We start from the raw sequence: 55922 nt of genomic DNA, 5'->3' as shown, positions 1-55922 counted from the left end.
GCCATCCGGCTGCTGACACATCAGCCAGCGGCTCATTCCCCAGACCAGCGCCTCATCGCCCATGCCCGTCATCGCGTGGATCATCAGCGCATGGTGAGCGCGATTCTCCTGATGCTGGCTGATGATCTGGCGATAAGGCTGGTTCAGCCACGGATACCAGTTCATCACGCCTGCTCCGCCAGCCATGTATCCAGCGCTGCCTGAAGTGACGCTGTCACATCAGGCAGCGCCTGCGTGGCATTAATCGTGAGGATGGCCGGATCCGCGGCTGCCAGCGCCAGGTAGCGCGCCCGGGTGCGTTCGAAGAAGCGCAGCGACTCCTGCTCAATGCGGTCCAGTTCACCGCGTGCCCGGGCGCGCTGCAGACCGATCTCAGGTGTCACATCCAGATAGAGCGTCAGATCCGGACGGAAGTCGCCGAGTACCGCACTGCGCAGCGTCTGCATCAGATCGCTGTCGAGTCCCCGTCCGCCCCCCTGATAAGCCTGAGAGGAGAGATCGTGACGATCGCCAATCACCCAGGCCCCGCGCGCCAGTGCCGGTTTGATCACGGTTTCCACCAGCTGAACCCGAGCAGCGTAGAGCATCAGCAGTTCCGCTTTATCGGTAACCTGTTCACCCTCAATCCCCTGCTTGACCAGCACCCGCAGCTGTTCCGCCAGCGGCGTTCCGCCTGGCTCCCGGGTAAAGACCAGATCGGTGATGCCCCGGGCGCGCAGCGTGGCGACGATTGCGTCGCGCGCGGTGGTTTTTCCGGCGCCTTCCAGGCCTTCAATGACGATAAACTTACTGTCCATTTTTTTCCTTAAGCGTCTGCCGGTAGACCTGCACCGCCTTATTATGGCTGGCAAGATTCGTGGTAAAGGTATGCCCGCCCTTGCCATCCGCCACAAAGTAGAGATAGTTGGTTTTTTCCGGATGGGCCGCTGCCTGCAGCGAGGCTTTGCCCGGTATGGCGATCGGGCCAGGGGGCAGGCCATTAATCATATAGGTATTGTAACTGCTAGCCGTCTCCAGATCTTTGCGGGTCAGCGTACCGGTGTAGCTGTCGCCCATGCCATAGATCACCGTGGGATCGGTCTGGAGTCGCATCCCCGTACGCAGACGATTGATAAAGACCGACGCAACCCGCGCACGCTCGGCGCTGACGGCGGTCTCTTTTTCAATAATAGAGGCCATCGTGACCAGATCCTGTGGCGTTTTATAGGGCAGATTGTCTGCCCGGCCCTGCCACACTTCCTCAATGGTTTTTTTCATGCGTTCATGTGCGCGCTGCAGCAGCGAAACATCGGTGGTGTTTGCCGTGTAGAGCCAGGTATCGGGGAAAAAGTTGCCCTCCAGCTGATCCGCTGGCACGTTAAGCGCGCTGGCAACGGTAGCGAACTGATCGTCTTTCAGGGTATGCCGGATATAGGGTGCCTTGCGCAGTTCACTCAGCCACTCTTTCAGCCGCTGACCTTCCACGAACCGCAACGGGAACTGGGCTTCTTTACCGCTGGCCAGCAGCTGTAACAGCGAACGCACCGTCATGGTCGGCTCAAGGCGATAGGTTCCCGCCTTAAACGTCGCCAGTTCCGGCTCCAGCTTCAGCAGCGGACCGAACCAGATGCTCTCAGGTATGATCTTCTGCTCTTCCAGCTGCGCTTCAAGCGCCACCCGACCCGTACCGGCAGGCAGCGTGTAGATCGTTTCCTGATGCAATGTTAAAGGGGTGGCCGCAAACTGCTTAACCTGCCAGTAACTGACAACCGCGGCGAGACCCACTATCGCCAGCAGAGCGGCGAGAATTTTTTTACTTCGACTCATGATGCATCCATTATCTTTTCACAGCTTGCGAGCAACTGATTAAACAGCGAGCGTTCAGTAAAGTGCGACGCTTCTATCTGTCGGACCGGCAGAACCGGCATCAGCGCATTACATATCACCACTTCATCGGCGTCCAGCAGCTGCGCCGGTTCGCTTTTTATGACCTGACAAGCCTGACCTGCCGCCGCGAGTTGTGCCATCAGACTCCGCCGCATAATGCCATCCACGCCCGATTCTGACAGATCGGGGGTGTAAATCTGCGTGCCGTGACGCCAGAATAAATTAGCCGCACAGCATTCCACCACCCAACCTTCAGTGTCAAGCACCAGCGCCTCGTCGGCGTCTGTCTGGTCAAGATGAGCCCTGATCAGCACCTGCTCCAGGCGATTAAGATGTTTGATACCGGCAAACAGAGGATTACGCGCCAGACGAACCGGACTGAGGCTGAGAGACACACCGCGCTGCTGCAACGTGGCGTAATGGTGCGGCCAGGGCGCGAGCGAAACAATCCGTGTGGGTTCGGCGCAGCCCTGCCGGCTGTATCCGCGTCCGCCGCTACCGGCGCTGATAATCACTTTCAGAACGGCCTGCTCCTGCCCCTGCGCGGCCTGTTTCATCTCAGCCTCAAGCTGAAGCCAGTCAGTGCCGCCGATCCATAACCGTTCGCAGCCCTGCCTGAGGCGCTGAAGGTGGTTCTCCAGCAGCAGAATGTTACCCTGACGCACAGCCGCGGTAGTAAAGCAGCCGTCGCCAAACTGCAGGCCACGGTCGCTGGCTGCCAGCGTTGATTGTTTGATACCGTTAATCCACATCGTTCTCTCCCGGGGATGACGTGTGATTTCAGCGCATTCTGCAGGATAAAAAAAGGCCCGCATCGCGGGCCTTTTTACGCATCAACACCGATTACACTTTACGGAAAATCAACGAACCGTTGGTTCCGCCAAAGCCAAAGGAGTTACACAGCGTGTATTCCAGGCCGGTAACCTGACGTGCGGTATGAGGCACGAAGTCGAGATCGCAGCCTTCATCCGGATTGTCGAGGTTGATGGTCGGTGGAATCGCCTGATCGCGCAGCGCCAGAATCGAGTAGATCGCCTCCACCGCGCCTGCCGCACCCAGCAGGTGACCGGTCATCGACTTGGTCGAGCTGACCATCACGCTCTGTGCCGCCGCACCAAACACGGATTTCACTGCCTGCGCTTCCGCTTTGTCACCGGCCGGCGTTGACGTGCCGTGCGCGTTAACGTAGCCGATCTGCGCCGGATCCAGCTGAGCGTCCCGCAGCGCGTTGACCATCGCTGCCGCCGCACCAGAACCGTTTTCCGGTGGTGATGTCATGTGGTAAGCGTCGCTGCTCATGCCGAAACCGACGATTTCTGCATAGATCTTCGCGCCGCGTTTTTTCGCGTGTTCGTACTCTTCCAGCACCACGATACCGGCACCGTCGCCCAGCACAAAACCATCACGATCTTTATCCCACGGACGGCTTGCCGCCTGCGGGTTATCGTTACGGGTTGAGAGCGCACGTGCAGCACCAAAACCGCCCACGCCCAATGGCGTACTGGCTTTCTCTGTGCCACCTGCCAGCATCACGTCAGCATCGTTATAGGCGATGATACGTGCAGCATGACCGATGTTATGGACGCCAGAAGTACAGGCTGTCGCAATAGAGATGCTCGGACCTTTCAGGCCATACATGATGGTGAGATGACCCGCCACCATGTTAACGATGGTTGAAGGCACAAAGAATGGACTGATTTTGCGCGGGCCACCGTTGACCAGGGAGGTATGATTCTCTTCAATCAGACCCAGGCCACCGATGCCGGAGCCAATCGCTGCGCCCATACGGCCTGCATTTTCCTCGGTCACAACCAGACCGCTGTCCTGCATGGCCTGAATACCAGCCACGATGCCGTATTGGATGAATTCGTCCATCTTGCGCTGATCTTTGCGCGAGATGAAATCATCACAATTAAAATCTCTTACCAGACCTGCAAAACGCGTTGCATAAGCACTGGTATCAAAATGGTCGATCAGGGTAATGCCGCTCTGACCGGCAAGGAGAGCACTCCAGGTAGACTCTACGGTATTGCCGACAGGAGACAACATGCCAAGACCAGTCACAACTACACGACGCTTAGACACGTTCGTCCTCCAGGGAGGGGAAATAGGAACTATGTGGGACAAACAAAAAAATCAGGCGGTCGAGCGACCGCCTGAAGATATTCATTAGCCTTTATGGCTATTGATGTAGTCGATCGCTGCCTGAACGGTAGTGATTTTCTCAGCTTCTTCGTCTGGAATCTCAGTATCAAACTCTTCTTCCAGAGCCATCACCAGCTCAACGGTATCAAGAGAATCGGCACCCAGGTCTTCTACGAAAGATGCAGAGTTGGTGACTTCTTCCTCTTTCACACCCAGCTGCTCACTGATGATTTTCTTAACGCGTTGTTCGATATCGCTCATACTATTTAATTTCCTATCAAAACTCGCTTTCGCGATGGTTTTCGTAGTGTATAAAATGGTGAAAAAGATGCAACAAAATCCCGGCTGGTCTAACCACGATTTTGCGTTATTTTGCGGTTTTAACCGCAAATAATGCAAATGATTTCGTGATTTATCAGACCATGTACATTCCGCCATTGACGTGCAGCGTTTCACCTGTGATGTAGGCTGCTTCGTCAGAGGCTAAAAATGCCACAGCATTGGCGATTTCCTGCGCTTCGCCTAAGCGACCCGCTGGCACTTCCGCCAAAATACCGGAACGTTGATCTTCGTTCAGTGCCCGCGTCATGTCAGTCTCAATAAAGCCTGGAGCCACGACGTTGACGGTAATGCCACGTGACGCGATTTCGCGCGCCAGTGATTTGCTAAAGCCAATCAAACCCGCTTTTGCTGCTGCGTAGTTTGCCTGGCCCGCGTTACCCATGGTGCCGACAACGGAACCAATGGTGATGATACGGCCCACGCGCTTTTTCATCATGGCACGCAGAACCGCCTTAGAAAGGCGGAATACCGATGTGAGGTTAGTATCCAGGATATCCTGCCACTCATCGTCCTTCATGCGCATGAGAAGATTGTCACGCGTAATGCCTGCATTATTGACTAAAATATCCACTTCGCCAAATTCAGCGCGAATATTCTCTAAAACGCTGTTAATGGAGTCAGCATCAGTCACATTCAGTAACAGGCCCTTGCCCTTGTCGCCAAGGTAAGCACTGATGGCGTCGGCGCCACTCTGGCTGGTTGCAGTTCCGACGACTCTGGCACCGCGTGCCACCAGGGTTTCTGCAATCGCACGACCAATGCCGCGACTCGCGCCGGTAACCAGCGCAACTTTACCTTCAAAGCTCATGATTTTCCTCTTATTCCTTTCCGAGTGCAGCGTTCAGTGAAGCCGTATCGTTCACGGCAGCAGCGGTCAGGGTATCGACAATGCGTTTGGTCAGACCGGTCAGGACTTTGCCCGGACCCATCTCCAGCAGGTGCGTCACACCCTGTGCTGCCATCGCTTCCACGCTTTCGGTCCAGCGAACCGGGCTGTAAAGCTGACGAACCAGCGCATGGCGGATAGCCGACGCGTCGGATTCTGCTTTGACATCGACATTATTAATGACCGGCACCGCTGGCGTATTAAACGTTATGCCTTCAAGCGCCACCGCCAGTTTGTCGGCAGCGGGCTTCATCAGTGCGCAGTGGGAAGGCACGCTGACCGGCAGCGGTAAGGCACGCTTGGCACCCGCGGCTTTACAGGCAGCGCCTGCACGTTCAACGGCTTCTTTGTTACCCGCAATGACCACCTGGCCTGGCGAGTTGAAGTTTACCGGCGAAACAACCTGGCCCTGAGCACTCTCTTCACAGGCCTGACGGATAGCGGCGTCATCCAGGCCAATAATCGCCTGCATTGCGCCCGTGCCTTCCGGCACCGCTTCCTGCATCAGTTTGCCGCGCAGTTCAACCAGTTTCACCGCGTCAGCGAAGTTGAGCACGCCTGCACACACCAGTGCCGAGTACTCGCCCAGGCTGTGACCGGCCATCAGAACGGGCTGTTCGCCGCCCTGCGCCTGCCAGACACGGTAGATAGCTACTGAGGCAGTCAGCAGGGCTGGCTGAGTCTGCCAGGTTTTATTCAGCTCTTCAGCCGGCCCCTGACTGACTAACTGCCACAGATCGTATCCCAGCGCGTCAGAAGCTTCACGGAAGGTCTCTTCAACCTGCGGATAAGTGGCTGCTAATTCAGCCAGCATGCCCACGGTCTGTGAACCCTGACCGGGAAAAACAAATGCAATTTGCGTCATCTTTCGTTCCTGTCAATCAAAAGCGAACCAGCGCAGAACCCCAGGTGAATCCACCACCAAAGGCTTCCAGCAGAATAAGGTGTCCGGGTTTGATGCGGCCATCACGAACCGCTTCGTCCAGTGCGCTTGGCACCGAGGCGGCAGAGGTGTTGCCGTGGCGATCCAGTGTGACGACCACTTTATCCATGGTCATGCCGAGTTTTTTCGCGGTGGCGCTGATGATGCGCAGGTTAGCCTGATGCGGCACCAGCCAGTCCAGCATTTCACGATCGAGATTATTGGCCTGCAGCGTTTCGTCAACGATGTGGGCCAGCTCGGTTACGGCGACCTTAAAGACTTCGTTGCCCGCCATGGTGACATAGGCAGGCTGATCCTGATGCGCGCGATCCTGATAAGGCAGGGTCAGCAGCTGCGAATAGCGACCGTCGGCGTGCAGATGGGTAGAGATGATCCCCTGCTCTTCGCTCTGGCCCAGCACAACCGCACCCGCGCCATCACCGAACAGGATGATGGTGCCGCGATCTTCCGGATCCAGCGCGCGCGCCAGCACATCAGCACCAATTACCAGCGCATGTTTTACGGCGCCATTTTTGATGTATTGATCGGCCACGCTCAGTGCATAGGTGAAACCGGCGCAGGCGGCCGCAAGGTCAAACGCCGCGCAGTCTTTAATCTCCAGCATTTGCTGGATCATGCAGGCGGAGCTCGGGAAGGCATGGCTGGAAGAGGTTGTGGCGACAATGATCAGCCCAACGTCATTCGCCTCAATGCCGGCCATTTCCAGCGCGCGCTGAGCGGCGCTGAATCCCATGGTGGCGACGGTTTCGTCAGGTGCAGCAATGCGACGCTCACGGATGCCGGTACGGGTAACAATCCACTCGTCCGACGTCTCCACCATTTTTTCCAGATCGGCATTGGTGCGAACCTGGCTGGGCAGATAACTGCCCGTACCGATAATTTTGGTATACATCTAGGCTTTGTCACTCCTGGCTAATACAGCATCAAGGCGCGCAGCAATTCGTTCGGGAATTTGCTGCCTCACCGCCTGCTCTGCCTGTTCTATCGCCACGGCGAAGGCGTGTTGATTTGCTGCGCCGTGACTCTTGATCACTGTTCCGCGCAATCCTAACAGACAAGCGCCATTGTACTGGTCGGGGTTGAGATGCCCGAAGCGCTTTGCCAGACGTTTCTGAACCCAGCGCCCCAGCAACTGAAGCCACCATGACCGTTTTTTGCCTTCCCCTGAGGACTTCAGCAGAGAAAGAAACATTCTTACCACGCCTTCCATCGTCTTCAGCGTGACGTTCCCGACAAAACCGTCACAGACCATGACATCGGTTTTACCGGTCAGCAGCTCATTACCTTCGAGGTAACCAATATAGTTGATGTGCGGTGATTCTCGCAGCATAACCGCGGCGTCACGGATCGTTTCCAGCCCTTTGGTCTCTTCATGACCGATGTTGAGCAATGCAACACGGGGCTGAGAAATCCCCAGTACATACTCGGCCATCACGGAACCCATCACGGCAAACTGCACCAGCATCGCACTGTCTGAGTCCACATTCGCGCCCAGATCGAGTACCACCGTTTTACCCTGCTGCTGATGCGGCAAAACGGACATCAGCGCCGGACGCTTAATGCCGTCCAGCGGTTTTAATAAGAGTGTCGACAGCCCCATCAAAGCCCCGGTATTACCGGCGCTGATACAGGCCTGGGCACGTCCCTCTTTCACCATCTCCAGCGCCACACGCATTGAGCTGCCGCGACTGTTCCGGATGGCCTGAGCGGGCCGCGCATCACTTGCAATAACCGATTCGGCAGGGATAACCTGCAAACGCCCCATCAGGGAGGAATCCGCTTTGGCAAGCAATGGCATGAGAGTGTCGGGATGTCCGACAAGAAGAAGGAATAGTTCCGAATGAGAGGCCAGTGCCTGCAATGCTGCAGGCACTGTCACGCAGGGACCGAAGTCCCCGCCCATGGCATCAATCGCCAGGGTCAAACGTGTCAAGGTATCGCCTTGCTAAGCAAGAAACTTACTTAACGATAACCTTGCGACCGCGGTAGTAACCGTCCGCAGTGATGTGGTGACGCAGATGAGTTTCGCCAGAAACTTTATCTACTGACAGAGCAGCAGTGGTCAGCGCATCGTGCGAACGACGCATACCACGCTTAGAACGGGTGGGTTTATTCTGTTGTACGGCCATGGACCTTACTCCTATTACTTACGCTTTAAACTGGCTAATACGGCAAATGGATTTGGTTTCTCCGCCTCTGCAGGCAGTTTGCCAAAGACCATGTCCGCCTCGGACACTTCACAGTGTTCAGAATCGTGCACCGGAACGACCGGCAGCGCGAGGATCAGTTCATCCTCAACAACCGCCAGCAGATCGATCTCACCAAATTCGTTGACATCGACCGGCTCGTACGCTTCCGGCAATGCTTCGGCCTGCTCTTCAGAAGAGACGGGACTGAAACAAAAACTGACTTTTACGTGATGGGGAAAGGTCTGGTTGCAGCGCTGACAACGCAACGTCACCTGAACTTCAGCAGTACCCGTCAGTACCGCCAGACGTTGGCTATCAACCGCGAACGACATGGCACAATCCACATCACTGTCCACACTAACGACCGACTCGGCCACACGCTCCACCTGTGCAGATGTGTAGACACCCTGATAATCAAGGCGCTTCTGAGCGGTGCGGACAGGGTCCAGCGTTAGGGGTAATTTTACCTTTTGCATAGGGCGCGCATATTAACTTTGTAATGTCATAGAGTCAAAGAAAAAGGCCGTTAAACAGCATCTTTCAACCACTATTCGCATCCAGTGCGGCGCACAGTTTAAAATGACTGTCACCAATTCGCTATTACTATTGAAAAAAAATGACGCCATCGATTCTTTTAGCTTCGACCTCCCCCTTCCGACAGGCGCTGCTGCGCAAGCTGGGGCTGCCTTTTATTACGGCTGCGCCAGAAGTAGATGAGTCGCCGCTGCCGGGTGAATCGGCGCAGGCGCTGGTGACGCGACTTGCCAAAGCCAAAGCGCAGGCACTGGCAGAAACCTACCCCGGTCACTGGATTATCGGCTCTGACCAGGTCTGTGTACTGGATGGCGTGATTACCGGAAAGCCTCACACCGCAGAGAAGGCGCGGGCGCAGCTGCGTGCCGCCAGCGGCAAAGCGATCACGTTTTATACCGGCCTGGCACTCTGTCATCCCGCCAGTGGCACACTGCTGCAGGAGTGTGAACCTTTTGTGGTGCATTTCCGCACCTTAACCGAGGCAGAGATTACCGGCTATGTTGAGAGGGAGCAGCCGCTTCAGTGTGCGGGCAGCTTTAAAAGTGAGGGGCTGGGAATTTGTCTGTTTGATCGACTGGAGGGGCGCGATCCCAACACACTGGTCGGCCTGCCGCTGATTGCGCTCAATGCAATGCTGCAGCAGGCCGGCATCAATCCTTTAACCGCGTGATGCCTGAGCACTCACCCTTTACGCTGACGTAACCTGAGCAGACACTGCTTCAGGCCTTCGTCCAGCGGCGCTTCCACCCGCATCACGTCGCCCGTGCCCGGATGGGTAAAGGTCAGGGCCGCCGCGTGCAGGAAGAGGCGATTTAAGCCGGTTGCCGCCAGCTGACTGTCAAAGTCACGTTCGCCATAGCGATCGTCAAACGCGATAGGATGACCGGCGTGCAGCGTATGCACACGAATCTGGTGCGTGCGACCGGTTACCGGGCTGGCTTTCACCAGCGTGGCAAACTCAAACCGCTCTTCCACTTTAAAGCGGGTTTCAGAGGGTTTGCCTTCGCTGCTGACGCGCACCACGCGTTCGCCGCTCTGCAGGATATTTTTCAACAGCGGAGCCTGAACCACTTTCAGGTGTGACGGCCAGTTGCCGCGCACCAGCGCCAGATAATCCTTCTGCATCCCCTTTTCGCGCAGTTGCTCATGCAGGGAGCGCAGCGCCGAGCGCTTTTTCGCCACCAGCAGAATACCGGAGGTGTCACGGTCCAGGCGATGCACCAGTTCCAGGAAGCGTGCTTCGGGACGCAGTGCGCGCAGGCCTTCGATGACGCCGAAGGTCAACCCGCTGCCTCCGTGAACGGCGGTGCCGGAAGGCTTGTTCATCACCAGCAGCGCCTCATCTTCATACAGAATGGCGTCAGCCAGCGAGGCCACTTTTGCCAGCTTCGGTGACACGGCCTCGTCATCGCGTTCGGCGACCCGCACCGGTGGAATGCGAACCTCATCGCCCTCCTCCAGCTTATATTCGGGCTTGACGCGCTTTTTATTCACCCGCACCTCGCCTTTGCGAACGATGCGATAAACCATGCTTTTTGGCACACCCTTGAGCTGGGTGCGCAAAAAGTTATCAATGCGTTGTCCGGCATTTTCAGCCGTGATGGCGACAAAGTGTACGCCCGGATTCTCTGTTTTCATGGCGGCGATTCTAAATAGTGTCCCCTGATAGCGCCACCCCTTTTTCTGTGCTTAACTCTGGGGTTAATGTGGCGGCAGGTCGCCTCCCTGCTGACTTTTTCAGCAAAGCGCTGCTTTGTCCGACACATTAATAAGTTAAATGTAAAGAAACTTCACAAGCTGGCTAAAGTCGCCTTGCTATATGAAGGTTAGCAGTGGAATAATGCTTGAGTTTCTTACCTGAAGCATTTCAGGGCAGAAAAAGAGCGAAATTGTCATTTTGCCGGATTGAGCAGACACGCAGCAATGGCGTAAGACGTAATGCGAAATCAGGCACTTAGCGGGCTGCGGGTTGCGGCCTGGACAACAGTATGGGATGCACGGGTTTTTTAATTGTCTCAGGCATTTCCACTATCTGGTGCTGTTTTCCCTTATGAAAAACAGGCCACCGACGTTATTTGCGCCCCTCGCGCGGTCGACAGCCGTGAGGTTGACGACATTGCACTAAGTCACGGGGCCATCGGTTGATACTCGTCCAGGGTAACTATGCCCGCAGCTGTAATCACTCATGAAAGAATAACGAGTAAGTCACGATGAAAAGAATGTTAATAAACGCAACTCAGCAGGAAGAGTTGCGCGTTGCCTTGGTTGACGGTCAGCGTCTGTACGACCTGGATATCGAAAGCCCCGGACACGAACAGAAAAAAGCCAACATCTACAAAGGTAAAATCACTCGCATTGAACCCAGCCTTGAAGCTGCGTTTGTCGACTACGGCGCAGAGCGTCACGGTTTCCTCCCGTTAAAAGAAATTTCCCGCGAATACTTCCCCTCCAGCTACAACGCGCATGGCCGTCCCAACATTAAAGATGTGCTGCGTGAAGGTCAGGAAGTCATCGTTCAGATCGATAAAGAAGAGCGCGGCAACAAAGGCGCGGCGCTGACCACCTTTATCTCGCTGGCGGGCAGTTATCTGGTGCTGATGCCGAACAACCCGCGTGCAGGCGGTATCTCCCGCCGCATTGAAGGTGACGACCGTACCGAGCTGAAAGAAGCCCTTTCTGCGCTGGAGCTGCCGGAAGGTATGGGCCTGATCGTCCGTACCGCAGGCGTCGGCAAATCTGCCGAATCGCTGCAGTGGGATTTAAGTTTCCGTCTTAAGCACTGGGATGCGATCAAAAAAGCCGCAGAGAGCCGTCCGGCGCCCTTCCTGATCCATCAGGAAAGTAACGTGATTGTGCGTGCCTTCCGCGACTATCTGCGTCAGGACATCGGTGAAATTCTTATCGATAACCCGAAAGTTCTGGAGCTGGCGCGTCAGCACATCGCTGCGCTGGGCCGTCCGGACTTCAGCAGTAAAATCAAGCTCTACACCGGTGAAATCCCGCTGTTCAGCCACTATCAGATCGAATCGCAAATCGAATCCGCGTTTCAGCGCGAAGTTCGCCTGCCGTCCGGTGGCTCCATCGTCATCGACAGCACGGAAGCACTGACCGCTATCGATATCAACTCAGCCCGTGCGACACGCGGCGGTGACATTGAAGAGACCGCGTTTAACACCAACCTGGAAGCGGCCGATGAGATTGCCCGTCAGCTGCGTCTGCGCGACCTGGGCGGGCTGATCGTTATCGATTACATCGATATGACTCCGGTTCGCCATCAGCGCGCCGTCGAGAATCGGCTGCGTGAAGCGGTCCGTCAGGATCGTGCCCGTATTCAGATCAGCCACATTTCACGTTTTGGCCTGCTGGAGATGTCACGTCAGCGTCTGAGCCCGTCACTGGGCGAGTCCAGCCACCACGTCTGCCCGCGCTGTAGCGGCACCGGCACCATTCGTGATAACGAATCACTGGCGCTGTCGATTCTGCGTCTGATTGAAGAAGAAGCGCTGAAAGACAACACCAAAGAAGTGCACGCGATTGTTCCGGTTCAGGTGGCCTCTTACCTGCTGAACGAAAAACGTGAAGCGGTCAACGCGATTGAAAAACGCCAGGGTGGTGTGCGGGCGATCATCGTTCCTGATGACAAGATGCAGACCCCACACTACTCCGTGCTGCGCGTGCGTAAAGGTGAAGAGACGCAGACCCTGAGTTATCACCTGCCGAAGCTGCATGAAGCTGAGATGGCGATGCCATCGGATGAGGAGCACTCTGAGCGTCGTCGTCCTGAGCAGCCAGCTCTGGCCGCCTTTGTGATGCCTGATGCGCCGCCGGCCCCGGTTGAAGTCGCCCCTGAAGCGAAGCGTACCGAAAGCAAGCCCGCAGCAAAAGGCGCGCCGGCGGTGGCACCGTCAGCGACCGTCAGCACCGGTTTCTTCGGACGCCTGCTGGGTGGCCTGAAAAAAATGTTCGCGGGCGAAGAAGCCCCTGCTGCTAAGCCTGAGACCGCTGCCGTTGCTGAACCGCAGAAAGCCGCAGAAAGTGAGCAGGAGCAGAGCGCTTCCCGTGGCGGCGAGCGTCGCAACAATAACAACCGTCGCAACAACAATCGTCGTGAACGCACGCCGCGTAACGGTGACAATGCACAATCACGCGAAGGCCGTGAACCGCGTGAAAGTCGCGAGCCACGTGAACCGCGTGAGAGCCGTGAGCCACGCGAAAGCCGCGAGCCGCGTGATGGCAACGATAATCGCCGCAACAAGCGTCAGTCTCAGTCTGGCGAGACTCGCGAAGAGCGTCCGGCACTGAGCGAAGAAGCGCGTCAGCAGCGTGAAGAGCAGCAGCAACAGCGCCGTGAACAGCGTGCTGAACGTCAGCGTCGTCGTCAGGAAGAGAAGCGCGCGGGTGAAGAAGCCGCTAAAGTCGCTGAGCAGTCAGCCGTGGCAGATGCGCCGGAAGCGACTGAGGCACAGGAAGAGGAACGCGTTCAGGTTATGCCGCGTCGTAAGCCGCGCCAGCTGAATCAGAAGGTACGCGTTGATGACAACCGCCAGCCTGTGGCAGCGGATGCCAGCGACAATGCACAGCCTGCCGAAGGGCGTCAGCCTCAGCCGGCCGACGTTGCTCAGCCGCAGCCCGAACTGCAGAGCCCTCAGACTGACGATCAGGATGACAACGAAAACCGCGACGGTGCGAATATGCCGCGTCGCTCACGTCGTTCACCGCGTCATCTGCGCGTCAGCGGACAACGTCGTCGTCGTTACCGTGATGAGCGTTATCCGACGCAGTCAGCAATGCCTCTGGCTGCGGCAGCAGCCTCGCCTGAGATGGCGTCCGGTAAAGTCTGGGTTCGCTACCCGGTAAGCCAGGCCAGCGAAGAGCAGGTTCAGAATGTGACGCATGAGACACCGGCGTACAGCCCTGAAGAGAGCGCAGAAGCCACTGCGCTGCCGGTCGCGGCTGCGGCTGAATCCGCAGTACAGGCAGACGTCTCTGCAGAGCAGGCTGCGCCGCAAGCCGATGCGCCAGTTCAGCAGGCTGAAGCCGAAGCTGACGCCGCAGTACAGCAGGCTGAGCCACTGGCAGAAACGCCCGTGCCGGTGGTGAACACTGACGACACCCGTGCTATTGAAGCACCGGTTGATCAGCAGCCTTCTGTGGTCCCCGCTGCAGACGAAGCAAAAGCAGAAGTGGTCGCGGCTGAAGCCGTTCCTGCTGAACCGGTCACGGAAACCCCGGTTGCGACCTCTGCGGATACCGCACAGCCAGCTGACGTTGCTGAGCACGCTGCCGTTGATGTCAGCGAAGCGATTGCCGCCGAGGTTGAAGAGGTTCTGAAGGCTCCGGTCGCAGCCGATGCTGACACCGCGCCGGTTCAGGAACCTCACGCACCGGTTGCCGCGCGCGATGTTGCGCCTGCAGCTCCCGTGACCGCAGCCGAGCCGGTAGCAGCCGCGCCTGCTGCTGATGCGGTAGCCAATGACGGCACGCGCTGGAAGCACTTCGCCTCTGCGCCAATGACTAAAGCCCCGGCGCCAGCCTGGCAGTCAGAACCGGCTCCGCACAGTGACTGGGTACGTTCACCGTATCAGTTCGACGGTCGCGGTTCGGCAGGCGGTCACAGCGCCACGCATCAGGCAACAGCCCCGGCAACCAAGCCGTAATCTCTCAGCAGTTGTCATCTGAACCCCGGCCTTAGCCGGGGTTTTTTTATGGCTGCCATTCTGTCCCCCTGCTCTGCCAGTCGCTGAATCACAGGCAAAAAAAATCCCACTCTCCCTGAGGGGGAGAGTGGGAAAAACTAAGCGTATCCGGTTAAAGTACGCTCAAATTTTCAGGTCAGATTACGAGTTCAGTTTGAACAGTGACATCTTCGACATGTCAGTAAAGGTCTTATAGGAAGCCTGTAGTGCCGTCTGCTGCATGGTGTAGCTGGACACGGCCTCGGTGTAGTCCACGTTCACCAGGTCACTCATCTGGGAGTTATAGATCACGTCGCGGTCATCACCCTGCGCATTCAGCGTATCGATTTCAGACAGCTGCGTACCAATCTCAGAACGCACGGTTAAAACATTATTCAGCGCGTTGCCCAGGCCGCGGTTGGTTTTATCCATGGCGTCCTGGAAGGTCTTTTTGGTTGCGGCGTCAGCATCATCCTGCGGCACTTTCAGGGCGGCAATCGCACTATCCAGCATCTTAAACAGGTTGGTTTCGCTGGCGCTGCCATCCGGCTCTTTGGTTGCATTGCTGGTGATAGACATAAAGACATCATCACCGGTGTGCGCCACGGTCATGGTACGGCTGGAGTCCACCTTCTGAGTGATGGCTTCTGTGCCGCCCGCATAGCTGACGCCAGTTCCGGCACCATCAACAAAAGGCGCGCTGTCGGTTTTATAACCGGCAAAGATGTAACGTCCGTTGGCATCCTGGCTGTTTGCCTGGTTCAGCAACTGAGCACGGATCCCTTCCAGCTGGGTGGCGATCGAGCCACGGTCATCGTCGCTCAGCGTACCGGTTGAACCGTTGACGATCAGTGTCTGTGCGCTCTGGATACTGCTGGTCACGCCTTTCAGCGCATTCTCTTCCAGGGAGAGCCCCTGCTCAGCAAAGGTACGCGCCAGCGCATACTGACTCCCCTGCTGCTGGGTCTGTGACAGCACCACCGCGCGTGACGCGGCAATCGGATCGTCCGACGGATTAGTCACACGACGGCCGCTGGAGAGCTGCTCGCCCACTTTCAGCCAGGAGGCCTGCGAGTCGGTAATGCCGCGCACCTGCTGGTCAAAAATCATATTTGTACTGATTCGCATGTTATCTCCTGCCCTTAGCGAATATTGATCAATGCGTTAAACACGGTGCTGGCCGTCTGCAGCACCTGCGCATTGGCCATGTAATATTGCTGGTATCTGGTCAGATTGGCGTACTCCTCATCGAGGTTGACACCCGAGACCGACTGCTGGCGATCGGTCAGCTGACTGACCACGCTTTTCTGGGTGGTGCTGGTGGTTTCCAGCGAGCTGGTTTTGTTACCCACGGTGCTGACGATGCTCGCATAAGCCTGCGACAGCGTGGCATTTCCGCCCACCAGCTTCACATCCTGCAGGTTCAGCAGCTTTTGCGCATTGCGGTTATCACTTTCGCCGCCCACGGCGCTCGCCGCGGCTACCTGGGATTCACTGGTAATCGCTACGGACATGTCGTTAATCACGTTCTGAACCGGCTTCACCAGGAAACTGTCTTTCGCGGCAGGTGCCGGGGTGGCCGCGACGGTCAGTTTCAGACCATCAAAGCTCAGCGTCGTGTTGCCACTGGCGTCGGTTCCCTGCGCAATGGTGACCGCCGTGCTGTCTGAAGCACGGGTGGCAGTCCATTGGCTGCCGTCATAGCTGACGGTGTAGTTAGAGGCTTTCAGCGCGCTGGTGTCGGTCCATTCGGCGGTAACGGACGCAGCGGTGCTGTTTTTGCTGTTGCTGACTACCAGCGGAGTGCCGATGTTAAAGAAATCGACACCCTGGTCGCCGTTGCTGTCAAAGCCCTGTTTATGCACGTCGTTAAAGCTGGTGGTAAAGGCCGCCGCCAGCTGTCCGAGCTGATTCTGTGCCAGATCGAGATCCTGAGAGCGGAACGCCAGCAGACCGCCCAGCGATCCGGTGGTGATCAGCTTTTCCGGGATCTCGACGTTGCCTGCCTGCTTGTCGACATAGCCGATGGTGGTGCGTGTCGGATCGCTGCTGGAGTTCATCGCCACCAGATCGCTGGATTTGTAGCCGTTCACCAGCGTCAGGCCGTTGGCCATGGATACGGTGTAATTACCATCCTGCTGCGAAACCGTGACGCCAACCACGTTATTCAGCTCGTTAACCAGCTGATCGCGTTTATCCAGCAGATCGTTAGGTTCGGCACCGTTGCCGTTTGTCAGTTTGGCAATCTGCTGGTTGAGGTCGGCAATCTGCGAGCTGTAGGTGTTGATCTGTTTCACGCTGGAGGCGACATCGGCATTGACGCTGTTCTGCATGTTGTTCAGATACTGCGCCGTGGTCTGAAACTGGCTGACCAGCCCCTGAGCGTTACTGAGCATAGACTGACGCGCCGAGGGATCGTTGGCGTTGCTGACCACGTTCTGCAGGTTGGTAAAGAAGCCCTGCAGGGAGGTGGAGAGACTGGTGGTCGAGGTCGACAGCAGATCGTCAATGTTAGAGATCTGGCTATGCTGGAGATCGACAGCACTGTAGCTGGCACTGGCACCGCGCAACTGCGTTGCGATGAAAGCATCATACTCGCGCTGTACACCGGAGATTTTTACGCCGTTGCCGTAATAGCTGTTGCCCTGCAGGGTACTGTTTGCCTGCGCCAGCACCGTTGTCTGACGGGAGTAGCCCGCCACGGTGTAGTTCGTGATGTTATTACTGGTGGTGCTCAGGGCGGCCTGTGCGGCACTCAATCCGCTCATCGCGGAGTTAATTATGCTGGACATCTCGGTTCCTTACGTTCCCCCGTCAACCGGGCTGGCAGAGATCTGAATGAACGCCAGCGGGCGAAAACGCATCTGGCTTATGGTGATGTTATCGGCTTGCTTAAGTGAAACTTGAGGCGCAATGATCAGAACAGGTCGCCAATATCCTGGCTGTACGCTTTAACGACTTTGTCGCCCATGCTTTTGAATTGCTGAATCATTCCCACCAGCTTCTGCGCATATTTAGGATCGGTGGCATAGCCCGCCGCCTGCAGCGCCTGCGCGCCCTGTTCTGCACTGGATGCGGTAGTGACCGCCGCATAGCGTGGGTTTTTCGTCAGGAGCCGGACGTAGTCGGTCAGCGCCTCGAAATAGGAGTTATAGACCCGGAAGCTGGCCCGGACTTTTTTCGCTTCGCCCTGCTCATATTCGGTGGTCATGATGTCGGTGGTGTCACCCTTCCAGTCGCCACTCGCTTTGATGCCGAAGACGTTGTAGCTCGGTTTACCGTCGCGGGTCAGGATCTGACGCTGGCCCCAGCCCGACTCCAGCGCCGCCTGCGCCAGAATCAGGTGATGAGGGATACCACTCTGCTGACTGGCCGCCTGCGCGGGCTGCGTCAGCTGCGCGATGAACTCGCGGCTGTCGCTGGGCAGGCCGGTTGGCGAAGCGGCAGGCAGACGCGGCATAGCTTTACGCACCATCTGCTCCAGCTGCTGCGCCGGCATCGGCGTCGCCCCGCTGGTGCTGAGGATGAAGCTGTTATCCAGCTTCATCGGCACCGTTCCGGCTTTCTCATCCGGCGCGACAGCGGGCTGCATCTGTTTGACGATGGTTTCCGCCAGGCCAAGCCCGCGTTTCCCCATCTCCTGCGCAATCTGCTGGTCATACATAGAGGTGAAGAGTTTGGTCTGTTCGTTGCTCATAATGCCGTCCTGCGGCAACGCCTCGCGCATACTCTTCAGCATCATCTGTACAAACATCCCTTCGACCTGACGCGCCACCTGCAACGCATGCCCTTTCGGGTCGTTGCTGGCCTGGTGTTTCAGTTCATTCAGGGAGCGGCTGTCGTAAGCCGCACTCATCACAGATTGCATATCAGCCATCAGATAATTTCCAGTTTGGCACGCAGACAGCCGGCACTCTGCATTGACTGCAGAATCGACATCAGCTCGATAGGTGAAGCGCCCAGCGCATTCAGCGCACGCACCACGTTGTTCAGGTTGGCGCTGGCGTTGACGCGTTGCAGCGCACCGCCGCTCTGACGCAGATCGATCTGGGTCTGCGTTGTCGCCACCGTCTGACCACCGGCCAGCGGGGTATCAGGCTGGCTGACGTTCTGCTGCTGGTTGACCGTCACAGAGAGGTTGCCCTGCGCCACCGCACACTGATTCAGCGTCACTTCGCGGTTCATCACCACCGAGCCGGTACGGGAGTTGATGATCACTTTGGCATCTTCGACCGGAATCGAGACGTTAATGTTCTGGATATCGGCCAGCAGACGCACCTGCGCGCCATTGTTTGGCGAGACGCGGATCTGTACGGTACGCGCATCCAGCGGCTGAGCCGAGCCATATCCCCCACGTGCGTTAATGGCATCAGCAATCCGCTGCGCCATGGAGAAGTCTTCGTTGTTCAGCTGCAGGTTAATGGTGTTCTGCGAACCAAAGTTGCTCTGCAGTTCACGCTCAACCGTGGCCCCGCCGGTAATCCGGCCGCCGTTAAGCTGGTTAACCTGAACACTGCTGCCGCCTGCCGATGCGCCCGCACCGCCGACGAGGATATTTCCCTGCGCCAGCGCATAGACCTGGTTATCGACCCCTTTCAGCGGCGTCATTAACAGCGTGCCGCCGCGCAGGCTTTTGGCGTTACCCAGTGAAGAGACCACCACATCCAGGTTCTGTCCCTGACGGGCAAACGCGGGCAGTTTTGCGGTGACCATAACCGCCGCCACGTTTTTCAGCTGCATGTTGGTGCCTGCGGGCACGGTAATCCCCAGCTGTGACAGCATGTTGCTGACGGTCTGAGTGGTAAACGGCGTCTGGGTCGTCTGGTCACCGGTACCATCAAGACCCACAACCAGGCCATAGCCCAGTAACTGGTTTTCGCGAACCCCCTGGATGGTGGTTAAGTCACGAATCAAATCGGCTTTTGCCAGCAGGCTGACGCCCAGCAGCAGTGCCAGCCCGGCGCGCAACAGCGTTAACTTTTTCATTGAAACCTCTTACATCGGCGAGATGTTCAGGAAGAAGCGCTGTAACCAACCCATGGTCTGCGCCTCATTGATATAGCCATTTCCGACGTACTCAATACGTGCATCGGCGACAGCGGTAGATAACACGGCATTGCTGGCGCTGATGGTGCGTGGGTTGACTACACCTGAGAAGCGAATGAACTCCGTGCCCTGATTAATGGCGATCTGTTTTTCACCGACCACGTGCAGGTTGCCGTTCGACAACACCTGATCCACCGTGACGGTAATGGTGCCGGTAAAGGTGTTGTTGGCAGATGCGCCCCCTTTCCCGGCGAAATCATTTTTGCCTTCCGCGCTGATATTGGCTTTTTCGCCACCGGCACCCACCAGGCCCGCCAGACCGGTCGGCACGGCGTTCAGGCCAAAGCTGTTGCTGCCATCGCGGCTGGCATTGGCGGAAGAGCTTTTGCTGGCACTGACGTTTTCCTGCAGCGTGATGGTCAGGGTATCGCCAATGTTGCGTGGACGGCGGTCTTCAAACAGCGGCTGGTAGCCGTAGTTAAGCGGCGCGACGCCCTGGAAAATGGAGCCGTTTACCACCGGTGGCGCGGACGGCATCGGCTGTGCTGTGGTTGCGCCTTCGACCAGCGGGGTCCGGGGGACCAGGGCACAACCGTTAAGAGTTAGCAGCAGCGAGGCGACTAACCAATGTCCAGGCTTGAGAATCTGTTGCTTCGCCACGGCGTCACGACCTTATTAATGTCTGTCATTCAGGCCAGCATGGGCTGGCCCTGTTCGGGATTAAATCTGCGTTAATTTCGCCAGCATCTGATCAGAGGTACTGATCGCCTTGCTGTTGATTTCGTAAGCGCGCTGCGTCTGAATCATGGTGACCAGCTCTTCCGCCACGTTAACGTTTGAGGTTTCGGTATAGCCCTGATAGAGCAGACCCGCGCCGTTCTGGCCTGGGGTGCTGTCAGTCGGTGCGCCCGATGCCTGAGTTTCCTTGTAGAGGTTTTCACCCACACTATCGAGACCGGCATCGTTCATGAAGGTGCTCAGGGTTAACTGACCCACCTGCGCAGCCTGGGCCTGGCCTTGCTGCGTCACGCTGACCACACCGTCACGCGAAACCGTGATGCTGGTGGCGTTAGCCGGAATGGTAATGCCGGGCTGCACCGGGAAACCGGAGTTGGTCACCAGCTGGCCGTTCTGATCCACCTGAAACGCGCCGTCACGGGTATAAGCAGAGGTGCCATCCGGCATCTGAATCTGAAAATAGCCCTGGCCGTTAATGGCGATATCTTTTGAATTGCTGGTCTGTGACAGGTTGCCCTGGGTGTGCAGACGCTCAGTGGTGACCGGACGGACACCGGTGCCGATCTGCAGACCGGAGGGCAACGTCGTCTGTTCGGACGACTGCGTGCCCGGCTGACGCATGGTCTGGTACATCAGATCTTCGAACACGGCACGCGAACGCTTAAAGCCATTGGTGCTGACGTTAGCCAGGTTGTTGGCAATCACGTCCATGTTCATCTGCTGCGCATCAAGACCGGTCTTAGCGATCCATAAAGAACGAATCATGTTGTTATCCTCGCGCCTTAGCTCATGTTCAGGAGCTGATTGGCTTTTTGTTCATTTTCGTCGACGTTAGTGATGACTTTCATCTGCATCTCAAAACGTCGGGCGTTGGCGATCATATCGACCATGGTTTCCACCGGTTTGACGTTGCTGCCTTCCAGCACGCCAGGCATCACCTGCATGGTGGCGTCAGCCTGCAGCGCCGCACCGCGGGTCGCCTGTGTCGCAGCCGTGGGACGGAACATCCCGTCATCACTGCGCTGCAGCTCCTGACCGGTGGCCCTGACCAGCTTCAGCTTACCCAGCTGAACCGTGGCGTTGGGCGAGTCACCGGCATTCAGGCCGGTAATGGAGCCGTCAGCCGCGATGGTGATTTCGGTGCCCTGCGGGATCACAATCGGACCGCCGTCGCCCATCACAGGATTGCCCTGAACCGTCAGCGTGCCGTTCGGGCTAATCTGCATATTGCCGTTGCGGGTATAAGCTTCGCTGCCGTCAGCGGTACGCACCGCCAGCCAGCCATCCTGCTGCACCGCCACATCGAGTGGACGCTCGGTGTAATCCATCGCGCCCTGGCTCATGTCGGCGCCGGGTGTGGAGGCGGCGACCAGCGTACGGGTTGGCAGTGACCAGCCATTCACCGGCACCGCGCGCAGCGCATTGAGCTGCGCACGAAAGCCTGGTGTTGAGGCGTTGGCGAGGTTGCTGGCGGTGACCGCCTGCTGATCCAGCGTCTGGCTGGCCGCGCCCATCGCGGTATATATCGCGTGATCCATATGGCAATCCTGTTAGCGAATTAACGTAAGTTAACCAGCGTGTTGAGAATCTGGTCCTGAGTTTTGATGGTCTGCGCATTCGCCTGATAGTTACGCTGCGCCACGATCATGTTCACCAGCTCTTTACTCATATCGACGTTTGAGGACTCCAGGGCGCCCGCCGTCAGAGAACCAAAGGTTCCGGTATTAGCCAGACCGACTGCTGCCTGACCTGATGCGCTGGATGCCGCCCAGACGTTGTCGCCCTGTGACTGCAGACCTTCCGGGTTAGAGAAGCTCGCCAGCACAATCTGACCCAGCAGCTGGGTTTTCTGGTTGGAGTAGGTGCCGGTGATGGTGCCGTCATCATTGATGGCGTAGCTGGTCAGATCGCCTGGTGCATAACCATCCTGCGTCGGGCTGCCAAAGGTGGTGGCGCCGGTGTTCTGCTGCAGGCTGCCCAGCATGCTCAGGGTGATCGGCTGGTTCGCGACCGCGCCGTTGGCGCCGCCCACGTTCAGCGTCAGGCCAACGGTACCGTCGTTGGTGGTGCTCACTACCGCGCCGTTTGCATCCAGCTTAGAGACGCCTGTCAGCTTACCGCTGGTATCAAACGTCATGCGGAAGTCGCCCGCCGAGGTGCCGGTGGTGCCGTCGATGGTATGAACGGTCCAGCTGTTGCTGGTGGTGTCTTTCACGAAGTACATGTCGAGCGCATGGTCATTACCCTGCGAGTCGTACACGGTTGCCGTGGTTTTCTTGTTGTAGCTGTCTGCGTTCGCCGTCGAGAAGGTGGTCACAGATGGCGTGGTGTCCGTTGAGTTCAGGTTGGCAACCAGACCGGCCGTGGTGGTGGCACGGGCTGACATCTGCTCGGTCGGAATACGGATCGCCACCGGGTTTGCACCCGCCTGGATGGTAGCCGGTGAACCGCTGGCCGGATAGCCGGTCACGTTCAGGCCCTGGGTGTTGACCAGGTTACGGTTGGCATCAAGGGTGAACTGACCATTACGTGAGTAGAACACGCCGCCGCTGCTGTCGGTCATGCGGAAGAAACCGTTACCGCTCAGCGCCACATCCAGGCCACGGCTGGTAGTCGTGGTGGAACCGTCGTTGAAGTTCTGGATCACGGCCGCCACTTTCGTGCCGAGGCCGACGTTAGAACCGGCAAACATATCGGCAAACGCGATGGTGCTGGATTTAAAGCCCGCGGTGGCGGAGTTGGCGATGTTGTTACCGATGACATCAAGGTTACTAGAGGCAGCGCCAAGGCCGCTGACCGCTTGGGAAAATGACATGTGTGTGTCTCCTGTCTACAGGTTAATCAGAGAATCTGACGTACGTCGTCAAGGGTGGCGGAGCCCATGGTGCCGAGATCCAGTTTGGTGGTGTCGTTCGCGGTACTCACCCCATTGACGTAGGCGTAGTTCAGCGGTTGTGCCACCAGTTGTGTGTTGCCATTGCTTGCAGCAATCGCAACGCTGTATTTACCATCCGGGGCCACTGAACCATCCGTCAGCTTGCCGTCCCACGAGAAGGTGTGCACGCCAGCGCTCAGCGCGCCCAGATCGACGGTGTCGATCACCGCGCCACTGGCATCTTTAATGGTGGCGGAGGCGCCGGTCGAGGCGGAGCCCAGCTCAACACCAAAAGGCGTTGTGGTGCCGTTGCCGACCAGAATCTGGCTGCCGTTGACCATCACGCCGTGCCCAATCAGCGTGGAGCTCTGCAGCGACTGGCTGGTGCTGATCTGGCCGGAGATCGATCCCAGCGTGGTGTTCAGTTTTTCAATCCCGCTCAGGGTATTGATCTGTGCCAGCTGCGTGGTGAGCTGGCTGTTATCCATCGGATTGGTTGGATCCTGGTTCTGTAACTGGGTAACCAGCATGGTCAGGAACTGATTCTGCAGATCCTGTGCATTGTTGCCGGTGCCGGTGCTGGAGGAGCTGAGAACCGACGGATCCAGTTTTTCATTAACGCCTACCGCGATAGCCATGGTTTTTCTCCGTTATTGCCCAATCGTCAGGGTTTTCATCATCATCGACTTCACGGTGTTCAGCACTTCCACGTTGGCCTGGTAGCTGCGTGACGCCGACATGGTGTTGACGCTTTCGGAGACCACATCCACGTTCGGCATCTTCACGTAGCCTTTGGCATCGGCCATCGGGTTGCCCGGGTCGTAAACCAGTTTCGCTGGCGTCGGATCCTCGACAACCCGGGCGACTTTCACCCCGCCGGTTGCTGAGCCCGGCGCCGCATCGGTCTGGAAGACCACCTGCTTTGCCACGTAAGGCTTGCCATCGGGACCGGTGACGCTGTCGGCGTTCGCCAGGTTACTGGCACTGACGTTTAATCGCTGTGATTGCGCGGTCATCGCTGAACCGGCAATGTCAAAAATATTCAGCAAGGCCATAATTATTGCCCTTGTAACACGCTCATCATGCCTTTTATCTGGCTGCTGATGAGGGTGAGGTCGGTTTGATATTTCAGGCTGTTATCCGCGAACTGCGTACGCTCACGGTCCATATCTACGGTGTTGCCGTCGGCAGAAGGCTGATCGGGAATGCGATAAAGCATGTCCATCGAGGGTACGCCGTTTGTCTGTGCTTCAATGTGGCGAGCTGAAGTGACCTTCAACGCCATGCTGCTGCCTTCCGCACGGCCATTGGACATCACCCGACTCAGCTCGCTGGCAAAGTCGATATCCCGGGCCTGATAACCAGGGGTATCGGCGTTGGCAATATTTGACGCCAGGATCTCCTGACGTTGAGCACGCAGGTTGAGGGCCTCCGTACCAAATTTCAGCGCCGCATCCAGTTTGTCGAGCATGTTTCCTCCGCGTATGAGAATTTCGAGCTGGCAGCTTAATTTGAAAAAGCAAGGGGTCATCGTCTGAATAAGGCCTCAAATGACCGCTATTTTGACAATTGAGGATTTTTCTTAACGGTTACACTCGTTGCCATCATCAGTGAGGAATTGCACCATGCGTCGATATCTGACCCTGCTGACCAGCCTGCTGGTCGCGATCGCCCTGCCGGCTTCTGCGGGAGATCTCAATGCACAACTGAACCAGTTTTTTAAAGCGCGTGACGCCCAGCATGCTCAGGGCATGACGGTGGTGATTCGCACGCCGCAGGCGCAGTGGCCCACCTGTGAGGCGCCCCAGTTCACCCTGCCCGGCAACAGCCGGTTATGGGGCAACATGAGCGTGGCGGCTAACTGCGGTGAAAACCGTCGTTATCTCCAGGTTCAGGTCCAGGTGACCGGGAGCTATCTGGTGGCGAACCGGCTGCTGAGCCGGGGCAGCAGCGTCAGCGAAAGCGACTTCACGCTGCAGACGGGGCGTCTGGATACCCTGCCCGCACGCGCCCTGCTGAACAGCGACTCGGTGGCCGATGCGGTCGTCCTGCGTGACATCCCACCGGGACAGCCGATCAACCCCGCCATGCTGCGTCAGCCGTGGCGGGTTAAGGCGGGTCAGAGTGTGATGGTGATAGCCAGCGGCGACGGCTTTGACGCCAGTGGTGAGGGCAAGGCGCTGAACAACGCCACCCGTTCACAGTGGGTTCGCGTCAGGATGGGGAATGGTCAGATTGTCAGCGGTAAGGTGCGCGAGGATGGGAATATTCTTATAACGCTGTAAAGTGTTAAAGAAGCCCATCATGCTGCCGATAGAAGAATCAACAAAGCGATAACGCTATTATGATTCAGGTGGCAGACTTCCCCTGACCGTACAGGAGCCCGAATATGAGCATTGACAGAACGCAACCTCTGAAACCCGCCAGCACCGTACAGAGCCGCGATACCAGCGAGCCAGGCAGCAGCAAAGTGCGTCAGAGTGCCAGCCCGGCGGCAGCGCCGGCGGCTGCCGCTCAGGTCAATCTGAGCAGCGCGCAGTCTCAGCTGATGCAGCCGAGCAGCAAAGACATCAACGTCGAGCGCGTTGAACAACTGAAAACCGCCATTCGTAATGGCGAACTGAAGATGGATACCGGCAAAATCGCCGATGCGCTGATTGCCGATACTAAGGCGTATTTAGAGGGTAATTAGTTACCATGAGTAATTTGCAGACCACATTAGATAAGATGCAGGACGTGCTGGCATCGCTTTCTGCGGTGCTGGAAGAAGAGCAGCAGCAGCTGGCAAGCGGCAACATTAACAGCAACCTGCTGCAGCGCATCACTGAAGATAAAAGCGCGCTGCTCAGCACGCTGAACTATCTGGATGAGATGCGACGCACCGCTGAAAAGAGTCAGTCCGTGTCGGCACCTTATCGTGGTCAGAACGACATGGCACGCCGCTGGGACGTCATCCAGCAGCATAGCCGTCGTCTGCAGGATGCCAATGTGCATAACGGCATGCTGCTGCAGCATCAGATTCGCTACACCCAGGATGCCCTGGAGGTGCTGAAGCCGCATCAGACCCAGGCGTTCTATGGCCCGGATGGGATGGGTAAAGGCCAGGCCACGCTAAGCCGTAAAGCCTGAGCAGAAAAGTAGCAAAAAAAATCCCGCTGATGCGGGATTTTTTTATGGCAGAAGAGGAACCGCCTCAGGCAGCGGTACGGCGCGCATAGTCGCGCAGCCGGAATCCCAGCAGCGCCAGCGCCAGAAAGTAACTTCCCCCACCCACTGCACAGACCAGCGCCAGACGCAGCAGTCGCCACAGCATCGAGCCCTGCTCCCAGGCGGGCATCCATTGCAGCATGGCAAACAGTGCCCCGGCCATCACCGCCACGGCGATCAGCAGACGCACCAGAAAGCTGCTCCAGCCCGGCTGAGGCATAAAGATCTGCTTCTTGCGCAGCTGCCAGTAGAGCAGCGAGGCATTCAGACAGGCCGCCAGCCCAATCGACAGAGAGAGACCGGCATGTTTCAGCGGGCCGATGAAGGCCAGGTTCATCACCTGCGTCATGATCAGCGTGATAATCGCGATTTTAACCGGGGTTTTGATGTCCTGCCGTGAATAGAAGCCGGGTGCCAGCACCTTGACCACAATCAGGCCCATCAGGCCTACAGAGTAGGCGATCAGCGCACGCTGCGTCATCAGCGCATCAAAGGCCGTGAATTTGCCATACTGGAACAGCGCCACGGTGAGCGGGCCGGAGAGCATCCCCAGCGCCACAGCGCAGGGCAGCGCCAGCAGGAAGCAGAGGCGTAGTCCCCAGTCCATCAGCCGGGAATACTCATCGTGATTGCCGCTGGAAAAACTTTTGGCCAGCGACGGCAGCAGAATGGTACCCAGCGCCACGCCCAGTACGCCGGAGGGGAACTCCATCAGGCGATCGGCGTAATACATCCAGGAGACGGAACCCGACACCAGGAACGAGGCGAAGATGGTATTGATGATCAGCGAGATCTGACTGACCGAAACGCCCAGGATCGCCGGCCCCATCTGACGCATCACGCGCCAGACGCCTGCGTCACGCAGATTGATGCGTGGCAGCACCAGCATTCCCAGCTTCTTCAGGTGTGGCAGCTGATAGCCGAGCTGCAGCACCCCGCCCACGACGACCGCCCAGGCGAGCGCCATCACCGGCGGATGGAAATGCGGCGCGGCGAACAGGGCGAAGCTGATCATGCTGACGTTCAGCAGGGTCGGCGCAAAAGCTGGCACCGAGAAGCGGTTCCAGGTGTTCAGCACCGCACCCGCCAGCGACGCCAGCGAGATCAGCATAATGTAGGGAAAGGTCACCCGCAGCAGGGAACTGGTCAGGGCAAATTTATCCGCATGGTCGCTGAAGCCCGGTGCGGTAATCATGATCACCCAGGGCGCAGCGAGCATCCCTGCGAAGGTCACCAGCGCCAGCGCCAGTGTCAGCAGGCCTGAGACATACGAGAGGAACAGACGTGTCGCCTCCTCACCCTGCTTGCTTTTATATTCTGCGAGAATGGGCACAAATGCCTGGGAAAACGCGCCTTCGGCAAAAATACGCCTCAGCAGATTCGGCAGTTTAAACGCAACAAAAAACGCATCGGTCGCCATTCCGGCGCCAAACACCCGCGCCACGATGGCATCACGGGCAAAGCCCAGAACGCGGGAAAACAGGGTCATGGAACTGACCGCTGCCAGCGATTTTAAAAGATTCATAATTGACGGCGCATCCTGAAAAAATCAGTAAAAAGGAGAAGTCGCGCGGGCACCTGAAAGATGCCCGGCGACAGTCTACTGCCACGGAGGGAAATGACCAGCACGGAGTGTTACAAGGCGTTATTCCAGAATGGCACTATGCCAGAGGTTTTCCACCACACGCTGCGCCATCAGCGCCTGTTCACCGCTGGTTTCAGGCGTCGTCTGATTCTGCACGCAGTCGATAAAATGGCGTGCGGCCCCGCTGAACCCGCGCTGGGTCAGGTGGCTCTGCCAGGCGGCAGGCGGAGCGATCAGCACGCCGTCGTGCCGCTCTTCCTGCCAGTCGCGCATCTCACTGATGTCGATACATTTACCGTCGCCTGTCGCACTGACACGCTCACGCTGACTGCCTGCGCGCCGATGCATGCTGGTGGTGATCGACAGGCCCTCCAGGGCGAAGTGGTGCTCAGCGTAGAGCATCTGTCCCTGTTCGTTGGTGTCGATGCGCCCCTGAACATGCTGAACAGGCTTGCCGCCGAGCCAGAGTGCGGTGTCGACAACGTGCAGGTAGTCATCAAGCAGGGTAAAGCGGAGATCCTGGGGCCCGACGCTGTCGCTGCGGTGCTTTTCAATCCGCAGGGAAGCGACGTGTCCCATCTCCGCCCGCAGCTGCTGATAGCGCGGGGCGAAGCGGCGATTAAAGGCGACCATCAGCTTACGCTGCTGTTTCTCCGCCAGCGCCACCAGCGCCTCAGCCTGATCCAGAGTTTCCGCCAGCGGCTTATCGACGCAGACATCTTTTCCGGCCAGCAGCAGCGCCTTCACCACCTCATAGTGCGTGGCGGTGCTGCTGTGGACAAAAACGGCGTCGCAGGCCGCGGCCAGCGCATTCAGGGAACTGAAACAGTCCATACGGTAACTGTCGCAGAGTGGCCGGGCTTTGGCCTGATTCGGCGAAAATGCCCCCACCAGCGTCCAGTCTGTCGCCGCCGACAACACCGGCAGCCAGGCTTTCTGTGCGATACCGCCGAGTCCCACCACACCAATACGTAAAGTCATCTTAATGCTCCGGCTGCAGCAGTTGAGTGAGCTGAGCCTGAAGCCGGGCGACCTGCTGTTCCAGGGTGGCCACACGCCTCGCCAGATCGCCCTGCTCTTCCGGCTCATCGGCGGCCAGTGGCGTGTCGCTCTCCCCGGCCAGCAGATGCATAAAGCGGCTTTCGCGCTTGCCCGGCTCGCGCGCCAGGCGGATCACCCGGGCGCTGTCGTCACGCTGCATCAGGCCTTCCAGCGTCTGTTCTGTTTCGCTGACGTCACTGAACTCATGAAGACGGCCGCTGCGGGTGCGCAGTTCGCCTGGCGTCTGCGGACCGCGCAGCAGCAGTAACGTCAGCACGGCAACTTCGGCGCTGTTCAGCTTCAGCGTGCCAAAGGCGGAGTTACAGAAACGCTGCTCATATTTCACGACCCGCTGACCGGACGCGCTGCTGGCGGTAACCAGATGCCGCTTCACCAGCTGATCGAGTTCATCCTGTACCGCGCTTTCACTCAGCTCCATCACCGGCTCGCGGTTTGATTTCTGGTTACAGGCCACCACGACCCCATTCAGTGACAGCGGATACTGTTCCGGCGTGGTAACCTGCTTCTCCAGCAGGCAGCCCAGCACGCGCAGCGCCTGCGCCGATAAAGCCATCTTCATGCTTGCGTCCTCATTATTGTCCACGCCGGTCAGGCGTCCATTCCCGCTGGGTTAATGCTGTCAGCACGTGATCCTGCCAGCGTCCGTCAATCAGCAGATAGTCTTTCGCATATCCCTCTTTCTCAAAACCGAGGCGCGCCAGCAGGTCGCCGCTGCGCTGGTTGTGCGGCATGTAGTTCGCCATGATGCGATGAATATGCTGCTGACGCTGCATGTAGCGGATAGCAGACTGTAACGCTTCAAACATCAGCCCCTGTCCCTGCCACTTTTCGCCCAGCGAATAGCCAAGATAACAGGCGTGAAAGGAACCGCGCAGCACGTTGCTGAAGTTGGCTACGCCGCGCACTTCGGTTTCTTCGCTGTCCATCAGAATAAAATAGAAGGCCGAGCCCTGCTTATGCATGTCGGCGATCAGCCCCAGCCGCGCCTGCCAGCCGGAGGGATAGCAGTGACTGTCATCGCGCACCGGCTCCCACGGTTTTAAAAACAGGCGGTTTTCCGCGTAGTAATCTGCCATTCGCCAGGCGTCACGTTCGTGAACCAGACGGACCACCAGCCGATCGGTGGTTAAGCGCACCCTGGGCGCGGCAGAACGATAGCCAAACATCCTGACTCCTGAAATCAATGGCTGAGAGTGAAAGCCGTCATTATCTGGCTTTCACTATAACCGCCGCCTGGGCTGCGGTAAAACATTACGGATTTTTTGCCGTAAAGAGGTTGTTTTTGTTCCGTTATCACCGCGCAGACGCCCCTGCTCAGGCGTCATCAACGCCCGTTCAGCCCGGCCATCTGTCGGGCTGGTTTGCCGGGAGGGGGAATCTCTTCCATACTGTTCAGGCGCCCGGAACAGGATGAAATGATTCACTCTGTTAAACATTAACCTGTAAACGAGGGAGATCAGGATGAAGCTCTATATCTACGACCACTGCCCCTTCTGTGTGAAAGCGCGCATGATTTTTGGTCTGAAGAATTTGCCGGTTGAGCTGGTGGTCATGCTCAATGACGATGAAGAGACGCCTCAGCGACTGATTGGCCAGAAAATGGCGCCTGTCCTGCAGAAAAAGGATGGCAGCGCGATGCCGGAAAGCATGGAGATTGTGCACTATGTCGACCAGCAGGATGGCAAACCGCTGATTACCGGTGCGCTCAATCCGGCTATTGGCGACTGGCTGCGTCACATGAACAGCTACGTGAATAAGCTGCTGCTGCCGCGTATTGCCGAGGCCCCTTTTGCGGAGTTTGCCACCCCGGCGGCACGTGACTATTTCCGCGCGAAAAAGCAGGCCAGCATCGGTGATTTCGAGGAGCTGAAAACGCATTCGGCCGGACTGATTAAAAAAGTCAGCGGCGATCTGCGCAAACTGGACGGCCTGATCGTCCAGCCTAATGCGGTTAACGGCGAGCTGTCGGAAGATGATTTCAGCCTCTTCCCGCTGCTGCGCTCCCTGACGCTGGTTCCGGGCATCGACTGGCCAGCACGGGTCGCTGACTATCGCGACAATATGGCCAAACAGACCCAGGTCAATCTGCTCTCTTCTATTGCGCAGTAATCCCGCCCGGATGAGAGACACCGCGGTGTTTCTCATCCCTTTTCTGATGACACCTCTCACGCATTCAGGCACGCTATATCCTGTTAACTGACTTTGTTATCCAGGATATAGAACGATGAAAAAGGTATTTTTCGGGCTGACTGCCCTGATGTTTGTGCTGCTGGTGAGCGGCTGCAATAAACTGACCCAGTACACCATCAGCGAACAGGAAGTGAATCAGGCGCTGCAAAAGCATAACAACTACGAGAAAGACATTGGCGTGTCCGGTCTGGTCAATGCGCATATTGTCCTGAATAATCTCACCAGCCAGATCGGCCGCGCAGAACCTGGCAAAGTGTCGCTCTCCGGCAATGCAAAGATTAACGTCACCTCTCTGTTCGGCCCGCAGCAGGCTGACATGCAGCTGACGATGCGCGCACAGCCCGTCTATGACCCACAGCAGGGGGCGATCTTTCTGCGCGATCTGGAGATAACCGACGCACAGGTGGCGCCGGAGAAAATGGCTGCCATCATGAAAACCCTGACGCCTTATCTGAATCAGTCGCTGAAGAGCTATTTCGATCAAAACCCGGCTTACCGTCTCAGCGCTGATCGCAGTAAGGGTGAGTCACTGGCGAAAAAATTTGCCAAAGGACTGGAAGTCAGACCGGGCGAACTGGTTATCCCCTTCACGCAGTAATCCCGCTTGCCGCGCCATCCGGCGCGGATTTTTGCTGTCAGCAGAAAAAGCAGGTGCAAACGGTTGCCTGAATCCTTATGCTTAGACCCCGGCCAAAACATGCCTTCTGTTTCCTTTCTGCCGGAGCTTCACTGATGACAGCACAACCTCAGCAACTTACCCTGCGTCGCCCTGACGACTGGCACATTCATCTGCGTGACGATGAGATGCTTAAAACGGTCCTGCCCTACACCAGCGCGGTTAATGGTCGTGCCATCGTGATGCCTAACCTGGTGCCGCCGGTGACCAGCGTGGCGGCAGGAGAAGCGTACCGCGACCGCATCCTGGCCGCGCTGCCCGCCGATCACGCCTTTACGCCGCTGATGACCTGTTATCTCACTGACTCACTGGATCCGGATGAGCTTGAGCGTGGCTTCACATCCGGTCTGTTTACCGCCGCCAAGCTCTATCCGGCTCATGCCACCACCAACTCCAGCCACGGCGTTACCAATATCGCCTCCATCGCCCGCGTGCTGGAGCGGATGCAGCAGCTTAGTATGCCGCTGCTGGTTCATGGCGAAGTCACCGATGCCCATATCGACATTTTTGATCGCGAAGCCCGCTTCATTGACACGGTGATGGTGCCGCTGCGCAGTCAGTTTCCGGGGCTGAAAGTGGTGATGGAGCACATCACCACCCAGGATGCCGCGGATTATGTCGCTGCTGCCGATGAGACGCTGGGCGCGACCATTACGCCGCAGCACCTGATGTTTAACCGCAACCACATGCTGGTGGGCGGGATTCGCCCGCATCTTTACTGCCTGCCGATTCTCAAGCGCAATGTGCATCAGGACGCGCTGCGCAGGGTCGTAGCCAGCGGTCATCCGCGTTTCTTCCTCGGCACCGACACCGCTCCGCATCTGCAGCATCTTAAAGAGTCTGCCTGTGGCTGCGCGGGCGTATTTAATGCGCCGACCTCGCTGGCGGCCTACGCGACCGTGTTTGAAGAGCTGAATGCGCTGGAGCATTTCGAAGCGTTCTGTTCTGAAAACGGCCCGCGTTTCTATGGCCTGCCGCTGAATGAAGGCACAATTACGCTGGTGCGAGAGCCCTGGCAGGTGCCGGCGTCCATCGCGCTGGGCAGTGACGCTCTGATTCCTTTCCTCGCGGGTGAAACGCTCAACTGGCGCGTTGCATAATTTTGCTTGCCTCCGGCGGATGGATACTGTAAATATATACAGTATCTTATCCGGAGGCTGCTATGCGTGTTGAAATTACCGTATCAAATACCCGACCTCTTCCTGCTGGCGCGATAGAGGCGTTAAGCGATGAACTGTCGCGCCGCATTGACGAACAGTTCCCTGACTCGACCAATCACGTCAAGGTACGTTATGCCAGTGCCAACAATCTCAGCGTGCTGGGCGGTGGAAAAGAGACGCGCGACCAGATCAGCGAAATCCTGCAACAGACGTGGGAGAGTGCTGACGACTGGTTCATTACTGATTAACCGCCACTGTGCTTTTTTTTCCGGGTGTCGCCACCCGGTTTTTTTATCTTTTCTCCCCTCTCGCACTTCCCTCTTCATGCATCTAGACTCTTACTGATCAATGCCCTATCCTTGCGCTCGTCACGCATAACAGGAGGTGCGACACCATGACTACTGATAAACCGGAAGAGGCGATGACCTTTGGTGAGTTGTTAGCACTGATTGGTGATCAGCAGCGTCGTTTAACGGTGCTGGAAAATGCCTTTTCCAGTCTGATTTTCTGTCTTGACGATCGTGCCAGCCAGCTGCTGGTGCACAATCTGTCGCTGGAAGCCCAGAATCAAAACCATGATGAACAGCTTCAGCAACATTTTGCCCGTCTGGCAGAGTCCCTGCAGAAACGCGTCGGCGGCATCGTGCCAGACAGCCCGGCGCTCTGAACCGGCGGCCTGTCCCGCTTTTCGCCTGCCCACTGAATCGTAAAAAAATGCCTGCCTGCCAGGCATTTTATTTTTTGACTCCTGCCTGTTAAAAGCGAATATTCTGTGAGAAGCTGACTCACGGCATTTTTTAAACAGTGACACCCGGGTTTACTGTTATAATTGTTTCGCTATCGGAATAAAAAAGCCGCATTGAACCTCATCATGCACTTCGTTTAACGAGTAATAAGGAGGTTATAATGGACAGAAGAAAAGACGTTATTCAGACTCACCCGCTGGTGGGCTGGGATATCAGTACCGTTGATAGCTATGACGCCATGATGATCCGCCTGCACTCGCTGTCGTCGCAGGATCAAAAAGAAGAAGAAGCGGATGTTGGCCCCACCTACTGGCTGACAACGGATGTGGCAAGGCAGTTCATCTCGATCCTCGAAGCAGGCATCGCCAAGATTGAATCCGCCGAGCAGATGGAACGACTCCTCAGTAAGCATTAGTTTCTGCCACATCAAAGGGGCACCCTCAGGGGTGCCTTTTTCGTTTCTGTTTCGGTATGCTGTTGATTATCTGACTCTTAGAGCGTAGTTACCATGATTTATGATCTTATCGTCGTTGGCAGCGGCTCAGTAGGTGCGGCGGCTGGCTACTATGCCACCCAGGCAGGCCTCTCGGTATTAATGATCGACAGTGCCCACCCTCCTCACAATCAGGGCACGCATCATGGCGAGAGCCGTCTGATTCGTCACGCTTACGGCGAAGGCGAACGTTATGTGCCGCTGGTACTGCGGGCGCAGACGCTGTGGGATGAACTGGAACAGCGAGCCGGTGAGCGCATTATGCATCGCAGCGGCGTACTTAACCTCGCCCCTCACGACTCCCCTTTTATCAGCAACGTTATCGACAGCGCAAGCCGCTGGGAGCTTAACATTGAGGTGATGCAGCCCGGGGAAGTGCGTCAACGCTGGCCACAGATTAACGTACCAGAGGGCTACCTGGGCGTATTTGAGCCGCAGTCGGGCTTCCTGAAATGTGAACAGGCGGTGCGCAGCTGGGTTCAGCTGGCGGAGCAGGCAGGCTGTGCCCAGCTGTTCAACTGCCCGGTCTCAGAACTGGGACGGGATGGCGACCTTCAGCAGGTTACAACGCTGGATGGTGTCTATCGCGGCCGTAAAATGGTGGTCAGCGCCGGTACCTGGGTCGGAAAACTCATCCCGAATCTGCCGGTTGCCCCTACCCGTAAGGTGTTTGCCTGGTATCAGGCTGATGGTCGCTACAGCGAGAACAACAGGTTCCCGGGCTTTACCGTCGAGATGCGTGATGGCAGCCAGTTCTATGGCTTCCCGGCTGACAATAACGCTCTGAAAGTGGGTCGTCACGATGGCGGACAGCCGATGCAGCAGCCTGAAGATCGTAAACCCTTCGGTGCCGTGGCGGCAGATGGCAGTGAAGCTTTTGGCTTCCTGCGCCAGTTCTTACCGGGCGTCGGTGTCTGTCTGCATGGTGAAGCGTGCAGCTACGACTTCAGCCCGGATGAAGATTTTATTATTGATACGCTGCCGGGTGAACCCAATCGCCTGCTGATAACCGGACTCAGCGGACACGGCTTTAAATTTGCCAGCGTGCTGGGCGAACTGGCCGCAGAATTTGCGCAGCAGAAACCCTTTTCCTTTGATCTCTCTCCGTTCCGCCTTTCGCGTTTCTGACTCTGCAAACGGATGGCATCACAGGGTGCCATCCTGCTGACAAAGATTGACGCAAGCTGAATTTCCCTGACAAAAATTCGCCTTTATTTCGCCCCGATTGTTCATTTGGGCGGAATGAGGTTGACCGTTTTCCCCTCATCAAAATTATTATTCAGTAATATTGCCCATTTCCCTGCCTTTTTATTCAACCTTTTCCGATGATTTTTTTAATTTTATAGAAGCGTAAGGGCGATTGCTTTTATATTTCATAATGTGGATGCTTATTTCATATTATTTCTACGTGACGCTCAGATTATGTTATTACGTAATACACCGCATCAGTTTGGCCGGGTTGCTGTGCTGCTGCACTGGTCGATGGCGCTGGCCATTTATGGCATGTTTGCGCTGGGGTTATGGATGGTCGGTCTGGGCTATTACGACAGCTGGTATCACGACGCCCCGGAAATTCATAAAAGTATTGGCGTGCTCCTGTTACTGACGCTGATTATCCGCCTGGTGTGGCGCGTTATTTCGCCGCCGCCCAGGCCGCTGAGCAGCCATTCCCCTCTGGTGCGCATCAGTTCTGTCGTGGCACACCTGTTACTTTATACCCTGCTGCTGGCCATTCTGATCAGCGGCTATCTCATCTCCACCGCCGACGGTAAACCCATCGCCGTGTTCAGCTGGTTTACGCTGCCTGCTCTGTTCAGCGGTGCAGGCGAGCAGGCCGACCTCGCAGGCGATATTCACCTCTGGCTGGCCTGGAGTGTGGTGATCCTGTCGATCCTGCACGGTCTGGCTGCGATAAAACACCATGTTATCGATCGCGATAACACCTTAAAACGAATGTCAGGTTTACGCCTCCCCTTACCCTCTGAAAAGGACAGATAATATGTTGAAGAAAAGTCTGCTGACGATGACCGCGGCCAGCCTGCTGCTCGGTTCCCTGAGTGCCAGTGCCGCTGAGTACAAAATTGATAAAGAGGGGCAGCACGCCTTTATTCAGTTTCGCATCCAGCATCTGGGTTACAGCTGGCTCTACGGTACCTTTAAAGATTTCGATGGCCGCTTCACCTTTGATGAGAAGAACCCTGCCGCCGATAAAGTCGAGGTGACGATTAATACCAGCAGCGTGGATACCAACCATGCTGAACGTGACAAACATCTGCGCAGCGCGGATTTCCTGAACAGCAGTAAAAATCCGCAGGCGACTTTTAAATCCACGTCAGTGAAGAAAGAGGGCGATGAATTAGAGATTACCGGCGATCTGACGCTGAACGGCGTCACGAAGCCGGTGACGCTGGAGGCGAAGAAGCTGGGTGAAGGCAAAGATCCGTGGGGCGGTTATCGTGCTGGCTTTGAAGCGGAAGGTGAAATTGCGCTGAAAGATTTCAATATAACGAAAGATCTGGGACCAGCCTCGCAGAAGGTTCAGCTGATGATCTCGGTGGAAGGTGTGCGTCAGTAAAGCCGCAGGCCGCCTGAATCAGCGTTCAGGCGGCCACGTTTACCGCTTTATGACTTCTTCGGCGCGGGAATGGTCATGTTTAACAGGCCACGCGACTTGTTAAAGATTTTATTGCCATTCTCTCGTCCGGCACGACGGGCGCGCTGCTCTTCCGGAGAGAGCTTCGCCTCTTCCTGACAGATCGGACTGCAGCAGTTCTCAAACTTCTCTGCGCAGCTCTTGCACTGAATAAACAGCAGATGACAGCCGTCATTCACGCAGTTGACGTGGGTATCGCAGGGCTCACCGCACTGATGGCAGTTTGCCAGCACATCGTCAGAAATCCGCTCACCCATCCGCTCATCAAAGACAAAGTTTTTGCCTTTGAATCTGACCGGCAAGCCCTGTTCACGGGCGCGGCGGGCGTACTCGATGATGCCACCTTCGATATGATAGACATCTTCAAAACCGTTATGCCGCATCCAGGCACTGGCCTTTTCGCAGCGGATGCCGCCGGTGCAGTACATGACGATCTTTTTATCTTTCTGCTCCCTGAGCATATCCACGGCCATTGGCAGCTGGTCACGGAAGGTGTCTGCCGGCACTTCCAGCGCGTTGTCAAAACGGCCCACTTCATATTCGTAGTGGTTTCGCATATCGACAAACAGCGCGTCCGGATCGTCCAGCATGGCGTTGACTTCCGCCGCTTTCAGGTAGTGACCGACATTGCTTGCGTCGAAGCTGCTGTCCTCAATACCGTCCGCCACGATGCGATCGCGGACTTTCAGGCGCAGTACCCAGAACGACTTTCCATCATCATCCAGAGCAACGTTCATACGCAGGTTGTTCAGCGCCGGATCGAACGCATACAGCCAGGCCTTCATCTTTTCATACTGGCTGGCGGGCACGCTGATCTGCGCGTTGATGCCTTCATGGGCAACATAGACGCGACCAAACACCTTGAGGGCGGTCAGGCCAACATAGAGCGCATCGCGGAAGGCTTTAGGATCGGCAATCTGGAAATACTTATAAAAAGAGACAGTGGTGCGCGGCTCAGTTTCAGCCAGCATGCGCGCCTTCAGCTCTTTATTGGAAACGAGGTTATGTAACACTGGCATGGTGTTCTTTCCTGTTATCAATAGGAGAAAATTAGCGGGCACATGATACCTGATTTCAGGTGTATGCAAAGCGTTGCGTCAGGACCGATAGTCAGTTGCTGTTTTTTCCGGCACTCGCGGCGGCTTTCTCCCCGCTCATTGAGGCCCGGTTCCATCAGCGATATTTAAGCGAACGTTAAAAACTGGCACAATAGTGTAAATCAATGAGATATCAGCACCGCAGGGTGCATGACGCAGGAAAATTAACCTTCACATGACTCAGTTGCCTCAGTTTTCACGAGAACTGCTTCACCCGCGCTATTGGCTGACCTGGCTGGGTATCGCTTTTCTTTATCTTTTGGTGCTCCTTCCTTATCCCCTGCTCTATGTGCTCGGCTGCAATATTGGCCGTATCGCCATGCGCTTTATGAATCGTCGCGTCAGCATCGCCCGGCGTAATCTGGAATTAAGTTTTCCGGAGATGCCGGTCAATGAGCGTGAGGCGATGGTGAAACATAATTTCGAATCCGTCGGCATGGGCCTGATTGAAACCGGCATAGCGTGGTTCTGGCCCGACTGGCGTATTAACAAATGGCACAAGCCCTCCGGTCTGGAGCATATTCAGGCCGCGCGCGACAACCAGCGCGGTGTGCTGCTCATCGGCATGCACTTTCTGACGCTGGAGATCGGCGCGCGCATGTTTGGCATCCACAATCCTGGCATTGGCGTCTATCGCCCCAATGACAATAAGCTGATTGACTGGCTGCAGGTCAAAGGTCGCATGCGGTCAAACAAAAGCATGCTCGACCGTAAGGATCTCAAAGGAATGATCCGCGCCCTGAAGCAGGGGGACATTATCTGGTATGCCCCCGATCACGACTATGGCCCGCGCAGCAGCGTCTTTGTGCCCTTCTTTGGCGTGGAAAAGGCGGCAACGACGGTGGGGACCCATCTGCTGATCCGCGCCGGCAACCCCGCTGTCATCCCATTTGTGCCGCGTCGTCTGCCTGGTGGCCGGGGCTATGAACTGATGATCCTGCCCGACATCCGCAGCGAATTTACGCTGGAAAACGATGAAGTCACCGCGGCCAGGATGAACAAAGTGGTTGAAGAGGGTGTGCTGCTGGCACCTGAGCAATATATGTGGCTGCATCGCCGCTTTAAAACCCGTCCGCAAGGCGAACCCTCCCGCTATTAATCTGCTACGCTAAACGGTCTCACGGCCGTTTAGCGCCTCTTCTGCTGCAATGCTCTGTCCCGATAAATCAATCGCGCGGCTGCCCGATATTGCGGCTTCCCGGTTTAACGATCCAGCTATTATCAGATACGCTCGCAGGAGACGCTGATTTCCACCGCATTCAATCAGCCCGGCTTATTTATTAAAACCACAAAGAGCCGCCTGCTGCATAATCTGGCAGACATTCATCAGATTTTAATTATCCTGCTTTAATTTCCGCTGGCGCTAATTATTTTTATCACCAGGCCTATTCCTATTTAGCCAGGCTTAATGATTTCTGGTCGCTTATCAATCCACTAAAATTAACTTAATTAACAAGGGATTGTCATTCAAGCCGCCGACATATTCATTTTTACAAAAATTTAACAGCCCGATATGCCGTTATTGCATTTGAACCTGTTCCGACTTAACGGTAATTTCAGCAGTGACATTCAGGCTTTTAACGACTTCAGCTCAATTATAAAAAAACGATTTCACACAGCGAACCTCAGGGGATCCCTAATATGAGTAAAGGTCTCTACTATTACGTCACCATTACGACCGATCAGGAGAACTACCATTTTCTTCATCGTCAGGGATGCAGACGGATGCCCGGCAAGGAGCAGATGATTTTTATCGGCACCCTGTATAATCTCAGCCAGGCCTTATCCATCGCCAGAATCAATTTCAAGAAAGTTAAACCCTGCATCAAATGCTGTATTCGCTACGCGGCACCGGTTATTCATGAGTCGGTACAGCCGGTTCTGCACTTCCCGCAAAAAATGCGTTAATCCCGCTGCTGGCGGGAAGTGGTTTATTTCCCGCCAGTTACACGCCCCCGCCCTTTCCCTCCGGCAAATTTCGTCTATTCTTCACTGAAATCAAGTGAACCCGGTAAGGAGAAGATCGATGAGCATGTACAGTACATTAGAGGAAGCGATTGATGCTGCACGTGAGGAGTTTCTCGCAAATAACCCTGAAGTGGATGAAGAAGAGGCGTCGGTCAGCCAGTTCGGCCTGCAAAAGTATGTGATGCAGGATGGCGATATCATGTGGCAGGCTGAGTTCCTGGTCGACGAAGGTGACGCAGGCGAATGCCTTCCTTACCGCACTGGTGAAGCTGCTCAGGCTATTTTTGACGCTGATTTTGACGAAGTGGAACTGCGTCAGGAGTGGTTAGCGGAAAACACCCTGCACGAGTGGGACGACGGCGAGTTTCAGCTGGAGCCGCCGCTGGACACCGAAGAGGGTGAAGCCGCGGCTCAGGAGTGGGAAGATGATAACAGCGACTCCGATCGCGGTTATTCGTAAGGACCATGGCTGGCATCCACTGGCAACAGCAGGGTGTCCAGCACCAGCGACAGGGGCAGATCAAGGATGGTCAGCACCCGCCATCCGCTGTCGCGTACATCCCACTGTACGCCCGGATAGTACTGATTACCGTGTCCCTGTCCGGGCACGGTTCGGCTGATAATACTGCCGCATCCGCTTAAGCAGAGCACCGCGAGAGCGATAACACCTGCCTTTAAAACTCGTTTCACCACAAAACCCGCCTTTACCTGCCCCAGAGAGTGTCACGCGCGGCATGCGGTGACGGCCTGCGAGTAAATTATCATCCCCGCCCTGTTTTCATCCCATAAAAAAAGCGGCATCGCTGCCGCTTTTTCAGATTACGCGTTTTTTGCCAGCGCGTTAGGGTTGAGCGTCAGTTTCTGATAACTCTCTACCCACTGGTGATACTTCTCCGCATTTTCCCACAGTCGGGTATGGACGCGGGCCAGCACCACCGGATCGCTGATCAGCTGCAGACGCTGGTCGCGGCTGAGTTTTTCCGGTGCATCGCTCAGCGCCTGATCGACACGACGGTCGCGAGCGTAGTCGAGTAACTGACTCTGCCGGTGACGTGAAGTCGCCAGGGCTGTCGCCAGCGCGTTAAACGCCGGATGGAACAGCGCGTGCATAAAGCCGTTCTCCAGTACACGCTCGCGGTTGAGCTGCAGATAGCGGTCGGTGTCCACCAGCTCCTGCGGCGGTGAAGACTCTTCCGGGATCAGGAACAGCTTCGCGCGCTTGCTCTTCAGGCCCAGCGTTGCACGGCTCGACATCACCGACACAAACGGTGACAGGATCAGGGAGAAGACGATCGGTGCCAGCCACCACAGGAAGTTGAGATCCAGCAGTCCCATACCAATCGCCCACACCAGACCCAGAGCCATCTGTGAACCGTGACGTTTGAATGCCTCGCCCCATGGCGTCGCATCGTCATCACGCTGCGGGGAGTTCCAGACGACTTCCCAGCCAAGGAAGGCGCTGACCACAAACACGGTGTGGAACAGCATGCGCACCGGGGCCAGCAGCACCGAGAACAGCGTTTCCAGCACCAGTGACAACAGCACGCGCAGTGCGCCACCGTATGGCTTCGCCCCTTTAAACCAGATCAGCACCACGCTCAGCAGCTTCGGCAGGAACAGAAGCACCATCGTGGTCGAGAACAGCGCTATCGCCAGCTCCGGACGCCACTGCGGCCAGACCGGGAAGAGCTGTCGCGGCTGCAGGAAGTAGGTCGGCTCCATAAGCGTATGCACGACCTGCAGGGCCGTGGAAAGCGCCAGGAACAGGAACCACAGCGGAGCTGACAGGTAGGACATCACGCCGGTCAGGAACACCGCGCGGTGAACCGGGTGCATCCCTTTTACCAGGAACAGACGGAAGTTCATCAGGTTACCGTGGCACCAGCGACGGTCACGCTTCAGCTCATCCAGCAGGTTCGGCGGCAGTTCTTCATAAGAGCCCGGCAGGTCATAGGCGATCCAGACGCCCCAGCCGGCACGACGCATCAGTGCCGCCTCGACGAAGTCATGCGACATGATCGAGCCCGCAAACGACCCCTCGCCCGGTAATGGCGCCAGCGCACAGTGCTCGATAAAAGGTTTCACGCGGATAATGGCGTTATGACCCCAGTAGTGCGACTCGCCCAGCTGCCAGAAGTGCAGACCGGCGGTAAACAGCGGACCATAGACGCGGGTCGCGAACTGCTGACAGCGCGCATAGAGCGTATCCATTCCTGAGGCTTTCGGCGACGACTGGATGATCCCGGCGTTCGGGTTAGCCTCCATCATACGCACCAGGCCGGTCAGGCACTCGCCACTCATGACGCTATCGGCATCCAGCACGACCATGTAGCTGTAGTTGCTGCCCCAGCGACGACAGAAGTCATCGATGTTGCCGCTTTTACGCTTCACACGACGACGGCGACGGCGATAGAAGATCTTGCCTGCCCCACCGACGTCACGGACCAGTTCCATCCAGGCTTTCTGTTCGGCAACGGCGATATCCGCATCGTAGCTGTCACTGAGGATGTAGACGTCAAAGTGCTCTGCGTTACCGGTGCGAACCACAGACTCCCAGGTCGCACGCAGACCGGCGTAAACACGCTCTACGTCTTCATTACAGATCGGCATAATCAGCGCGGTGCGATGCGCCGGATTCAGCGGCTCATCCCCGACCGTGGAGTAGGAGATGCTGTATTTATCGCGCCCAATCAGCAGCTGCAGGAAGCCCATCAGGGCGGTCCAGAAACCGGCTGACACCCAGCAGAACAGAATGGCAAACAGGAACAGGATGCCGGTCTGCAGCACATACGGCAGGATCTGCATCACTGACTGCTGCCAGTTCTGGTTGATCATCTCCATCGGGTCCAGCAGCGTCCAGCCCTGATAGGGCAGAATGCTCTTCATGTACCAGGTGGCGACCACGGTCTGGAAAATCGTCAGGATCAGCAGAATGTAGCGACGTATCGAACCGACATGACGCCACTTCTCTTCGGCTCGCTGCTCTTCCGCACTGGCGTAGCGCGGCACAGATTTGCGTCCACGCAGAGAGTCCCAGGCGCGGGCAACCGGGTTGGTGCGCCACGCTTCCGGGAACATCAGTGAACGTTTGACTTTGGGCATCGCCTTCAGCGTGGTGCGGTCGAGGTAATCTTTACCTAGCTGCTGACCGCCCGCCAGTGCATCGGGCCAGGCCATTTCCACCCGCGATGAGACCGATTTTAACGGCGCATCGTCGGGACGGTCACTGGCTGCGACATCCCTGCCCAGCACATCATGAATGAAGTGAAACGCACTGGCATTCTGCAATGAGACGCTCAGGCGAGACTTCCCTGCCGCATCCAGCGGCAGAGATTCCACATAACGTTGAGGTGTAAAAGTCGATTTATTCATTGGCAGGTAACTGATAGCTCCAGGTTTCCGTCAATGTCTTGTCGCCGCTAACCAGCGCCGCACGCATTTCGGTGGACTGCTTGGCATCTTTCACACGCAGACGCAACACCAGACGCCAGCCTTTAGTGACCGGGTTATAACGTACGCTCTGCTCAACCACTTCAGCGTTTTTACCGACGCTGACCTGCGGGGTCACCTGACTGTTTTCCGCCATCTTGCTCATGTCTTTACCCACGAAGTCGATGGTGAAAGCCACGGTGCCATCCGGCTGACGCACCAGGTTCGACTGCTTCACGTCACCCGCTGAGCGCAGGGTGTTTTTGACCCAGGCAATGTCATCCGAGTGCAGCTGCTTCTCGTCGCGTGAGAAGTGCAGGCGATATTTGAAGTTCATCTCTTTGCCAGGCTCTGGCAGCGTCTCCGGCGTCCAGAACGCAACGATGTTATCGTTGGTTTCATCGGCCGTCGGGATCTCAACCAGTTCAACCCGGCCTTTACCCCAGTCGCCTAATGGCTCCACCCAGCCGCTTGGGCGCAGGTCATAGCGGTCATCCAGATCCTGATAGTTGCTGAAGTCACGCCCGCGCTGCAGCAGACCAAAGCCTTTCGGATTCTCGATAGTGTAAGTGCTCACCGCCAGATGACGCGGGTTGTTCAGCGGACGCCAGATCCACTCTCCGTTGCCATTGTGGATAGAGAGGCCGTCAGAGTCATGCAGCGCCGGACGGAAGTTATTCACTGTCGATGGCTGGTTCTGGCCAAACAGGAACATACTGGTCAGCGGAGCAATACCCAGTTTGCCGACGTTATCACGCAGGTAAACTTTGGACTGCACATCCACGGTAGAGGCTTCACCCGGACGCAGCACGAAGCGATACGCACCCGTCGCACGAGGCGAATCGAGCAGCGCATAGATCACCAGCTGTTTGTCCTGAGGTTTTGGACGCTCAATCCAGAACTCTTTGAAACGCGGGAACTCTTCACCGGACGGCAATGCCGTGTCGATGGCGAGTCCACGCGCCGACAGGCCATAGACCTGACCGGCACCGATTACACGGAAATAGCTGGCACCCAGGAAGCTGGCGATCTCATCGTTTTTACCCTTGTTATTAAGCGGGTAAAGCACTTTGAAACCGGCAAAACCGAGGTTTTTAACGGCGTCAGCGTCATGTTTTACGTTACCGAAATTGAAATAATCGGGGCTGTATTTGATCTCACGCACCGCGCTGGCGGTCACTTCGTTGATCTGCACCGGGGTATCGAAATACATCCCCTGGTGATAGAACTCCAGCTTGAACGGCGTGCGCAGTTTGCCCCAGTACGCTTTATCGTGGTTAAACTGGATCTGCTGATAGTCAGCAAATTTCATTTCACGAAATTGAGAGGGTAAATTGCTTTTAGGCGCTTCGAAGCTTTTCCCTGCCAACGCTTTGGCTTGTGTGGCAACATCATCAATGTTAAACGCCCAACTGTTATTGGCATATAACGCCAGCAGAACCGCAGTACCAATCCAGCGTACCTTCATCAGTCCGGCTTTATTTTTTTCTTTAGTCAGCACATCCCCCCCTTTCGTGTGCTTAAATCAAACCCGTTTATCTTAAAGGATTATTCGGTTTTCCGACAGCTTATGCGCAACATTGTTCCCGCATTTCGTCAGGCTTAACGCTACTTTTAGGACAATTAGACACTACGGATTCCACTGATAGTATACCCGGTTTATGGCAGGTAGAATTTTACCCGGACATAATCCGGTTTCAGGGTGAAACTGGCTAACCGTACTAACGAACTGGAACTTTATGAGTACTGTAAAACCTGAACGTGAATATTTCCTCGACTCTATCCGCGCCTACCTGATGTTGCTGGGGGTACCGTTTCACGTTTCCCTCATCTACTCCGCGCAGAAATGGGCAGTGAACAGCCAGGAAGCCTCGTTATGGCTGACGCTGCTGAATGATTTTATTCATGCATTTCGCATGCAGGTGTTCTTTGTTATCTCGGGTTATTTCTCCTACATGCTCTATCTGCGCTATCAGCCGCGGCGTTTCCTGAAGGTGCGTCTGGAACGCGTCGGGATCCCCATGCTCACTGCGGTGCCGCTGATTACGCTGCCGCAATTTTTCATGCTGAAAGCCTGGACAGATAAGCTGGCCGACTGGCCCCGCTTCACCCCCTATCAGAAGTTCAATAACCTGATGTGGGAGCTGATTTCACACCTGTGGTTTCTGGTGGTGCTGGTGATGCTGACTACGCTGGGTATGGTGACGTTTCGCTGGCTGCGCGACCAGCACCGCGCCATCGACTACACGCGGGTCGGCTGGGGGACGCTGACGGTGGGTGTACTGGCCTGGGCCTTGCTCTGGTGTGTGTTCCGCCGTCTGGTGTTTATCTTCCAGCCCGCCTGGCTGATGGATGGTCTGTTCAATATCATCGTGATGCAGACGCTCTTCTACCTGCCCTTCTTTATGCTGGGCGCACTGGCGTGGAAACATCCGCCGCTGAAAGCGCTGTTTGTGCGGTTTAATCCGGTGATGTGGATTGGCGCGCTGCTGCTGTTTATCGCCTACTGCACCAATCAGCGTCTGAGCAGTGGCGATGGCTGGCTGTATGAGCTGGATGCGCTGATTACCACGCTGATGGGGCTCTGCATGCTGAATGTCTGCTTCTGCTTTGGTCATAAGCTACTGAATGCGCATTCGCCGCGCATTATGTATCTGGTTAATGCGTCGCTGTTTATCTATCTGGTGCACCATCCGCTGACGCTGCTGTATGGCATTTATGTCACGCCACGGATTGAAAACAACACGCTGGGGTTCTTTGTCGGCTTACTGATGGTGTTTGGCATCGCGTTTCTGCTGTATGAGATCCACCTGCGCATTCCACTGCTGCGGTTCCTGTTTTCGGGGAAGTTTGAGCGTAAAGAGGTCTGACGAAGCATGGGAGACAGGGCGCACGGGCTTTCATCGTCGGGCGCCTTGTGAGCAGGCTCAGGGAGGCTGTGCCTTACGCAAAGACGCAAAACCGCCATCCCTGGCAGGCTCAGCGCGGGCCATCCCTGGCCCGCTATGCTTTGCTACAGGTACAGCCTCCCATCGCTTTACGTCGGGCAGTCGCCTGTGAGAGTCCCGCCCTGGAGTAATGGTCGCCATGAAGCAACGCCTCCGGGATGAGCCTGTGCATGTGCAGGTGCGCACGCAGGCGCAGGCTTACAGCAGCCACTCAATCGGCAGTCGCCACACCAGCCGCACCTGCAGTCGTTGCCACCAGGAGCAGTCCGGTTCGTGCTTATGCACAATCTGCTGCGGCTCGTCCGGATACTCCAGCCAGTTCACCCGCCCCCACTTATCCAGCCGCAGGGTCCAGGCCCGATCACGCATCGACTGACTGAAGCGCTGGTGCGTTTCTCCGGCCAGTGCCGCACTCTCAATCACCAGCCCCATTTCAGTATTCAGCACCGCTGAGCGCGGATCGAAGTTAAAGGAGCCGATAAACAACGTCTTTTGATCCACCGAGAACGTTTTTGCGTGCAGGCTGGAGCCCGAGTTACCGGTTAACCCCCGGTCGTGCGGCGCATCCTGCATGGCCGCCTGCGGTTTCAGCTCATAAAGCGCAATGCCGTGACGCAGCAGTTTTTTGCGCCACCGGGCGTAACCGGCATGAACAATCGACACGTCATTGGCCGCCAGCGAATTGGTCAGAATGGCGATCTTCACCCCTTTGCGTTTCAGCGCCAGCAGCTGAGCGACGCCCGCGCGGGTCGGCACAAAGTAAGCTGAGATAATATCGAACTGCTCTTGTGGCGTGCCAATCACCTCCAGCATACGCTGCGGCAGCAGGCTTTTCGCGCGCGCCTTACCCAGCCCCTTGCGCGGGTCATCACTCAGCAGGCGCGCTTTTGCCCAGGTCAGTTCCAGTGTGCCCTGCGCCATCTCCTGCAGCAGCGACGCATTTTCCAGCCGCTGAAGATAGCGCTGCACCGGCTCACTGTGACGCCATTCGGCGGGCAGGCTCACGCTATCCTCGTCCGGTTCATCATCATCCAGCACCTGCTGCAGCGGCGCGACCGGCTTACTGTGCCAGTAGCGTTCAAAATCCCCGGCCACCTCGCTGACTACCGGCCCAATCGCCATGACGTCGAGATCGGCAAACAGCGGCTCATTACCGGTGCCGAAATATTCATCGCCAATGTTGCGCCCGCCCACAATGGTGGTGACACCATCCACGGTAAAGCTTTTGTTGTGCATCCGCCGGTTAAGACGGGCGAAGTCAGTGAGATAGCCCAGTGCGCGCAGGGTGCGAAAAGAGAAAGGATTGAAGAGCCGCACCTCAATATTGGGGTGGCGGTTGAGCTGAGCAAGCGTTTCATCCAGGCCTGGCGTATTGTTATCATCCAGCAGCAGTCGTACCTTCACGCCGCGGCGCGCCGCCTCCAGCATGGCGCTGAACAGCAGGCGGCCAGAGAGATCGTTTTGCCAGATGTAGTACTGAATATCGAGTGACCGCGCCGCCTTTTGCATCAGCAGATAGCGTGCAGCGAACGCATCCAGCCCGTCGCTGAGGGGATGGATGCCGCTCAGCCCCGGATGGCGCTGACACTGAGGGGCCAGCTTTGTTTCCAGCCAGCTGGCAGGCTCCGGTGAGTGGGCGAGTTCAAACGCTTCGGTCATGACAATTCCCTGTATATGGCAGTTATTTTTATTATTCCCCGGTCCCACCGCTGAGGCTATACCTCTGTTCCGACTTAGCAAAAAGTCGCGGGCGTTTTTTAGTCTAGACTTAACCGGACGATCTGTGACCGGCAATGCTCCGGCAGGAGAGGAATATGTCTCATCACCCCCTTTTTGATGCCAGCCAGCGCCACCATCCCCGTCTGTTTCGCAGTTTTTTCCAGGGCAGCTTCCCCTGCTCCACGGCCTGCCGCACGCCCGGAAAACGGCTCGATATGGTCATCAGCAGCGGGCATGACATGCTGCTGGAAAAGGATTATGCGGCCCTGGCTGAGCAGCATCTGCTGACCGCCCGCGACGGCGCACGCTGGCACCTGATTGAGAAGGCGCCGGGTCACTATGACTGGCAGAGCTTTCTGCCGATGGTTGAGGCGGCGCGGCGTCAGCAGGTAGAGATCATCTGGGAGCTGGCTCACTTTGGCTATCCGGATCATCTTAATATCTGGAAAGCGGAATTTGTTGACCATTTTAGCCGTTTCGCCCGCGCAATGGCGCAGCTGATGCGCGATGAAGGCATTGAAAATCCCTTCTTTACGCCGGTTAACCAAATCTCATTCTGGTCATGGGCCGGGGCGGAGGTGGCCTGGTTCAATCCGCATGCCGCAGGGCGCGGCAAAGAGCTGAAGCGCCAGCTGGTGCGTGCATCTCTGGCGGCGATCCATGCCATCCGGGAGGTCTATCCGGGGGCGCGGTTTGTGCTGACCGACCCGCTGGTGCAGATCGCCCATCATCCCACTAATCCGGACAGCAAACCCTACGCCGATGCCCAGCATCAGGCGCAGTTCGAAGCCTGGGATATGCTGGCCGGTCGCGTGGATAAAGAGCTGGGCGGCAGCGAAGATTGCCTGGATATTCTCGGCCTCAACTACTATCCCGATAACCACTGGTTTTTCCCCGATCAGCCGATGTCGCTGGAGGAGCCGGAGCGGGTGCCGCTGCACATTCTGCTGGCGCAGTGCTGGCAGCGCTTCCAGCGCCCGATGCTGATTGCCGAAACCGGCGCGGAGGGCGAGGCCCGTGCCCCCTGGCTGCAGGAGGTCAGTGAGAACGTGGCGGTGGCGCTGGATCAGGGGATTGCCGTAGAGGGCATTTCGCTCTATCCCGTGGTGGAGTATCCCGCGTGGGCGGATGACCGCCGTTCGCCTGGCCCGCTGCTGGGATTAGCGGACCCCAATGGCAACCGTAATCTGCATGAAGCCCTGGCGCTGATACTGCGCAGCCAGCAGATCAGGTTCACGGCACGCGATCAGACGTGCTGAGCGGGTGGCTTTTTGGGGTGGCAGGACTGAACGTCGAGTGAAGGATCGGCAGGATGCCGGACATCGGTCAGCCAGACCATGGTAAACAGGAAGGTAACGCCGATCAGGCAGGCCGCCAGCAGACCGATAATGGCGATCAATTTGTCATCTCTGGATTCCATTGCCCTCTCCTTATTCCCTGCGCTGACGCAGCGGTCTCTGTCAGCTCATCCAGAGCGTAATCATCAGGACGAAGATTATAAGCGTTACCGAGGTCACCGCAAGCACCACTATCGCAAAGTGCGCATCGTCCATGGAGTGGCGAATCGGCTCATCGTGATCATCGGGCGGCAAAGGTAACGACATAACTATCCTGTGAAAAAGCATGGGCCGCCGGGAGTAATGCGGTGCGTGACAGTGTAGATGAAAGGCGGAGTGACGTCTGGTTCTTTCGTCCGGGAAATAAACCGGCCCGTGCCAGGGCGGCACGGGCCGGTGATCAGGCGCCGCGCCAGCGTCTGAAGATCAGTGAGGTGTTGATGCCCCCAAAGGCAAAGTTGTTGCTCTGAATGTAGTCGGTCTCAATCTCACGGGGCGCGCCCATGATGTAATCCAGCTGCCCGGCGTCAGCGGCAGGCTGCGTCAGGTTCAGCGTCGGCGCAAACCACCCTTCCCGCATCATCTCAATGCTCATCCAGGCTTCCAGCGCGCCACAGGCCCCCAGCGTATGGCCGAAATAGGATTTCAGCGATGAGACGGGTGTCGTGTCGCCATAGACCGCCGCCGTGGCGAGACTTTCAGCCATGTCGCCCCGCTCAGTGGCGGTTCCGTGCGCATTCACATACCCGATTTCAGCGGCGGTAATCCCGGCGCTTTGCAACGCCCGCTCAATACAGATCTGCATGGTTTCCCGCTGCGGCTGGGTGATGTGCGCCGCGTCGCAGTTGGTATGAAAGCCGGTAAGTTCCGCGTAAATCGTTGCGCCACGCGCCTGCGCATGTTCCAGCGACTCCAGAATGAGCGTTCCGGCGCCTTCACCAATCACCAGGCCATCACGCTGCTGGTCAAAAGGTGCCGGCGTGGTGTGGGGCGCATCGTTGCGCTGACTGGTGGCAAACAGGGTGTCGAACACCGCTGCTTCTGACGGGCAGAGCTCCTCTGCCCCGCCAGCGACCATCACCGTCTGATAGCCGTGACGGATCGCCTCCCAGGCGTAGCCAATCGCCTGGCTGCCGGAGGTGCAGGCGCTGGACGTCGGGATCACCCGGCCGCGCAGGCCGAAAAAGAGTCCGGCATTGACGGCGGTGGTGTGTGGCATCATCTGGACATAGGTGGTGCCGGTAATATTGTTGGTGTGCTTTTCCGTCAGCATGGTGGCGAACTCGCTGACCGGCCCGGTGCTACCGGTCGACGAGCCGTAGGCGATACCGGTTTCACCGCTGGTCAGCACCGGATGGTCAATCAGGCCCGCCTGGGTCAGCGCCAGCTCGGTAGCGCGCGTGGCCAGCAGCGACACGCGACCCATCGCGCGGATGCGCTTGCGGGTGTAGTGCGCCGGCAGCGCAAAGTCATCAATCGGTGCACCCAGCAGCGTATGCAGCCCGTCATAGACCTGCCACTCCGGCATAAAGCGCACGGCATTACGCCCGGCCCGGATCCGCGCCGAGACTTCAGCCCAGGACTCCCCGAAGGCGGTGACGCCGCCCATGCCCGTCACGACGACACGATGGATCACAGCATGCCTCCATTGATCGAAATGACCTGACGCGTCACATAACCCGCGATATCGGACATCAGATAGCTCGCCAGCCCGGCGACCTCTTCCGCCGCCCCCATGCGCTTCATCGGCACGATCTTCATCGCCTCATCGATGACCTGCGGGGCCAGCCCTTCCATCCCGGTGTCGATCAGACCCGGTGCAATGCAGTTAACGGTGATTTTGCGCTTAGCCAGTTCAATCGCCAGCGCTTTGGTGGCACCGATAATGCCCGCTTTCGCCGCGCTGTAGTTGACCTGACCGCGGTTGCCCATCATCCCCGACACCGAGGAGAGCGTGATGATACGCCCCCCGCGTCGCAGCGCGATCATCGGCATCACGCAGGGCTGGATCACGTTATAAAAGCTGTCGAGGTTAGTGTGGATCACGCTGTCCCACTCCTCATCCGTCAGCGCCGGAAAAGCGGCATCACGGGTGATGCCCGCGTTGCTGACCACACCGTAGTAGGCACCATGCTGCTCAATGTCAGCCTCCAGCGCGGCGCGGGTGGCGGCGCGATCGGCCACATCAAATCCCAGAACGCGACCGCTGCCGCCTGCGGCGACGATCGCCTCAAGGCACTGCTCAGCGCCAGCCCGATCGCGGTTGAAATGGACGATAACCTGAAAGCCATCCTGGGCGAGACGCAGCGCAATTGCGCGGCCGATGCCTTTACTGGCACCCGTCACCAATACCGAATCTGTCATGGTTGATTTCCTTGTGACATTAATTGCTGTAACTCTGCTTCATTGGGTTGATAAGTATTCAGACGACCGCTGGCCAGCAGCTGCGAGCCGTGGCGAATGTCGCCCTCAAAACTGCCCATGCGGTCGTCGCGCATCAGCAGCGTCATTCTGATATCCAGCGTGGCGCGGGCGGGAAAATGGGGCTGATGCGCCCGCCAGCCGCGTCCGCCGAGCAGCATACCGGGGGGGATCAGGGTGGCACCGCCCTGCTTTGCATGCCAGCCTGACCAGACGCCCACGGTCTGCGCCATCATCTCAACGCCAAACCAGGCTGGCAGTTCGCCCTGCGGCGTCAGAAAGGGCGTCAGGACGCCACCGGTGCAGGTCGAGACCTGACAGTGAACCTGATCATCGTCAACGCTAATCAGCTGATCGAGCAGCAGCATGGGTGCGGCGTGGGGCAGCCAGTGCGCGGCGGGAGAATTAAATGTCATCGGGGCGTCCCAGTATCAGACAGGTGTTATTGCCGCCAAAGGCGAATGAATTTGAGGCGATGATCGGCCGATCCAGCGCCTGCGGCTGTAACAGCAGGCCACAATCCGGCAGCGTCTCATCCTGTGCCGCCGCCCGGAAATCCTGGGCAGGCAGGGGCAGATTCTCCTGCAGGATCAGGGCGCTGAGCGCCGCTTCGCAGATACCTGCCGCGCCGAGCGTATGGCCGGTCAGGTGCTTGGTCGAACTGCACGGCACACGGTTACCAAACAGACGCGCGATGACACCGGCTTCCATCTGGTCGTTGAGCGGCGTCGCCGTGCCATGCAGATTGATGTAGCCGACCTGCTGCGGCGACAGCGCCGCCTGCTGCAGCGCCATACGCATCGCCCGTTCAGCGCCTTCGCCCTGCGGATGCGGCGCGGACATGTGCCAGGCGTCAGATGATTCGCCTGCGCCCAGCAGCGCCAGCGGCTGCGGTTCACGCGTCAGCAGCATCAGCGCCGCCCCTTCACCGATAGAGATGCCGTCACGATCGCGGCTGAAAGGCGCGCAGCGACGTTCAGAGAGCGAGGCCAGGCTGTCGAATCCGTTAATCGGCATCCGGCTGAGTGAGTCCGCCCCGCCCACCAGCGCCACATCCACCAGACCGGCTGCGATGAGTCGCTCACCGCTGATCACGGCGCGGGCGCTGGAGGAGCAGGCGGTCGAAATGGTATAAGCCGGGCCATTCAGTTGCAGGTAGTGCGCCAGAAATCGGGAAGGATCGCCCAGCTCCTGCATCTGATAGTGATAGTCAGGCTGAGGCGCACCAATCTGGCGATCGCCCTCATCCACACCCGAGGTACTGGTGCCCAGCACGATCGCGACCCGGTCAGCCCCATAGCGCGCCACGGCCGCGTCGAGTGCCGGGCGGATCTGCGCCAGCGCCGCCAGCAGCAGCTGATTATTGCGGGTGTTGTGCGCGCGTAAGGCAGCCGGAACCGGCGGCAGCTCGCCCACAACGCGGCCAAGCCAGCAGCTACGCTCACCGCTCAGCCAGCCGTCACAGCGCTGCATGCCGGGCGCGATGCCCTGTTGCAGATGGGTGGCAATTTCCCGGTTGGTATTGCCCAGCGCATTCAGCATGCCGAAGGCGGAGAGGTAAATCATGAGGCGTCCAGATGTTGAATGCGGATCTGATAGCCAAACGCATGCTGGCGGATGCTGATCGGCTGGCGCAGAGAGCCGCGTTGCAGGTAATCAATTTCGGTCACCAGCTGGTTATCGGCATCGAACAGCTGGCGCTTTAACCCCTGATCCTCCAGCCGCCAGCTGGACGGCAGCTGTTTCAGCCACACCTCCCGCGGCCAGTAGCTGAGCATGATGTCAGCCAGCACCTGGCTGGCTGGCGGCATCTGCGGCAGCGGCATCAGCTGCTGGGTGTGAATGCCACCGGCATTATAGCGCAGGCTGAACAGGCGAATGCCGACCGAGGAGAGTCCGGCCAGATCGATCTGCTGCTCATCGGCGCTGAGCAGCACCAGCAGCGACTGACTCTGACCTTTGACCTGTCCGGTCAGTAATTGCTGCTGCTGAAAAGCGGGATGGATACCCGGCGGCGGCAGCGTAACCTTTACGCCCGGTTTCAGCCAGGCGGTGGGACGGCTGCTGTCAGGTGCCGGTCCGGCGCAGGCGCTGAGCAGCAGCGCCGTCAGCAGAAGAGAGGCGGCGCGGATCATCGTTTACTCCTTGATCGGGTGGGTCGCATCGCCAGCGGCGACAGCAGGAAAGCGCTGAAAATGCCGCTGCATAAAACAGTGCCAAAACTGGCAATCGCGCTGGTGCTGCTGAAGACCAGCATGCCCAGCGTCAGTAACGTCGTGATCATCGCCAGCGACACCGCCAGCAACGACGTCAGGGGCGTCCCCTGCGGATTGCTGAAAAAGAGCGTGTAGTTAATCCCGATGCCCAGCACCAGAATCAGCGCCAGCAGCGCAAAGAGATTCAGTGACGCGCCGATCCAGCCCAGCGTGGCCAGCGCCACCGCTATCGACAGCGCCGACGGCAGCGCGCTGCGTAAGCCCGCGCGCAGGCCCAGACGCAGCACAAACGTTAGCGTGATGAACAGCAGCGCCAGCGCCAGCAGGCCGGTCAGCAGGGTGCGCCAGAAACTGAACAGCCTGTCGTAACCCGCCTTGCGGTCAATCCAGCTGACGCCGCTATGCTGCGCCGCGAGCGCCGCAAGGGCGGCGCTGTTTCTGACGCCGCTGGTGGGGATCAGCACGCCGCTGCGGCCATCCGGCAGCGTCAGCCACAGCAGTCGCCACCCCTCACTCAGCGGACTGGCCAGCCACGCCGCGGGCGTCACCGGCATCGGGGAGAGATCGGGCGCAGCCAGGGCAATCCCCGCCTGCTGCAGGCGGCTCGTCACGGTGGGCACGGCCTGTTGCAACAGCTGGCGATCCTGCTGCTGCTGCGCCAGCGATCGCAGCGGCAGCAGACGATAGCCCTGCAGCCAGCCCTGCTGCTCTGCCCTGCGAAGATCCGGTGCCAGTTTTTCCAGCCGCTGCAGGGTCTGCTGCGCGTCATCGCCCCAGACCACAAACCAGGTCTGATCGGCTCGCTGCCCCGTCAGGGCAGCCAGCTGGCGATCCTGTGCCAGCAGCGAGGCCGGCGCACTCTGCAGATGGGCGATATCATCATCCACATTCAGCCGGGCGATACCGGTGGCGGCGAACATCGCCAGCGCCAGCGGTAAGCCGACGCGCAGCCCGCGCTGCCGTCGCCAGGCGGCGAGCCAGCGAGCCAGCGGCACCATCAGCGGCACCGGACGCACCGGCAGACCGCGCACCAGCCATGGATAGATCAGAATCACCGTCAGGCAGGAGGCCGTTAAGCCGCTGGCGGCAAACACCGCCAGCTGACGCAGTCCGGGGAACGGAGCCAGCAGCATCAGCAGCCAGGCGATCGCCGTGGTGCCCAGCGCCAGCAGCAGCGTGCCGCGCACTTTACGCAGACTCTCCCACGGCGTCTGCTGATCGCCGTGAACCATCCGCTCGGTGAGATAATAGAGGGTGTAGTCGGCGGAGATGCCGACAATGCTCAGGCTCATCACCAGCGTCATCAGATGCAGTTCCCCGAAGCAGAGCAGCGTCACCACCGTGCCGGTCATGGCTCCCACCGCTACGGAGGTCACCGCGAGCAGCAGTGGTCGGAGTGAGCGGAAAACCAGCAGCACCAGCAGGATAACGCCCCCCAGCGTCACGCTGCCCAGCGTTCTGACATCATGCTGCGCCCGCTGGCTGGCGTTGTCGCTGAACAGCACCGTGCCGCGCGTCAGCAGTTTCGCCTGCGGCCAGCGGGCTTTCAGCTGCTGCTCCAGCGCGCTGAGCCGCGTCACCAGCGCATGACTTTGCTGCATACTGAAAGCGTTACTGGCCAGTTCAGCGTGCAGGAAATACCACTGCCGTCCCTGCGCATCGCGCACCGTCAGCCAGCCGTTGTGCAGCGTCAGACGTCCGGCATTCTGCGCCAGCGCCAGCTGCGCTCCCCGCACCAGCATCAGCGGATCGCCCTGCAGCTCTTTGCTGCTGACA

General features: G+C 57.6%; 60 protein-coding genes (2 of these 60 cut by a window edge). 19 read left to right on the top strand and 41 right to left on the bottom strand.

Going from position 1 to position 55922, the window contains the following annotated elements; translation table 11 throughout:
- The 12 genes from holB to yceD all read right to left on the bottom strand — a co-directional run.
- On the bottom strand, positions 1–165 hold the beginning of the coding sequence (gene holB / locus HFD97_RS03330; protein ID WP_140028338.1) for a DNA polymerase III subunit delta'. 825 nt of this gene lie to the left of the window's left edge; only the first 165 of its 990 coding nucleotides appear in the window; it begins with the start codon at positions 163–165; its stop codon lies off the left edge, out of view.
- The gene (gene tmk, locus HFD97_RS03325) at positions 165–797 is read right to left on the bottom strand and encodes a dTMP kinase (protein ID WP_167431005.1); all 633 of its coding nucleotides are present in this window, start codon (positions 795–797) and stop codon (positions 165–167) included. Before tmk ends, holB begins: the two co-directional genes overlap by 1 nt.
- Entirely contained in the window at positions 787–1806 is a 1020-nt protein-coding gene (gene mltG, locus HFD97_RS03320) for an endolytic transglycosylase MltG (RefSeq protein ID WP_167431006.1), read from the bottom strand. The genes tmk and mltG overlap by 11 nt, the downstream gene beginning before the upstream one ends.
- Complete coding sequence (gene pabC, locus HFD97_RS03315; protein ID WP_009090860.1) at positions 1803–2618, bottom strand: aminodeoxychorismate lyase; 816 nt, start codon at positions 2616–2618, stop codon at positions 1803–1805. The genes mltG and pabC overlap by 4 nt, the downstream gene beginning before the upstream one ends.
- 91 nt (positions 2619–2709) lie before the next feature.
- The gene (gene fabF, locus HFD97_RS03310; RefSeq protein ID WP_009090861.1) at positions 2710–3951 is read right to left on the bottom strand and encodes a beta-ketoacyl-ACP synthase II; all 1242 of its coding nucleotides are present in this window, start codon (positions 3949–3951) and stop codon (positions 2710–2712) included.
- 84 nt (positions 3952–4035) lie between these two features.
- The gene (acpP, locus tag HFD97_RS03305; RefSeq protein ID WP_003849865.1) at positions 4036–4272 is read right to left on the bottom strand and encodes an acyl carrier protein; all 237 of its coding nucleotides are present in this window, start codon (positions 4270–4272) and stop codon (positions 4036–4038) included.
- A gap of 154 nt (positions 4273–4426) precedes the next feature.
- Complete coding sequence (fabG, locus tag HFD97_RS03300) at positions 4427–5161, bottom strand: 3-oxoacyl-ACP reductase FabG (RefSeq protein WP_009090862.1); 735 nt, start codon at positions 5159–5161, stop codon at positions 4427–4429.
- A 10-nt stretch (positions 5162–5171) separates the two neighbouring features.
- Entirely contained in the window at positions 5172–6104 is a 933-nt protein-coding gene (fabD, locus tag HFD97_RS03295) for an ACP S-malonyltransferase (RefSeq protein WP_046101599.1), read from the bottom strand.
- A 16-nt stretch (positions 6105–6120) separates the two neighbouring features.
- A complete protein-coding gene (locus HFD97_RS03290; RefSeq protein WP_009090864.1) occupies positions 6121–7074 on the bottom strand; it encodes a beta-ketoacyl-ACP synthase III in 954 nt (317 codons plus the stop codon).
- The gene (gene plsX / locus HFD97_RS03285; protein WP_009090865.1) at positions 7075–8115 is read right to left on the bottom strand and encodes a phosphate acyltransferase PlsX; all 1041 of its coding nucleotides are present in this window, start codon (positions 8113–8115) and stop codon (positions 7075–7077) included.
- 25 nt (positions 8116–8140) lie between these two features.
- Complete coding sequence (gene rpmF, locus HFD97_RS03280) at positions 8141–8311, bottom strand: 50S ribosomal protein L32 (protein WP_003849870.1); 171 nt, start codon at positions 8309–8311, stop codon at positions 8141–8143.
- A gap of 14 nt (positions 8312–8325) precedes the next feature.
- Positions 8326–8847 (bottom strand): 23S rRNA accumulation protein YceD, encoded by a 522-nt coding sequence (yceD, locus tag HFD97_RS03275; RefSeq protein WP_009090867.1) that lies wholly within the window; start codon positions 8845–8847, stop codon positions 8326–8328.
- Positions 8848–8987: 140 nt separating this feature from the next.
- Here yceD and HFD97_RS03270 point away from each other — a divergent pair, with 140 nt between their 5' ends.
- The gene (locus tag HFD97_RS03270; protein WP_167431007.1) at positions 8988–9575 is read left to right on the top strand and encodes a nucleoside triphosphate pyrophosphatase; all 588 of its coding nucleotides are present in this window, start codon (positions 8988–8990) and stop codon (positions 9573–9575) included.
- An 11-nt stretch (positions 9576–9586) separates the two neighbouring features.
- On the opposite strand, the gene rluC is transcribed toward HFD97_RS03270, so the two are convergent.
- On the bottom strand, positions 9587–10543 hold the full coding sequence (gene rluC / locus HFD97_RS03265) for a 23S rRNA pseudouridine(955/2504/2580) synthase RluC (protein WP_058957501.1): 957 nt from the start codon (positions 10541–10543) through the stop codon (positions 9587–9589).
- A gap of 572 nt (positions 10544–11115) precedes the next feature.
- Between rluC and rne the strand changes: the two genes are divergently transcribed.
- The gene (gene rne, locus HFD97_RS03260) at positions 11116–14562 is read left to right on the top strand and encodes a ribonuclease E (RefSeq protein ID WP_167431008.1); all 3447 of its coding nucleotides are present in this window, start codon (positions 11116–11118) and stop codon (positions 14560–14562) included.
- 180 nt (positions 14563–14742) lie between these two features.
- Here rne and flgL read toward each other — a convergent pair whose 3' ends face one another.
- The 11 genes from flgL to flgB form a co-directional block, all read right to left on the bottom strand.
- Complete coding sequence (flgL, locus tag HFD97_RS03255) at positions 14743–15708, bottom strand: flagellar hook-associated protein FlgL (RefSeq protein ID WP_154927856.1); 966 nt, start codon at positions 15706–15708, stop codon at positions 14743–14745.
- Between the two features lie 14 nt (positions 15709–15722).
- The gene (flgK, locus tag HFD97_RS03250; protein WP_167431009.1) at positions 15723–17372 is read right to left on the bottom strand and encodes a flagellar hook-associated protein FlgK; all 1650 of its coding nucleotides are present in this window, start codon (positions 17370–17372) and stop codon (positions 15723–15725) included.
- A gap of 125 nt (positions 17373–17497) precedes the next feature.
- Positions 17498–18457, bottom strand: coding sequence for a flagellar assembly peptidoglycan hydrolase FlgJ (flgJ, locus tag HFD97_RS03245; protein WP_009090874.1), 960 nt, complete (start codon positions 18455–18457; stop codon positions 17498–17500).
- Positions 18457–19566, bottom strand: coding sequence for a flagellar basal body P-ring protein FlgI (locus HFD97_RS03240; RefSeq protein ID WP_009090875.1), 1110 nt, complete (start codon positions 19564–19566; stop codon positions 18457–18459). The genes flgJ and HFD97_RS03240 overlap by 1 nt, the downstream gene beginning before the upstream one ends.
- Positions 19567–19575: 9 nt before the next feature.
- Entirely contained in the window at positions 19576–20286 is a 711-nt protein-coding gene (locus tag HFD97_RS03235; RefSeq protein ID WP_033736336.1) for a flagellar basal body L-ring protein FlgH, read from the bottom strand.
- Positions 20287–20346: 60 nt separating this feature from the next.
- Positions 20347–21129 (bottom strand): flagellar basal-body rod protein FlgG, encoded by a 783-nt coding sequence (gene flgG, locus HFD97_RS03230; protein WP_009090877.1) that lies wholly within the window; start codon positions 21127–21129, stop codon positions 20347–20349.
- A gap of 17 nt (positions 21130–21146) precedes the next feature.
- Complete coding sequence (locus HFD97_RS03225; protein WP_009090878.1) at positions 21147–21902, bottom strand: flagellar basal body rod protein FlgF; 756 nt, start codon at positions 21900–21902, stop codon at positions 21147–21149.
- Between the two features lie 20 nt (positions 21903–21922).
- A complete protein-coding gene (gene flgE, locus HFD97_RS03220) occupies positions 21923–23179 on the bottom strand; it encodes a flagellar hook protein FlgE (protein WP_167431010.1) in 1257 nt (418 codons plus the stop codon).
- 26 nt (positions 23180–23205) lie between these two features.
- Positions 23206–23877, bottom strand: coding sequence for a flagellar hook assembly protein FlgD (gene flgD / locus HFD97_RS03215; RefSeq protein WP_167431011.1), 672 nt, complete (start codon positions 23875–23877; stop codon positions 23206–23208).
- Positions 23878–23889: 12 nt separating this feature from the next.
- Positions 23890–24294 (bottom strand): flagellar basal body rod protein FlgC, encoded by a 405-nt coding sequence (gene flgC / locus HFD97_RS03210; RefSeq protein WP_009090881.1) that lies wholly within the window; start codon positions 24292–24294, stop codon positions 23890–23892.
- Between the two features lie 2 nt (positions 24295–24296).
- Positions 24297–24710: a flagellar basal body rod protein FlgB gene (gene flgB, locus HFD97_RS03205; RefSeq protein ID WP_009090882.1), complete on the bottom strand. Its 414-nt coding sequence runs from the start codon at positions 24708–24710 to the stop codon at positions 24297–24299.
- A gap of 154 nt (positions 24711–24864) precedes the next feature.
- Between flgB and flgA the strand changes: the two genes are divergently transcribed.
- The 3 genes from flgA to flgN all read left to right on the top strand — a co-directional run bounded on the left by flgA (position 24865) and on the right by flgN (position 26368).
- Positions 24865–25524 carry a flagellar basal body P-ring formation chaperone FlgA gene (gene flgA, locus HFD97_RS03200; RefSeq protein ID WP_058957505.1) on the top strand — a complete coding sequence of 220 codons (660 nt, stop codon included), beginning with the start codon at positions 24865–24867 and terminating at the stop codon, positions 25522–25524.
- A gap of 104 nt (positions 25525–25628) precedes the next feature.
- Positions 25629–25931 carry a flagellar biosynthesis anti-sigma factor FlgM gene (gene flgM / locus HFD97_RS03195; RefSeq protein ID WP_009090886.1) on the top strand — a complete coding sequence of 101 codons (303 nt, stop codon included), beginning with the start codon at positions 25629–25631 and terminating at the stop codon, positions 25929–25931.
- 5 nt (positions 25932–25936) lie between these two features.
- Complete coding sequence (gene flgN / locus HFD97_RS03190; protein ID WP_009090889.1) at positions 25937–26368, top strand: flagellar export chaperone FlgN; 432 nt, start codon at positions 25937–25939, stop codon at positions 26366–26368.
- Between the two features lie 64 nt (positions 26369–26432).
- Here the strand turns inward: flgN and murJ are convergent, their stop codons facing one another.
- The 4 genes from murJ to rimJ all read right to left on the bottom strand — a co-directional run bounded on the left by murJ (position 26433) and on the right by rimJ (position 30259).
- The gene (murJ, locus tag HFD97_RS03185; RefSeq protein ID WP_009090890.1) at positions 26433–27971 is read right to left on the bottom strand and encodes a murein biosynthesis integral membrane protein MurJ; all 1539 of its coding nucleotides are present in this window, start codon (positions 27969–27971) and stop codon (positions 26433–26435) included.
- 120 nt (positions 27972–28091) lie between these two features.
- A complete protein-coding gene (locus HFD97_RS03180) occupies positions 28092–29012 on the bottom strand; it encodes a Gfo/Idh/MocA family protein (protein WP_167431012.1) in 921 nt (306 codons plus the stop codon).
- A gap of 1 nt (position 29013) precedes the next feature.
- Positions 29014–29652 carry a DUF480 domain-containing protein gene (locus tag HFD97_RS03175; RefSeq protein WP_167431013.1) on the bottom strand — a complete coding sequence of 213 codons (639 nt, stop codon included), beginning with the start codon at positions 29650–29652 and terminating at the stop codon, positions 29014–29016.
- 13 nt (positions 29653–29665) lie between these two features.
- Positions 29666–30259 (bottom strand): ribosomal protein S5-alanine N-acetyltransferase, encoded by a 594-nt coding sequence (rimJ, locus tag HFD97_RS03170; RefSeq protein ID WP_009090895.1) that lies wholly within the window; start codon positions 30257–30259, stop codon positions 29666–29668.
- A 295-nt stretch (positions 30260–30554) separates the two neighbouring features.
- On the opposite strand from rimJ, the gene grxB reads away from it, so the two are divergent.
- The 9 genes from grxB (at position 30555) to HFD97_RS03125 (ending at position 36933) form a co-directional block, all read left to right on the top strand.
- On the top strand, positions 30555–31202 hold the full coding sequence (gene grxB / locus HFD97_RS03165; RefSeq protein ID WP_009090897.1) for a glutaredoxin 2: 648 nt from the start codon (positions 30555–30557) through the stop codon (positions 31200–31202).
- Between the two features lie 115 nt (positions 31203–31317).
- Positions 31318–31881 carry a lipoprotein gene (locus HFD97_RS03160; protein WP_009090899.1) on the top strand — a complete coding sequence of 188 codons (564 nt, stop codon included), beginning with the start codon at positions 31318–31320 and terminating at the stop codon, positions 31879–31881.
- 134 nt (positions 31882–32015) lie between these two features.
- Positions 32016–33059 carry a dihydroorotase gene (pyrC, locus tag HFD97_RS03155; RefSeq protein WP_167431014.1) on the top strand — a complete coding sequence of 348 codons (1044 nt, stop codon included), beginning with the start codon at positions 32016–32018 and terminating at the stop codon, positions 33057–33059.
- A gap of 62 nt (positions 33060–33121) precedes the next feature.
- On the top strand, positions 33122–33367 hold the full coding sequence (gene dinI / locus HFD97_RS03150) for a DNA damage-inducible protein I (protein ID WP_003849907.1): 246 nt from the start codon (positions 33122–33124) through the stop codon (positions 33365–33367).
- A gap of 146 nt (positions 33368–33513) precedes the next feature.
- Positions 33514–33786 carry a hypothetical protein gene (locus tag HFD97_RS03145; RefSeq protein WP_009090903.1) on the top strand — a complete coding sequence of 91 codons (273 nt, stop codon included), beginning with the start codon at positions 33514–33516 and terminating at the stop codon, positions 33784–33786.
- Positions 33787–34025: 239 nt separating this feature from the next.
- Positions 34026–34280 carry a biofilm formation regulator BssS gene (bssS, locus tag HFD97_RS03140; protein ID WP_009090905.1) on the top strand — a complete coding sequence of 85 codons (255 nt, stop codon included), beginning with the start codon at positions 34026–34028 and terminating at the stop codon, positions 34278–34280.
- 93 nt (positions 34281–34373) lie between these two features.
- On the top strand, positions 34374–35486 hold the full coding sequence (gene solA, locus HFD97_RS03135; protein ID WP_167431015.1) for an N-methyl-L-tryptophan oxidase: 1113 nt from the start codon (positions 34374–34376) through the stop codon (positions 35484–35486).
- Positions 35487–35780: 294 nt separating this feature from the next.
- Positions 35781–36356 carry a cytochrome b gene (locus tag HFD97_RS03130; protein WP_033736338.1) on the top strand — a complete coding sequence of 192 codons (576 nt, stop codon included), beginning with the start codon at positions 35781–35783 and terminating at the stop codon, positions 36354–36356.
- 4 nt (positions 36357–36360) lie between these two features.
- On the top strand, positions 36361–36933 hold the full coding sequence (locus tag HFD97_RS03125; protein ID WP_167431228.1) for a YceI family protein: 573 nt from the start codon (positions 36361–36363) through the stop codon (positions 36931–36933).
- 47 nt (positions 36934–36980) lie between these two features.
- Here HFD97_RS03125 and HFD97_RS03120 read toward each other — a convergent pair whose 3' ends face one another.
- Positions 36981–38030: a rhodanese-related sulfurtransferase gene (locus HFD97_RS03120; protein ID WP_009090909.1), complete on the bottom strand. Its 1050-nt coding sequence runs from the start codon at positions 38028–38030 to the stop codon at positions 36981–36983.
- Between the two features lie 253 nt (positions 38031–38283).
- Between HFD97_RS03120 and HFD97_RS03115 the strand changes: the two genes are divergently transcribed.
- The 3 genes from HFD97_RS03115 (at position 38284) to HFD97_RS03105 (ending at position 40536) form a co-directional block, all read left to right on the top strand.
- Complete coding sequence (locus HFD97_RS03115) at positions 38284–39207, top strand: Kdo(2)-lipid IV(A) acyltransferase (RefSeq protein WP_167431016.1); 924 nt, start codon at positions 38284–38286, stop codon at positions 39205–39207.
- Between the two features lie 542 nt (positions 39208–39749).
- Entirely contained in the window at positions 39750–40016 is a 267-nt protein-coding gene (locus HFD97_RS03110) for a hypothetical protein (protein WP_009090911.1), read from the top strand.
- 118 nt (positions 40017–40134) lie between these two features.
- Positions 40135–40536, top strand: a complete 402-nt coding sequence (locus HFD97_RS03105) for a MysB family protein (protein ID WP_009090912.1) — start codon at positions 40135–40137, stop codon at positions 40534–40536.
- On the opposite strand, the gene HFD97_RS03100 is transcribed toward HFD97_RS03105, so the two are convergent.
- The 3 genes from HFD97_RS03100 to HFD97_RS03090 all read right to left on the bottom strand — a co-directional run bounded on the left by HFD97_RS03100 (position 40527) and on the right by HFD97_RS03090 (position 44976).
- Complete coding sequence (locus HFD97_RS03100) at positions 40527–40766, bottom strand: YceK/YidQ family lipoprotein (RefSeq protein WP_033736571.1); 240 nt, start codon at positions 40764–40766, stop codon at positions 40527–40529. The two genes, HFD97_RS03105 and HFD97_RS03100, sit on opposite strands and share 10 nt — an antisense overlap.
- A gap of 129 nt (positions 40767–40895) precedes the next feature.
- The gene (gene mdoH, locus HFD97_RS03095; protein WP_009090914.1) at positions 40896–43448 is read right to left on the bottom strand and encodes a glucans biosynthesis glucosyltransferase MdoH; all 2553 of its coding nucleotides are present in this window, start codon (positions 43446–43448) and stop codon (positions 40896–40898) included.
- A complete protein-coding gene (locus tag HFD97_RS03090) occupies positions 43441–44976 on the bottom strand; it encodes a glucan biosynthesis protein G (protein ID WP_181161904.1) in 1536 nt (511 codons plus the stop codon). Before HFD97_RS03090 ends, mdoH begins: the two co-directional genes overlap by 8 nt.
- A 268-nt stretch (positions 44977–45244) precedes the next feature.
- Between HFD97_RS03090 and mdoC the strand changes: the two genes are divergently transcribed.
- Positions 45245–46375: a glucans biosynthesis protein MdoC gene (gene mdoC, locus HFD97_RS03085; protein WP_111208047.1), complete on the top strand. Its 1131-nt coding sequence runs from the start codon at positions 45245–45247 to the stop codon at positions 46373–46375.
- A 276-nt stretch (positions 46376–46651) separates the two neighbouring features.
- Here mdoC and HFD97_RS03080 read toward each other — a convergent pair whose 3' ends face one another.
- Positions 46652–48112 (bottom strand): phospholipase D family protein, encoded by a 1461-nt coding sequence (locus tag HFD97_RS03080; RefSeq protein WP_167431017.1) that lies wholly within the window; start codon positions 48110–48112, stop codon positions 46652–46654.
- 155 nt (positions 48113–48267) lie between these two features.
- On the opposite strand from HFD97_RS03080, the gene HFD97_RS03075 reads away from it, so the two are divergent.
- A complete protein-coding gene (locus HFD97_RS03075; RefSeq protein WP_167431018.1) occupies positions 48268–49431 on the top strand; it encodes a beta-glucosidase in 1164 nt (387 codons plus the stop codon).
- Here the strand turns inward: HFD97_RS03075 and HFD97_RS03070 are convergent.
- From HFD97_RS03070 to HFD97_RS03035, 8 genes are all read right to left on the bottom strand, one after another.
- On the bottom strand, positions 49419–49592 hold the full coding sequence (locus tag HFD97_RS03070) for a hypothetical protein (protein WP_009090919.1): 174 nt from the start codon (positions 49590–49592) through the stop codon (positions 49419–49421). The genes HFD97_RS03075 and HFD97_RS03070 overlap by 13 nt on opposite strands.
- Before the next feature lie 40 nt (positions 49593–49632).
- Positions 49633–49776: a hypothetical protein gene (locus HFD97_RS03065; RefSeq protein ID WP_009090920.1), complete on the bottom strand. Its 144-nt coding sequence runs from the start codon at positions 49774–49776 to the stop codon at positions 49633–49635.
- A 133-nt stretch (positions 49777–49909) separates the two neighbouring features.
- Positions 49910–51145 (bottom strand): beta-ketoacyl-ACP synthase, encoded by a 1236-nt coding sequence (locus tag HFD97_RS03060; protein ID WP_009090922.1) that lies wholly within the window; start codon positions 51143–51145, stop codon positions 49910–49912.
- The gene (locus HFD97_RS03055) at positions 51142–51873 is read right to left on the bottom strand and encodes a 3-ketoacyl-ACP reductase FabG2 (RefSeq protein ID WP_111208049.1); all 732 of its coding nucleotides are present in this window, start codon (positions 51871–51873) and stop codon (positions 51142–51144) included. The genes HFD97_RS03060 and HFD97_RS03055 overlap by 4 nt, the downstream gene beginning before the upstream one ends.
- Positions 51870–52346: a hotdog family protein gene (locus HFD97_RS03050; protein WP_009090925.1), complete on the bottom strand. Its 477-nt coding sequence runs from the start codon at positions 52344–52346 to the stop codon at positions 51870–51872. Before HFD97_RS03050 ends, HFD97_RS03055 begins: the two co-directional genes overlap by 4 nt.
- Complete coding sequence (locus tag HFD97_RS03045; protein WP_167431019.1) at positions 52336–53496, bottom strand: beta-ketoacyl-[acyl-carrier-protein] synthase family protein; 1161 nt, start codon at positions 53494–53496, stop codon at positions 52336–52338. Before HFD97_RS03045 ends, HFD97_RS03050 begins: the two co-directional genes overlap by 11 nt.
- On the bottom strand, positions 53493–54065 hold the full coding sequence (locus HFD97_RS03040) for a DUF3261 domain-containing protein (protein ID WP_167431020.1): 573 nt from the start codon (positions 54063–54065) through the stop codon (positions 53493–53495). The genes HFD97_RS03045 and HFD97_RS03040 overlap by 4 nt, the downstream gene beginning before the upstream one ends.
- Positions 54062–55922 carry the 3' portion of an MMPL family transporter gene (locus HFD97_RS03035; RefSeq protein ID WP_150029686.1) on the bottom strand. The gene runs 446 nt beyond the window's last position, so only the last 1861 of its 2307 coding nucleotides appear in the window; its start codon lies off the right edge, out of view — the gene reads right to left on this strand; it ends in the stop codon at positions 54062–54064. The genes HFD97_RS03040 and HFD97_RS03035 overlap by 4 nt, the downstream gene beginning before the upstream one ends.

It is taken from the genome of Pantoea sp. EKM103V (genome assembly GCF_011800365.1).
Lineage (GTDB): Bacteria > Pseudomonadota > Gammaproteobacteria > Enterobacterales > Enterobacteriaceae > Pantoea > Pantoea anthophila.
The sequence above is the reverse complement of the archived record's forward strand: the minus strand, read 5'-3'. Positions and strand labels throughout refer to the sequence as shown.

Excerpts from the sequence above, each read along its gene's own strand:
- solA (WP_167431015.1), top strand. The coding sequence starts at position 34,374 with ATGATTTATGATCTTATCGTCGTTGGCAGCGGCTCAGTAGGTGCGGCG.
- flgL (WP_154927856.1), bottom strand. The coding sequence starts at position 15,708 with ATGCGAATCAGTACAAATATGATTTTTGACCAGCAGGTGCGCGGCATT.
- HFD97_RS03240 (WP_009090875.1), bottom strand. The coding sequence starts at position 19,566 with ATGAAAAAGTTAACGCTGTTGCGCGCCGGGCTGGCACTGCTGCTGGGC.
- flgJ (WP_009090874.1), bottom strand. The coding sequence starts at position 18,457 with ATGGCTGATATGCAATCTGTGATGAGTGCGGCTTACGACAGCCGCTCC.
- HFD97_RS03065 (WP_009090920.1), bottom strand. The coding sequence starts at position 49,776 with ATGTCGTTACCTTTGCCGCCCGATGATCACGATGAGCCGATTCGCCAC.
- bssS (WP_009090905.1), top strand. The coding sequence starts at position 34,026 with ATGGACAGAAGAAAAGACGTTATTCAGACTCACCCGCTGGTGGGCTGG.
- mltG (WP_167431006.1), bottom strand. The coding sequence starts at position 1,806 with ATGAGTCGAAGTAAAAAAATTCTCGCCGCTCTGCTGGCGATAGTGGGT.
- HFD97_RS03080 (WP_167431017.1), bottom strand. The coding sequence starts at position 48,112 with ATGACCGAAGCGTTTGAACTCGCCCACTCACCGGAGCCTGCCAGCTGG.
- HFD97_RS03040 (WP_167431020.1), bottom strand. The coding sequence starts at position 54,065 with ATGATCCGCGCCGCCTCTCTTCTGCTGACGGCGCTGCTGCTCAGCGCC.
- flgE (WP_167431010.1), bottom strand. The coding sequence starts at position 23,179 with ATGTCATTTTCCCAAGCGGTCAGCGGCCTTGGCGCTGCCTCTAGTAAC.
- HFD97_RS03270 (WP_167431007.1), top strand. The coding sequence starts at position 8,988 with ATGACGCCATCGATTCTTTTAGCTTCGACCTCCCCCTTCCGACAGGCG.
- rimJ (WP_009090895.1), bottom strand. The coding sequence starts at position 30,259 with ATGTTTGGCTATCGTTCTGCCGCGCCCAGGGTGCGCTTAACCACCGAT.
- flgC (WP_009090881.1), bottom strand. The coding sequence starts at position 24,294 with ATGGCCTTGCTGAATATTTTTGACATTGCCGGTTCAGCGATGACCGCG.
- HFD97_RS03115 (WP_167431016.1), top strand. The coding sequence starts at position 38,284 with ATGACTCAGTTGCCTCAGTTTTCACGAGAACTGCTTCACCCGCGCTAT.
- mdoC (WP_111208047.1), top strand. The coding sequence starts at position 45,245 with ATGAGTACTGTAAAACCTGAACGTGAATATTTCCTCGACTCTATCCGC.
- tmk (WP_167431005.1), bottom strand. The coding sequence starts at position 797 with ATGGACAGTAAGTTTATCGTCATTGAAGGCCTGGAAGGCGCCGGAAAA.
- HFD97_RS03160 (WP_009090899.1), top strand. The coding sequence starts at position 31,318 with ATGAAAAAGGTATTTTTCGGGCTGACTGCCCTGATGTTTGTGCTGCTG.
- flgK (WP_167431009.1), bottom strand. The coding sequence starts at position 17,372 with ATGTCCAGCATAATTAACTCCGCGATGAGCGGATTGAGTGCCGCACAG.
- HFD97_RS03055 (WP_111208049.1), bottom strand. The coding sequence starts at position 51,873 with ATGACAGATTCGGTATTGGTGACGGGTGCCAGTAAAGGCATCGGCCGC.
- HFD97_RS03120 (WP_009090909.1), bottom strand. The coding sequence starts at position 38,030 with ATGCCAGTGTTACATAACCTCGTTTCCAATAAAGAGCTGAAGGCGCGC.
- HFD97_RS03145 (WP_009090903.1), top strand. The coding sequence starts at position 33,514 with ATGACTACTGATAAACCGGAAGAGGCGATGACCTTTGGTGAGTTGTTA.
- HFD97_RS03075 (WP_167431018.1), top strand. The coding sequence starts at position 48,268 with ATGTCTCATCACCCCCTTTTTGATGCCAGCCAGCGCCACCATCCCCGT.
- pyrC (WP_167431014.1), top strand. The coding sequence starts at position 32,016 with ATGACAGCACAACCTCAGCAACTTACCCTGCGTCGCCCTGACGACTGG.
- HFD97_RS03110 (WP_009090911.1), top strand. The coding sequence starts at position 39,750 with ATGAGTAAAGGTCTCTACTATTACGTCACCATTACGACCGATCAGGAG.
- HFD97_RS03105 (WP_009090912.1), top strand. The coding sequence starts at position 40,135 with ATGAGCATGTACAGTACATTAGAGGAAGCGATTGATGCTGCACGTGAG.
- pabC (WP_009090860.1), bottom strand. The coding sequence starts at position 2,618 with ATGTGGATTAACGGTATCAAACAATCAACGCTGGCAGCCAGCGACCGT.
- mdoH (WP_009090914.1), bottom strand. The coding sequence starts at position 43,448 with ATGAATAAATCGACTTTTACACCTCAACGTTATGTGGAATCTCTGCCG.
- yceD (WP_009090867.1), bottom strand. The coding sequence starts at position 8,847 with ATGCAAAAGGTAAAATTACCCCTAACGCTGGACCCTGTCCGCACCGCT.
- HFD97_RS03050 (WP_009090925.1), bottom strand. The coding sequence starts at position 52,346 with ATGACATTTAATTCTCCCGCCGCGCACTGGCTGCCCCACGCCGCACCC.
- grxB (WP_009090897.1), top strand. The coding sequence starts at position 30,555 with ATGAAGCTCTATATCTACGACCACTGCCCCTTCTGTGTGAAAGCGCGC.
- flgA (WP_058957505.1), top strand. The coding sequence starts at position 24,865 with ATGCGTCGATATCTGACCCTGCTGACCAGCCTGCTGGTCGCGATCGCC.
- fabG (WP_009090862.1), bottom strand. The coding sequence starts at position 5,161 with ATGAGCTTTGAAGGTAAAGTTGCGCTGGTTACCGGCGCGAGTCGCGGC.
- acpP (WP_003849865.1), bottom strand. The coding sequence starts at position 4,272 with ATGAGCGATATCGAACAACGCGTTAAGAAAATCATCAGTGAGCAGCTG.
- flgG (WP_009090877.1), bottom strand. The coding sequence starts at position 21,129 with ATGATTCGTTCTTTATGGATCGCTAAGACCGGTCTTGATGCGCAGCAG.
- HFD97_RS03290 (WP_009090864.1), bottom strand. The coding sequence starts at position 7,074 with ATGTATACCAAAATTATCGGTACGGGCAGTTATCTGCCCAGCCAGGTT.
- murJ (WP_009090890.1), bottom strand. The coding sequence starts at position 27,971 with ATGAATCTTTTAAAATCGCTGGCAGCGGTCAGTTCCATGACCCTGTTT.
- HFD97_RS03180 (WP_167431012.1), bottom strand. The coding sequence starts at position 29,012 with ATGACTTTACGTATTGGTGTGGTGGGACTCGGCGGTATCGCACAGAAA.
- rluC (WP_058957501.1), bottom strand. The coding sequence starts at position 10,543 with ATGAAAACAGAGAATCCGGGCGTACACTTTGTCGCCATCACGGCTGAA.
- dinI (WP_003849907.1), top strand. The coding sequence starts at position 33,122 with ATGCGTGTTGAAATTACCGTATCAAATACCCGACCTCTTCCTGCTGGC.
- flgB (WP_009090882.1), bottom strand. The coding sequence starts at position 24,710 with ATGCTCGACAAACTGGATGCGGCGCTGAAATTTGGTACGGAGGCCCTC.
- HFD97_RS03175 (WP_167431013.1), bottom strand. The coding sequence starts at position 29,652 with ATGAAGATGGCTTTATCGGCGCAGGCGCTGCGCGTGCTGGGCTGCCTG.
- HFD97_RS03070 (WP_009090919.1), bottom strand. The coding sequence starts at position 49,592 with ATGGAATCCAGAGATGACAAATTGATCGCCATTATCGGTCTGCTGGCG.
- fabD (WP_046101599.1), bottom strand. The coding sequence starts at position 6,104 with ATGACGCAAATTGCATTTGTTTTTCCCGGTCAGGGTTCACAGACCGTG.
- flgN (WP_009090889.1), top strand. The coding sequence starts at position 25,937 with ATGAGTAATTTGCAGACCACATTAGATAAGATGCAGGACGTGCTGGCA.
- HFD97_RS03045 (WP_167431019.1), bottom strand. The coding sequence starts at position 53,496 with ATGATTTACCTCTCCGCCTTCGGCATGCTGAATGCGCTGGGCAATACC.
- rpmF (WP_003849870.1), bottom strand. The coding sequence starts at position 8,311 with ATGGCCGTACAACAGAATAAACCCACCCGTTCTAAGCGTGGTATGCGT.
- HFD97_RS03225 (WP_009090878.1), bottom strand. The coding sequence starts at position 21,902 with ATGGATCACGCGATATATACCGCGATGGGCGCGGCCAGCCAGACGCTG.
- flgM (WP_009090886.1), top strand. The coding sequence starts at position 25,629 with ATGAGCATTGACAGAACGCAACCTCTGAAACCCGCCAGCACCGTACAG.
- HFD97_RS03130 (WP_033736338.1), top strand. The coding sequence starts at position 35,781 with ATGTTATTACGTAATACACCGCATCAGTTTGGCCGGGTTGCTGTGCTG.
- flgD (WP_167431011.1), bottom strand. The coding sequence starts at position 23,877 with ATGGCTATCGCGGTAGGCGTTAATGAAAAACTGGATCCGTCGGTTCTC.
- rne (WP_167431008.1), top strand. The coding sequence starts at position 11,116 with ATGAAAAGAATGTTAATAAACGCAACTCAGCAGGAAGAGTTGCGCGTT.